This window comes from Methanospirillum hungatei JF-1 (genome assembly GCF_000013445.1).
GTDB lineage: Archaea > Halobacteriota > Methanomicrobia > Methanomicrobiales > Methanospirillaceae > Methanospirillum > Methanospirillum hungatei.
In genome coordinates this window covers 921561-978037 of sequence record NC_007796.1, presented here as the reverse complement: position 1 = coordinate 978037, position 56477 = coordinate 921561, and the positions used below count along the sequence as shown (strand labels likewise).

Sequence of the window (56477 nt, the reverse complement as noted above, 5' to 3'; positions counted from 1 at the left end):
GGCAGCAGGATCCATTCAGTAGGAAATCGTCTTCGTATCTGCTCAAATGCCCGCTCTCCGTACTGCCCGTCACTGACTATCCCTATCTTCAAACTAATCAGTATAGAATTGGTGGGCAATTTCAATAAAGTTTGAGATATGAAATAACCAAGTCAGTGCTCCGCCAGGATTTACAATGTCATATATCAACGGGGTAATTTCATACCGGAAAGTCCGGAATATTGCCAATTTCACTTCATCCGAACTCGTGACTTTTAATGTATTAGTAAATCCCTGATGGATGGTTCGCCTCGCTCCGGGAAAACCGGACAGACTGCCTTTGCCCCATTGCAGACCGTTATAATAATATCAATATCAGAGACTGTTGCATAACCAAAATGTCATTTCTGCAATAGGACAATTTCCATCCGATTGGAGCTTAAATCCTCGAAAAAAATCTGGTTTTTCCTCATTGTACTAACTGTTTGAAGTTATGCAACAGCCTCATCTGTATCAAGAAATTCAAAGAGTGGTTTTGATCGATGATGAGATATTTCTATACCAATTTCTTTCATTACTTTAACGGCAAGAGGATGGACGCTGGTTACATCTGTTCCTGCGCTATATACGGTATACCGATCTCCGTACCAGTTCCTGATATACCCCTCGGCTATCTGTGACGGGCAGAGTGATGAGTACAGATAACCAAAATGGTCGGCTTATAATTCTCATTTTAAGAAAAGAGTGTCATTATACCGGGAAAAATCCGGATACCGCTTCTGTATTCCTTTTTTCCTGATACCATTTCGTGAATATTTCTGTATATGACGCAATGTCAAAAGAACCTACAGTACATTATCCCCAATGAAAACCGCTGGATAATGTATATAGATATTATCGTTAAATTTCGTCTTATACTCGGTAAACAGTATATTGTTCAAAGAACTGTTGTACAGATCATAAAATGAAACGGAAATATCCTGATTTCTCGCGAAATAGCATACACCAGCACAACCTATGTTTTTTCGAACTCCATATGGTTCAAGAAAGTTTGTAATACCTTGAGTGAAAATCTATAGAGAGTTTAGGTCACATTTGTGATTATCACCTATGTGGAGCTTTCTAAATGAAACAAAATCATCTTAAGATAACCGGAGCACTTATTTTGTGTGCTCTGTTTCTCACTCTCTTCGCAGGATGTACCGGAACCAGTCTGGATAATGAATCGTCGGTGAAAAATGAAGTACCGAATGATGCTGCGTTGCCGGATATTACCAAGGTTGAACTCTACCATTTCCATGGAAATCAGCAGTGTTATTCCTGTGTACTTCTCGGAGACTTAGCAGAGAAAGTAGTAAAAAAGAACTACCCGGATGAACTCGCATCAGGAAAACTAGTATTTGGTCATATCAATGCAGAGGATCCGGCAAACCGCTATCTTGCACAAAAATATGAAGTGGTCTCTTCTTCACTCATGATTGGGGTATACACGAAAGACTCATTTACCAAACAGGATCTGGTTGGTCTCTGGTACAGGCTTGGAAATGAAGAAGAATATTCTGATTACCTGACTGGAATACTGGATCCAATTTTAAAGGGAGGTCAATCTTGAGCGATCTGATGTCTTTCATGGAAGCGATGGGAAGTAGCGATATTCCTCTTGTAGCTGCCTTTTTCATTGGGCTTATGATGGCGATTAGTCCCTGTCCGCTGGCTACGAATATCACTGCTATCGCCTATATCTCCCGAAATCTCTCATCCGGAAAGTATACCTTATTCGTAGGCTCTCTCTACACAATCGGCCGTGTTCTTGTGTATGTTGCCATTGCAGCACTTATTGTCCTTGGTGGCCTGAAAGTACAGTCCATTTCGCTCTTCCTCCAAGAGTACGGTGATCTCCTGTTAGGACCGATACTCTTGATCTGTGGTATTCTCATGCTCGAAGTAATTCCTCTCAGCATGAAATTTGAGCATGAAGGCCTTTCAGAGCTGAAAGAAAAATTATCAAAAAAATTTTTAGACAAAGGCTTTTTCGGAAGTTTTCTCCTGGGAATTTTGTTTGCACTCAGTTTCTGTCCGTTTAGTGCAGTCCTCTTCTTTGGTATGCTGGTCCCGCTTGCATTAAGCGTTCAGGATCCGATAGGTGTCCCGCTCGTTTTTGGTCTGGCAACCGGTCTTCCTGTTATCATTTTTGCAGCTCTTCTCTCCACCGGTGTTGGCAGATGTGGAGCAATGATGAACAAGGTTCAGACAGCAGAAAAGATATTCCGTCGAGCTGTTGCTGTACTCTTCATTATTATTGGGGCATACTATACAGTACAGGCATATCTTCTGTAATTATTGCAATTATGAGGAAAAAATCTCTCTTTTTCCGGAAATTATATATATGATTCAAAATATATTGAAACTTAGTCAGATGAGAGTTCACAGAAAATATTCCCTGTTCTTAGAATATTGGATGTCTTCACATCTGTCTTCCTCATCAGATATCTCATCTGAAATTTTTCAATTTCCACGTATTGAAGGAGTTAACGCATGAGTAATTTAAACGCCAGATCTAGAAAATTTGCCTTTATCATTATTATTACTGCTGTTTTATTTCTCTGTACAGCCATCCTTACCTGTTCAGCATCAGAAACAACAGATGGTGGTTCTTCAGCAGTTGAAAAAGTGGAAGTCTATCATTTTCACTTAAAACACCAGTGTTACAGTTGTATCCGTCTTGGAGAACTTGCAGAACAGACGGTGAATAAAAACTTTGCAGATGAACTTGAATCCGGAAAATTAGTATTTGGCCATGTAACCGTCGATGATCCAAAAGATAAGGAGATAACAAATAGATATGGTGCATCCGGATCATCTCTCATGATTGGGGTATACACTCCTGACGGGTTTAAGGCCGAAGAAGATACCAGAGTCTGGTACAAACTTGGAAATCCTGATGAATATGAAGCATATCTGAAAGACCTGATAGAAAAGAGACTTTCAGGTAATATGAATTAAGGGTACGATGGTTCATTCATCATCTCTAAACCAATTTTTTTCCCTTGTCTTTCTGGGACTTGTTCTTGCCTTTTGTATTGCACCGGTATCTGCAGCTATATTTTCGATAAATGGAAGTGAAATTGATTCAGAATTATTATCTGATCTCATACGGTCAGATTCATCCCTGATTGGAGGTGATCTCCCTCCGGGAACAGTTATCTTCTTCTGGAATACTCATTGTGGCGGTTGCCATATGGCATGGGATTTTCTGGATGAGTTCATACCAGAACACCCGGAGATGAAACTATTGGATTATGATCTCTATAACAGCCCGGAAAATCGGACGATATTCGAACAGTATAAAACAACATATCACCGAACCCACCTGTCTGTACCTTCCATGATGATAGGAAATCTTACCCTTGAAGGGACTCAGGATATCAGCAATCACCTGGGAGAAATATTAGAACTTCAGCAGAATATGCATGAAAGTCAAGGATTTTTATCCAATTTTTTTACATTGTTCAGAAATCTCAAACTCTTTTAATTTTCAGATTATCCCTCTAGAAGAAACTTATTCAGATCCTGAAACGGTATCATAGGATTTGCAGCGGTTCTCTCTTACCATCGCCGGTTTGATTTTCATCTGTGTATTGGTGTTATCGATATCAGCATTTGGCGCTAAACCAGTATGTGTGCCCTGTGGTGACACTTGTTATGATCCCAGTAAACAATCGTGCTGTCAGGGGCAGGTATACGACGGTCTTCATTTTGGAGTATGCGGGGATACCTGCTACAATATGGAAAGCCAGGTCTGTTGTAACACAATCGTGGTGAATGGAAGCCGGTGTCTTCCGACTTGTGGTAATTCGTTTTATACTCCCACTAATCAATCATGTTGCCTTGGTGAACCAAAAGACGGACTACTCTGGGGTGTATGCGGGGGAGTCTGTTATGATTTGACCAGTCAGAGTTGCTGTAATAACCAGATCTATGATGGGTTCGGATGGCAGATCTGCGGTGACACGTGTTATAATACGAAAAATCAGTCTTGTTGTCTTGGTGAAGTGTATGATGGAAAAGGGTTCACTGCTTGTGGTGATACGTGTTATAGTCCAAAAACTGAAACCTGTTGTAAAGGGAAGGTCCTTGAAGGTAAAGTTGAGTGCGTATATTAACCCTTCTTTCATGAAAATTTATAAAATTTTTGAAAACCAGAACTATTCTGTTTTTTCTCTCTTCAGATGAGAATTCCCATATTCGAGAGTACCTGGAACAACACTCCGGCAAGGACTGCAACCCCGAGGACCGTGACCACGAATGCTGCAACCAGTCTTTTTTCAAAGATAGAGGCAAGAAGCGTAACTTCCGGGATACTTGCCCCGGCACCGCCAATAATAAGTGCCATCACCGCACCGATTCCCATACCCTTTTCAAGAAGGACGGCACTTATGGGGATGATCGTTTCAGCCCGGATATACATCGGTACCCCGATGACCGCTGCGACCGGGATTGCAAGTGGGTTGTCAGGTCCTGCGGCGGCTACAATGAGTTCCTCTGGAATAAAACCATAAATAAAGGCTCCTATTGCAGCACCAAGAATCAGATATGGGACAATCTGCCTGAATAGGGTGAAGACAAAGGTGAGTGCCCGGGAAAACTGGGTTTTATGCACTGAATTTTCGGAATATTCACCTTTACAGCAACATCCCTTCTCCAATGTTACTGCTTTCACATACCTGCCATATCCGGCACGTTCGAGGAGGATACCCGAGATAACGGCGATAGAAAATGTGATAATGGTATAGATCAGTGTTGGCACAACGCCAAAGAGTGCCAGAATAAGAAAAAAAATGACCGGATTTAAGAGAGGTGACGCAATAAGGAATGAATATGTAATTCCGAATGGAACCCCGACATCAAGCAGTCCAACCAGGATAGGGATGGTTGAACAGGAACAGAAAGGGGTAAGTGCCCCAAAAAATGCCCCGAAAATATTTCCCACTCCTCGGTGCTTACTTGTCAGAACATTTCGTATATTTTCCTCCGGTACGTATTCCCGAATCAGACCGACCAGGAAACTGATCCCGATAAATAAAATAACCAGTTCAACAGTTATAATGAGAAAAAACTGACCCGCGGTGAAGAGATCATTGATGGCAGTCATGGTCATCTCCACCAGTTAATAGACTATTCAGTTCTCTATTCAGTGAGCTATCGCTTGTATGGGCACAAAATAGAGGCCCTAAAGACGTTACATACAATGACATGATATCTAAAGATACGATTTCGTAGATCTGCAATGCATTACCTAACCGGAAATCTCCGGATTGTTACAATTCAGAAAAGAACAGGTGGATCAGCACCCCAGCCCATACACCATTGACAGAGAGCCACGATAATTCCTTCAGAAGTTTAAAAACCAAAATATCTATTGATTTGTTCGTTATTTATAAGTATCTATTTCATATTTGTTTGAACTATCAAAGTTCTCAAGGTGTGAATTAAAACAAATGTGTATTCTGATCGTATTCTAAATAATTATGGATATCTAAGAACCTTAGAAATAATTTTGAGATGAGATATCGAGGATTGGATCTGACAATCTGGATAGCCATGAATCAAGGAGATTCCATAAAATTTTAGGTGCTTACGATACATTACTATACATGGCTGAGAAGAAAAGTTTCATGGAACGCATATTCGGTAAAAAAGATTCATCTTGTTGTTGCTGTGGTCCGAAGATTGTTCCAAAAGAAGGTTCCTGCTGTTCATCTAAAGAGAAGAAAGAAGCGAAAGAATAATCATTTTTTGCCATTCCTGGTATTTTTGTCAACGAATTATTAAAGTGATATCGGGAAGAGTATCTGTTTCATAACCGCCAGAATACATGTAGTAATCCCAATAAGAATCTGGGGAAGTGTATAGTACGTAAAAATCTTTTTTACTTCATCGCCGGTTTCCCATGAAGCAGTCAGAAACTAGGGATCAGTGACAAAACATATCACTCCGGCTCCGGCTATGATGAATGAAAACAACGTCAGAGGGTTCATCAGTGCTGGAATACTGGTTCCAGCAAGGAGGATGGCGGTTGTTGACGCAGTTACGATATGTTATTCCTGTGCCATCTGGACAAGGGCCGCAAGGATAAATGGGGTCAGCATGAGCAAAATTGCCGGTGTTTGAGAGATAAGAGGAGTGCATCTTCTGCAAATGATGAACTCATGATGACTTATCCGAGGGCTCCGGCACCACAGATATCATTAAATATTGTTATTATTTTGAAAAGAATTTCTTATTTACGCGCAGATATTCCAAAATTATTTAAAATAGCTATTGTTATATAGTTCAAAGATCCACTTCAATAAATGTTGAAACATTCTGATGAAATATCAGAGATCATTTGAGATGAACAAATCATGCCATTTATAATGCCATTCTTTGGATTTCCCATTTATTACATTATTGGGATAGTGGTTGTCTGTGCAATTATCATGCTCCTGATGATGCTTATCATGCGAAGAATGTCCGTGCGTGGTGGATGTTGCCCCTACTGCTGCGTTCTTCAAAAAGAACAAGATGATCAAAAGATAATTGAGAATCAGTGATACCAATGATAGAAATAATTACCGGAGCATTACTTCTGGGATGGACAACCCTCGTTGCATATCTCTCCGAGCATGTTGTCACGTGCCTTATCCCGGCTTTTTTTATTGCCGGTGGCATAGCTGCATTTGTCAAAAAGGATGCTATCCTGAAATACTTCAGCCCTGATGCAAAGAAATCGGTGAGTTATGGCATTGCATCGGTATCCGGAACCGTTCTAGCAGTCTGTAGTTGTACCATACTGCCAATGTTTGCCGGAATTCTTAAAAAAGGAAGTGGCATAGGTCCGGCAATCACATTCCTCTATGCCGGTCCGGCAATCAATATCCTTGCAATAGTATATTCGGCGAAAGTCCTTGGTCTTGATATTGGAATTGCCCGTGCTGTCTCTGCCATTCTTCTGTCAATTGTCATCGGCCTTATCATGGCAATAATTTTCAAAGAGCATGATAATGAAATCCGTGCAAATGCAAAAAAGAACCCCCGTCTTTCTTCAGGTGGAGAAGAACGACCCAAATGGATTATCCCGGCATTTTTTATCTTTCTGATTGCAATCCTGTTGGTCGGAACATCTCAACTGGATATCTTTATCCGGCTTCTAATTGTCTACTTCCTCTCCATGGCGGTTGCATTCCTGCTCATCTACTATTTCAGCAGAGATGAGGTAACCGAATGGGGATACGAAATCTGGGATCTGACCAAAAAGATCTTTCCCATCCTCGTTATCGGAACCTTTGCTCTCGGGGTGCTTTCCTACTTTATCCCACCGGAGACATTTAAGCCATACATTGGTGACAATTCTCTCCTGGCAAACTTTACGGCTGCAGTTATCGGAGCAATACTCTACATGCCTACCCTGCTTGAAGTACCGGTGATCGGGACAACTCTTGGCTACCTTTCCGGGAACATGGCAAAAGGACCGGCTCTCTCTCTTCTCCTGACCGGACCATCGATAAGTCTGCCAAGTCTTCTGGTTCTCACCCGGGTTATGGGAGCTAAGAAAACCGGAGTGTATGCTGTTCTGGTCGTTATATTCTCAACCCTCGCCGGATTCGTATTCGGAAACAGTGGGCTCTGATTTGAATGGCTGCAGATAAACCCTGTTGTCCGGCGGATGCACTCCGGAGGATTCGGATGATCCCGGTAAACGGTATCCCAACCGGTATTACCATGCTGGATGAGATAATCGCTGAGGTAAAAGAGATGAAACTTACTTCTGAGCAGCAGATCAAAGAAACTCTTCTCAAGAAGGTGAAGGTATACAATTACATCTCTAAAGGGGCTGAGGAGATGTATGCGAACGCGATTGTTGCGGAGTACAATAAATTCTGATACATGAGTGTATGAAACCTGCAGTATCTCATAGCCTGATCCCCATTCTTCGAATGCACCAGTTTACGCTCATGAGATCTGCAAGAATTCCTCTCAACATTTTTTGTGATACTATGACACACACAACAACCCCTGAAAAAATACGAACTGAAGCGTTGACCCTCAGCTTGATCCTTGCGCTAAAGGGATCACCGATTGGAGTAAAAATTGTTCAGGCTCCCGGTGCACCCCCATTTGCCGGAGATCAGACACCAATGCGGTTTTGCCAGGCATTAATGCGGGCTCGGTATGGAGAAAAAAGTATCATCACCGAGGAAAATATTACCTGTCCGGCTGCTGCCCGTGCGTTCGGGTTCAAACCGCTTCCTGAACCGCTCCGGACCGGTAAAGGCCTGGTTGGCTTTGGAATTGTTTCAGATGAGAAGGTTGCCCAGCATATGTTTGAAGGGATGACTATTCTGCCCCTGGATTCTGTCAGGCAGCTTAAAATCTTCCCTCTGGATTCTGCTGATGAGGTGCCTGATATTATCATCATCGAAGATGAACCTGAGAGACTCATGTGGATTGCCCTTTCCTATCTCCATGCCCACGGGGGAAAACGGGTCCAGGGTTCTACCGCTATCCTGCAGGCTACCTGTGTTGACTCCTGCATTATTCCGTTCCTTGAAAACCGGTTGAATTATGGACTTGGATGCTATGGCTGCCGGGATGCAACGGATATGGGGTCTGGGGAAGCGATCATCGGGTTCCCGGCTGATGATCTTGCTGCGATGGTTTCCCATCTTGAATACCTGGCAAAGAAAGCCCTACCCCATTCACGGGAGAAACACGCATTCGGTGCATTTACAAAGGATCATGCCGGGACAGGGTGTGCCTCGCTCTAAACAAAAGATGATATTCATAGAGAACATAACTGTTTCAAATAAAGGTGAAATATGAAACTCGAAGTGTTAGGAACCGGCTGTACGAAATGCAAACGTATGTATGATAATGTAACTGAAGCGGTAAAAAAATCAGGTGTTCTGGCTGAAGTAACGAAAGTTGAAGCACTGGAAGAGATTGTAAGCAGGGGTGTCATGATGACTCCGTCTCTGTTCCTGGACGGCGAAGAAGTTGTTGCCGGTCGGGTTCCCACTGTTAATGAGATTATCGAAATCATCAAGGAGAATGCATAATGGGAGAGCAAGCCCCCTGTACCTGTGGAAGTAACGAGAAGAACCGATTGATTTTTCCCTGCTCCGGGCAGGCAAATACCGGGCAGATATCAAATCAGGCTGCTATTCAGCTATCTGACGAAGGATATGGCAGCTTTGTATGCACGGCCCTGCTGGCATCTGGATCAGAGTCTCTGGCTGAACGTGCACGGAATGTACATGAAGTCGTTGCTATTGACGGATGTGGGATGGATTGTGCACGAAAGATAGCTGAGCAAGCGGGAGTTCCGGTTCATCAGCATCTGGTTGTAACCGATCTTGGTATCGAGAAAAATTCCTCTGACCGATCTTTTACAAAAGAACAGGTTGAGTCTATTGTCTCTGCCGCCTGGAAAGGAGAAGGAAAAATCCAGGAATCTAATTCTGAAAAGAAGGTTCCTTCCGGCGGGTGTGGCTGCAGCGGTAACTGCTCCTAATCATTTTTTATGCACCTGGATTCTGACACTGCTTTGGTGACCTGCTCAGGAATATCCAATACGGGCAAACTTACGACAAAGGTAAGTGATGCGCTCCACCGGAGATGTCCGGGTATAATTGAATGTTCTCTTGCTGCACGAAGTGATCCAGAAAAATTACGTGATGTTCTCGCCCATGCAAAGAGAATAGTTATTATTGATGGATGTTCTGACTGCTGCGGGAGGAAAAAACTTAAGGAGCATGGGTATGATCCGGACATTCATGTCATTGCCACTGAGTGTGGTATTGTAAAGAATGGTATGGAAGATCCGCGATTTGACGAGATTGAACTTTTGACATCTGTTGTGAGGGAAAAACTCCGGTGAACCTTCCTCCGGCGATAGTCTCTTATTTTTTTATCAATGCCTATTCAAGGTCCGAGAAAAGATATCCTCATCCCTCTTCTGCTACTTGCTGTAATTACCTCCATTATGATCCTGTCAGGCGGATGCGGATGCAACCAGATATTTACCCTTGAAAATCTCTCTCTTCAACATAATAGTTCATCATTATTTATCCTCCCTCCAAAAGCACTAGAAGTATATCATTTCCATGAAACCCATCAATGTTATCCCTGCCGGGTGCTTGGAGAACGTACTGAAGAGGCCATGAATAAATCATTCATGCAGGAAATTGATGAAGGGAAGATCATTTTCAGACATGTGAATGTTGACCTCCCGGAGAATGCAGACATTGTCTCCAGGTTCGGGACGACCTCGTCTTCGGTGATGATTGGATATATAGATGATACCGGATTTCATGCAGAGAACCAGATACAACTCTGGTATAAACTCAGCGATAAAAAGGCATTTGGAGAGGAGTTATCCAGAGCAATCATTGATAGAATGACAATATACGAACAATGATGTCAGTTCCATAATCTACCATGGCAAAAGGATAGATTTCACTATCCCAACCACCATTCTCTCCCTTCATAGATTCTGATACCCTTTTACCACCGAATCAGTTATATGAATAATGTCACTGCTTCCTGTTATTCCGATATCACCGATAAATAATGCAGGATACGATATTTTCGAATAATTGAACTGGTTTTTATATTCGGTAAATAATTGACGGTTCTCTTCATCATATACAAGATTCCGGAATTCGATCAGGACAGAAGGATTTTTCCGTTCATATGATTGAAGGAACTGAAGTACATCTTTACAGCTGCCACAACCGGAACTATAAAAGAATTGTATCTGGATGGGAGAATTTTCATGAAAAATTGAATTATGTGTAAATATTTTCGTAACTTCATCTCGCGTGATTTCAGTCCCGTCCTTTTGAAATATCGCTCCCGAGCATGCCGGGATGAGCATGAGAATTACCAAATTTACGAGAAGAATCAGACTGTACATACCACGTTCAATCTTTTCCATATGCATACCTGTTTCACCATTTATCGGCTGAAAATTTAGAGAAATACATCCATCAGGATGATTATCCCCATAATAAGCATGATAACTCCTATGATAATTCGAAGCAGGCTCTTCCTTTCATCTCTCCATGAATTCAGTCTCTCCGGAGAGAGCCCGAAGATGACCAGGAGAAGTATTGTAATAAGCGGTATAACTACAACGAAATTATATGCAAGAAGATAAAATAAGCCCGATTGGAAATCCTGGTATATCATTCCGAGAATTGAGATATATATCCCGACCGTGCAGGCCATACCATATAGACCGGTCAGGGCACCAACGATGAATCCGGCAGGAACACTTGCAATCTTCAGGTATTTTGAAATGGAACTTTTCTTCGACTGGGGAATGGAGAAGAGTGCTTTCGGATTTTTAACAAGGCCGTCTTTTATCTGGAACAGTCCGGCAATGATCGCGATGATTCCGGCAACGATGAGAAATATCTGTGCAACTCCCGGAATCTGAATAGCTGAGAAAATTGCAAATCCAGATAAGACCCTGACCAGATAAAATGCCAGGATGTACGCAGATCCTACCAGGAGAATCGTCTTCCTGGAGTCCGATGCCATAAGTGAGACCAGCAGAAGGGCAAGAACCAGGAGACCACAGGGATTGAATCCTTCTCCCAGAGCAGCCAGGAGGAGGATCACGGGATTTACTGTGATGGTTTCTGAACCTGAAGTCCTATTTTCATTAAATTCAGATGCACCATGAGTCTTGATCTCCCCGACTTTTTGCTCAAATTCTGAAAATATCGCCTTCTCACCGATGAGGGCCTCCTCTCCTATAAAAACAACCGGGACGAATAATGATTTGTCAGGATGCATCTTCCTGAATGTCTCAAACAGGAGGATGTCATCCTCATTGTCGCCGATATTGTGGTATTGGATACGAACATACGGATGAGTTGTCTCATATTCCTCAATAAAGGGTATAACCTTATGACAGGAGGAACAGAGAGGGCTATAAAAGAAATGAATCGCTGGTGAATCAGAAGAGATTGTAGAGGAGTTTGAAGAATCTGCACTACATGCTCCGCATAAAAGAAGAAATAACAAGCAAAAGCATATTGCTTCGATATGGATCCTGGATCTGGAATTTTTTATTGATATGATCATTTTACTACTCTATCTTCTTTTTTAACCATTACGTTTCTGGTTTTATACCATTGCTGAGTATAGCTCAGGATGATTCAATATTTATTGAAATATTGACAAATATAAATATATTGGATAATAAAAAGGAGCATATAAACTCTTTGGCATCAACTTTTTATCCAGATGCAATGTCAGCCTGGTACCTGCAATAGTGAACAGGATGAGGACCATGAAATTAACATAGATTGGGAAAAAGTTCTTAATTGTGGACGAATACCAGATAAAATTACCGGAGAAAAAAAATTATGACGTAAGTTTTTCATACAACCCGGTAAGGGATCCATTATACATCTCCCTGATAGCCTCTTCTTTATCAGCAAGAGGTTTTACCGGAACAAGATCCATGACCGCCTCTGGAGTCAGGTCTGATTTCTTCATGATCTTCGCAGCTCCCTCAGCCATGGGAAGGACCGCATCAGTAGCATCTTTCTGAGTAAGACCAAATGTCTGTGCAAGGTGGATGAGTTCAGCCAGCTGGAACCAGAGGTACGTCGGACCCATGGCCGTTATGACTGTATATGCTTCCAACATCTCTTCAGGAACCTCAGGCATCTGTCCGAGAGCGACCATGAGTTCAGTGAATTTTTTCCGTATATTTTCCGGACAAGACGATCCAAATACCACCGGATTGTATCCTTCATTCACATATGAGGCAGCATTTGGGATCATGCGAATGACAGAACGTGATGCTCCGGTGAGCTGGTTGATGGTTGCTATTTTTATTTTCGGAGCCAAAGATACGATGGTAGTCTTTTCTCCAAGGAAGGGAACAATGTTATGGAGCATTTCTCCAACCACCGGTGGATGAAGGCTGATAAAGAGAAAATCAGCGTTGCTCATCGATTCATCAACCTGGTTTGTTGGTTCAATTGAAGGGAATTTTTCTGCAAGATTTTTCAGGACATCTGGATTGGTATCAGTCACCATGATTCGTTCAGGAAGACAATTCTTTCTGGCAAGGCCTTCAAGGAGGATTCGGGTAACCCTGCCGGCTCCGATACAGGCGATATTTGTTGTCGTGACTCTCTCACAAATGTTTCAAAATTATTTGAACATACACATATATATAGGAAACAGTGTGATTTCAGAAATTTATGGTGGGGTATCCTATCAAAATAAGGATAATAGTTCCCTTGCATCCTGAACGGGAAAAAACCGATATACAGATACATCATTCAAAAAAGATCAGATTGATCTGATTGCCTGCATGCATCTCTCCCCCATTTCAGGATATACACCTTTTATCGCTGCAGACAGAGTTTCAAGCTGGATGGTTCCGGCCTTCTCCTTATCGCAGGTCTTTCCAAACCGTGGAGATCTGCAGGTATGGCAGATAGAGAAGGCAAATCAGTTCAGTTTTTTCTGATCGATCTCCTGTCTTCATGATGCGCACTTTTATATAATCAGCCATTGATGGCTAAAACATACAGCTGATGGATTACCGGAGGCTGGCTCAATTACCAGGACGTGTTACTGATGTCTGAACTCCACAAGAAAATGATCAAAGAGGCCATGGCGGCTCAACATGCCGATGTAGAGGCGGTAAAGAAAAAACGCGGGGGGAATTTTGTAATTGACGATGCACAACCATATCTCGACGCCGTGCAGAAGATGAAACCCGCTGCAGATCAGTCTCCGTCGGTATTTCAATTACACACCGAATCTGTAAAGGCACATTTTGAGATTCTAAAAGGCCTTACGAAAACGATCAGACCCGAGGATGATCCATTCGTAGAACATTATCAGACTCCGGTCATTCTGGAAATTCTCTGCAAGGAAGATCCTAAATTTGCTAAAAGTGTTGAGACCTTTGTCGGAGCAATTAAGAAATCTGAATCGCTTATAGGTCGTGAATCAGCACGGAGATATGGAGGGTTTTACGGTCCGACATGTGTTGTGGATTTTGCCCTTATACCTGGTTCAACAAGTAATGTTGTGAACCGGATTCTTAGCGGGATCACCATTCCTGCGGATCATAAACAGGCAATTCTCGCAGCAAAGTCATGGGGGATGAACACATCGTATGGTATCGGTGATGTGTTTGCTCATGAAATAGAGAAAGGTGGATCGCTTACTGAAGCGGTGAAAAAAGAAATCGACATGCTCCAGGCGATTTATGAACACCCGGTGAAGGCGCAGGCTGAACTTATGGATACTGTTGGTCAGAAATCCTTTGATCACCGGAAATACATGGAGTCATATCGCACAAAGATGGCACCAGTGGTGAAGGCCGCCATGGAGGAGGGTGTTCATTATGGGAACATCGTCACCATTCCGGCGTATTGTGTCGGTGATATCGCCCATCATATCTCGCAATCCACGTTCAATATGTGCAAGGACGATGTTGTCATGGCTGCCATAGATGCCACAACGGCGGTAATGGAGTCTACCCTGAAAAAAGCAGAAGGGAAGGTTAAAAATGAATATGACCTTCTTGGTCTTGCAACGGGTGCTTCTGCTTGTGCGGCAGAATATATTCTGGAACTTGATGGGTTCAACGCTATTATGATCGTGGATCTTCTCACGAAAAGATACCATAATTATGTTCAGCTTTATCCTACCCGGAGTGCTGCAGTAGAGCTCCACAACTGTGATTTTATGGACATGATTTATCGGGGATGGAAATACCTGGACAAAGCACGTCGGATGCAGAGTAGCGGCGAAGGAATCCCCTCCCCGAAAGTAGGTGGATTTACGGTTGATCTATCGCCAATTCATAAAAATGATGTCCTTATGAACCCACAGAGATACGCTTATCCGGCATGTGCCATGACCGTTCGCATGTCTGCCATGATGAGGCTTGCCGATTATCCCTGTCTCCTGACTAGTGAGCCGGTGACTGCTACCCTGATGACGAATATTATTGCTCTTCATAAAGAAACGGTTGCAGCTCCGGCACGGATTTGCAAGGATTGTGCTTCAGCTGCACTGATGGATTTCCGTCATGGTTATTGCCAGTGGAAAGAAGCCGTGTAGTCACGCCAGAGGTTAAAAATGAAGTGTTACGTGTGTGCAAAAGAAGGAAAAAATACCGATGCAGTTGGGATTTGTATTGCCTGCGGTATGGGGCTATGCATGGACCATAGTATTCGGGAAGATATTGATCTCTGGGAAGGGGGGTATCCCTTCCCGGTTAAGAAGAGCGGAAAACGATTGCCCAGAATCCTCTGTCCGGAATGTGTTGCGGCATATAAGAAGGAGTAATCATGTCATTGTTACAACGATGTGTTGCAGAAGGAGTGGGAACCGGGATTCTGGTATACTTTGGTGCTGGTGCAGCGGCTATCACCCTGATGATTGCACATGGTACAAACCCTTCTACTGAGTTTAATATTGGAATCGGTGTACTTGGCGGCCTTGGGGACTGGTTTGCTATCGGTATGAGCTTTGCCATTGCCATTGCCGGGTGTATCTATGCTCTTGGGAGAGTATCCGGATGTCATATCAATCCGGCGGTGACCATTGCCCTCGGAGTTACGAAACGGTTTCCAGCAGAAGAGATTATTCCGTATGTGATTGCACAGTGTCTGGGTGCAGTTCTCGGAAGTCTACTTTTTGCAGCGACCGTCGGCATGGATGCAGTTCTGATTGGAGGATTAGGGGCGACTGCACCGTTCCCAGGAATATCGTATGGACAGGCTATCCTGGCGGAGGCTATTGGAACATTTCTGCTGATGCTCGTGATTATGGGTGTTGCTGTAGATAATCGTGCTCCGCCAGGGTTTGCCGGGTTAATTATTGGTCTAACCGTCGGAGGGATAATAACCGCCACAGGGAATATTGCAGGAGCTTCACTGAATCCTGCACGAACCTTCGGGCCATACCTTGCAGATCTGGTGCTTGGGGGTTCGAATCTTTGGATATATTTTCCTATCTATGTGATCGGTCCGGTTATCGGAGCGGTTGTTGCAGTGTTATTGTATGCATACCTCACTTCAGAGATTGAAGAGAGTACGTAAATTTTTTTTTGATATAGCCTTCCCGGGATATTTCAGAATTTCTTATTTCTTGAAAGGTGAGAGACCAATTCAGTTTTCCCGCGATTCTTTCATATACGCCTGATTTTCCATTTCGCCTGGTCTTCAGTATTATGTAGCCACATAACTACAAGCCGGTTTAGTTCTATTATTCCATCAGATTCAGGTAGTTCCTGGCAACCGTTCCATCTCCCTACCTGAAAACGGCTCTCCTGAACTGGTAATACTCTCGTTTGGTTTCGTTGCGTCTGCTCTCTCTGTAATGAATTTGCGGTTTTCTTCATGTTCCTCTCCAATAGCAAATCGAATGTTATCTTTATCCAGCAGACTGATATTCATAATATTTCAATATCTGTCCCGTATGTGAACCCCCCTCATCTTTCCTGTTTATACAATGCCCACCAGAACCATTACTACTTATATTACATGACCCCGTTATGATTTTCTCTTCCGGTTCTCCAGGATCACCTGCTGATCGAAAGTAAAAACACCCATTCCATTATCTTTCAACTCTCCCACATAGTGTTTTCACTTCACTGCTTCCCTCCTTCACCAGAGTGAAGCATGGCGGAAAAAAGGATATCTTTTCTGCATGTGTGAAGCAGTTGCTTCACAGTCAAAAACCGCGAAAACTCACTAAATTGAATATATGTACACATATATATTATTCTAAGATCTTTAGTGAAGCAACTCGTGTACTCACAAAAAAATTTGAATCATCATTAGCCACCGGATTAATATGTACGTGTGACGGCCGGTTTTCCGCATTAAAAAACAAAAATTATGAAATTATCGATAGATCTTAAATCGGAATAATATATCAGAGCGGATCTTTTCCGCACACTGCTTCACATTGCTTCATTCTGCTTCACTATGCAGAAAAATTGCATCATTCCAGCATCTTGAACTACAGAGTATATAGTCCGGATACTCTTGTTCAGCATAAAGATCACCTTTTAATGCTCTATCTTCTGAATATCTCCTGCAGAAAAAAGGCGGTCCATATACTGGTGATCCGCATATTTAACACGAGACAAAATGAAGATATGAGAACTAATGAAACAAAAATCTGAAAAAAAATTTTTACGCCGAAAGGGAGATTTGAACTCCCGAGGTGTTACCACCAGTGGTTTTCAAGACCACCGCCTTCCCGGACTAGACTATCTCGGCACCTATACATGTCTGTATATCAACTTTAAAAATATATTCCTAAAGCTCCGATCAATACTCGTATATTCTTTCACATTTCACCTGAAAGGAGAGGGATTATTCTGTACACTTCAGTAACCGTAACAGGTATCAGGGGTCTTCCCCTGATTCAAAAAGGAGATGACCTTCCCCGCCTGATAATTGAAAAATGCGCTTTGGAAGATGGAGACATCATCTGTATCGCAAGTACAATAATCTCGAAGGCAAAGGGATACACCCGGAATTTAAAAGATGTCATACCTGGTGACCGGGCAACACGGATTGCAGAAAAGACAGGTGAAGATCCCCGCTTTATCCAAGTCGTCCTAGATCAGGCCTGTGACGTTCTCATAGAAACACCATTCACCCTCACTGAAGTATCCTGCGGTCATGTAGGAGTCAGGTCAGGAGTGGACGCAAGCAATGTTGAGGACGGCCTTGTTATCACCCTTCCTGCAGATCCCATGAAGGAAGCTGAGGAGATCAGAACGGAGATAAAAGACCTCACCAGCAAAAGCTGTGGGATCATCGTAACTGACACCTGTGGCAGATCATTTCGGCGTGGACAGACCGGTCATGCTATTGGCTGGAGTGGGATGTCAGCCATCAGAGATTTCCGCGGAGATAGTGATCTCTTCGGGCATACTCTGGAGATAACTGAAGAAGCGGTGGTTGACGAGATCGCCGGATTTGCAAATCTCATCATGGGTGAGAGCAATAACGGGGTACCTGCCGTTCATTTCCGTGGCATACCTGCATGGACCGGACACAATGACATCTACTTCAGAGAAGGAGAAGACGTCATCAGGAAAGCGTTAAAAAAAGTGTAAAAGATCAGAATGAAATCATATTCAGGACGAAGATTGCAACACCACATATAACCGCCGCAGCCAAAACTACATAGGGGCTGATGTGGACTGCCCGCCGGTCTTCACTGTCATAGTAATTGACGAGACCAGCAGATGAGATTAATCGTCCACCTGCTTTTTTTGCCATAATCTATATCTGACCGATGAATTATATAAAAGACAAGGCCGGCAATATATCATGATAAAAGAGTATTCGGTATCAGGGACAGCTCTGACTGGTGAAACCCTTGAGGCGCGGGACGTTACCATCGTTGTTCAGGACGGCATCATCACCGCCGTAGAGGATGAATCATCTGTCCCGGACCAATGGATCTGTCCTGCATTTTTCAATGCTCATACCCATCTTGCTGATACGGTTGCGATGGATCTGCCCTGTGCCGGGACACTTGATGAACTTGTCACGCCTCCCCATGGACTCAAGCATCAGATACTTGCAAAAACCTCAGTGCCCCGCCTTATATCAGCAATGAGAGATTCCATAACTGAGATGATCCATTCCGGAACAGCGGGCTTTGCTGATTTTCGTGAAGGGGGAAAACCAGGAGTTCTGGCATTACAAGAGGCGGCATCCCAGATGCACATTCGTCCAATCATCCTGGGACGTGAAGGTGGAGAGGAGATAGCCGACGGAGCAGGGATTAGCAGTGCAAGGGATGTTACCCAGTCCATGGAGATAGCTGACCTGATGAAAAGGCAGGGAAAGATTATCGGGTTTCACGCGGGTGAAAAAGATCCTGATGATATTGATGCTGCATTAGAAGCACACCCTGATTTTCTAGTGCATTGTACCCATGTTACCAAATCCCAGATCCGAAGGATTGCTGATGAAGGAATACCGGTAGTTCTCTGTTGTCGCTCAAATTTTCTCCTCCGGGTAACATCCGGCCGGGCTCACCCCCCTGTCCAGGAAATGATTGATGCCGGCGTTGAAATACTGATTGGGACTGATAATGTTATGTTTGTCCAGCCTGACATGATGCAGGAGATCTCGTTTATCCATTCCGTCTATGGGGTGCCGGCTGAGAACCTCCTCTATTCAGCAACCAGAGGATTTCCTCCATCAGGAATTTCTCATTCTATTATGCCGGGTAACCGGGCTTCATTCTGTGTAATGGATTGTTCCTGGGGTAATTTGCGCCATTCCCGCGATATCAAATCCACCATTGTGAAGAGGGCTCCAATGAGCCATTTTTGCGCAAGAATTTTTTAGGTAAAGTCCAAATTAGTTAGGAAGCCTTTTTGAGGGGAGTATATGTACAACACAATTCTTGTTGCTATTGACGGATCTATTGTCAGTGAAAAGGCATTTGAAGTAGCCGTCGAACAGGCACAGGCCTGGAAAGCAAAACTTCACGCAGTCTACGTCGTAGAATCAGGGCTTTTTACAGATATACCGGCAGACAGCAAACTTGAGATCATGTACAGCCTGCTTGAGCAGGAGGGCAATGCAGCACTTGATAAGATCAAAGAGATTGCCCAGAAAAAGAACACGGAAGTCATAACACATTTTGAACAGGGTCATGCCGGTGACACGATACTTTCCACCGCTGATAAAATTGGTGCAGACCTCATCATTATGGGTTCTCATGGGAAGAGTAATATTGACCGTATCCTTATCGGAAGTGTAAGTTCCTTTGTTGTTGAACACAGCAAAGTTTCCGTGTTGGTGGTGAGATCATAGTGCCGGTCCCGCTGGTATCTGACTACATGACGACCGACGTCGTCACCGTCGAAATACCTGGAAACCGGGATGATGTACTTAAAATTTTAAAAAGAACAGGGATTAGTGGAGTTCCCGTTTTAAAAGGCGGAAAACTGGTTGGTATCATCACACGAAAGGATCTTCTTCACAAACCTGAAGAAAACCAGCTTGCGTTACTGATGACACCTGATCCGCTCACGATCCGTTCAGACGCAACGCTGACCGAGGCAGCCAGGATAATGAGGACACATAATATCCGCAGGATGCCTGTCCTCGACGAAGCAAAGAATCTGGTGGGACTTATCAGTGTTGCAGACCTTATCCTTGCAATAGCTCGGATGAAGATAGAGGAAGAGATTAAAGATACATACACAAGCCCTACTTTTGCTCTCTGGGAAGAGACTCCTCTGCCCCTTGTAGGGCGAATTATGGAGATATCCGGGTTTGAGGCTATACCTATATTGAATCGTGAATCAAAACTTCAGGGCATAATCTGTGAGCGTGATCTGATCAGATGTGCTATGATCGAAGATTCAGTAGAGACATCTGATCTCTCCACTACCGGTACTGATGATGATGAATGGACCTGGGAAAGTATCCGTGACGTTCATCACATCAGCTACGGCATTTCACGGGTTCAGCTCCCCAATCGTCCGGTAAAATCTGCCATGATCACCAATGTGGTCATGGTCCCGCCAAATGCCGAAGTCAGTGAATGTGCCCTGAAAATGAAGCGTGCACGGGTAGATCAGCTTCCGATAGTGAACGGTGATAACCGGCTCAAAAGTATTCTCTTCGACAGAGAACTTATTAAAGTCCTCTTAGATGAAAAATATCAATAAAAACCTTTAAATTATTGCAGGTTATTTGTAACTAAGGCATTTTTGCTTCTGCAATACTTTCCCCATTTACTCATTATTTCCGGAGTCCATTATGGTCGAACAGAGCGATACAATGAAAGGAACAACCACGGTTGGGATTGTTTTTGAAACCGGTGTTGTGCTCGCAAGTGAAAAACGTGCAACCATGGGATACCTGATATCCAACAAAACTGCAAAGAAGATCTACCAGATCGCACCCCGGATTGGACTTACCACTGCCGGCGGTGTTGGTGATGCACAGCAGCTTGCACGGCTGATGACTGTGGAAGCGAACCTTTACGAAATCCGCAGAGGGAAACGTATCAGTGTTCAGGCTGCATCCACTCTTCTTTCAAATATTCTTCATGGGAACCGGATGTTTCCATTCTATGTTCAACTCCTGATTGGAGGGGTTGATGAAACCGGGCCGGTACTCTTCTCAGTAGACGCTGTCGGAGGTACCGGAAAGGAAGATGGCATTGTAGCAACCGGGTCCGGATCTCCCATGGCATATGGTGTCCTTGAAGACCGGTACACCCTCGGCATGGACGAACGTTCTGCCATCGAACTTGCCATACGTGCCCTTCGTTCTGCAATAAAACGGGATGCAGGGTCAGGAGAAGGAGTTGCTGTTGTTGTAATTACTGAAGATTCCTATCATGAATTATCTGATGAAGAAATTAGTGTGCTTACACCAAATTAGACTATTTTAAATATTTTATACACTTTTTTAGGACGGTTTTATGCTTATTGAGGAACGTCTCAAAGAGATACAGGAAAAAATTAAAAAGAAAGTCCCAAAGGGGATTAAAGTATCATCTGTTGAATTTGAAGGGCCTGAACTGGTCATCTACACTGATGATCCCAAGACCTTTGCTGACCAGGATGATCTTATCAAAATACTTGCCAGGGATATCAGGAAACGTATCGTTGTCCGTCCCACCATATTAGAAGATCCTGAACGTGCTGCATCTGCAATAAGACGTGTCGTCGGTGAGAATGCAGGAATATCTGATATATTCTTTGAAGCAGACAGCGGTGAAGTCCTCATTGAGGCAGAAAAACCCGGCGTGGTTATCGGGAAAAACGGAGCCACCCTTCGTGACATAACCCGTGAGATCGGGTGGACACCCAAGGTTGTCAGGACTCCGCCCATCGAAAGCAGCACGGTAAAGCAGGTACGGCAGTATTTACGGGCCGCCCACCAGGAACGAAAAGAGCTCTTAAAGAGGATAGGTCGCAGAATCCATCGTGATGTCATCGCAAAAGATCAATGGATACGGGTGACAACCCTCGGTTGCTGTCGTGAAGTCGGACGTGCGGCATTTCTTCTTTCCACACCTGAAAGCCGTGTCCTTATCGACTGCGGAGAAAAACCAGACAGTTTTGAAGCAACACCATATCTCTATGTTCCTGAGATTCATCCGCTCTCTCAGCTGGATGCCGTGGTCCTTACCCATGCACACCTGGATCATTGTGCCTACATTCCGCTTCTTTATAAATATGGATATGAAGGACCGGTATACTCTACCCCGCCAACCCGTGATTTAGCCGCTATGCTACAGCTCGATTACCTTGACGTGGTGAATAAGGAAGGAAAACCCATTCCGTATTCCTCGAATGAGGTCAAGGAATATATCAAGCACTCAATAGTACTTAATTATGGATGTGTCACTGATATTGCTCCTGATATCAAACTGACCTTCCACAATGCAGGACATATTCTTGGATCAGGTATAGCACATTTCCATGTCGGAGACGGGCTGTATAATGTGGCATTTACCGGCGATCTTCATTATGGGAAAAGCCGTCTTTTCAATGCTGCAGTAAATCATTATCCACGACTAGAGGCACTCTTTATGGAATCCACCTATGGTGGGGCACAGGATATGCAGCCAAACCGTGCTGATGCAGAAGAGAGATTATATGGGGTGTTTCGCGAGGTTCTTGAACGGGGCGGGAAGATCATCATCCCCGCATTTGCCGTCGGACGTTCTCAGGAAGTCATGCTTGCCATTGAAGAAGGTATGCGGCTTGGGAAATTCCCACCGGTTAAAGTTTATCTTGACGGTATGATCAAGGAAGCGACTGCGATTCATACCACCTATCCTGAATACCTGAATTCAGAGCTTCGTAATCTTATCTTCAAAGAAGGGCACAACCCATTCCTTGCCGAGTGTTTTGAGCAGGTGGATTCTGCAGAGAAACGTGAGCGTGTCATCACCGGGGAGCCATGTGTTATCATCACTACCAGCGGTATGTTAAACGGTGGACCTGTCATGGAATACCTCCGAAACCTTGCTGCTGATGAACGAAACTGCCTGGTCTTTGTCGGGTATCAGGCAGACGGAACACTTGGCCGGAGAATTCAGAAAGGCTGGCGGGAGATTCCAATCGGTAACCGGGAGACGATCGTCGTCAACCTTGACTGTATCACGGTAGATGGGTTTTCAGGGCACTCAGATCGCAGACAACTCATGAATTTTGTCTCTCATATGCAACCCAAACCAGAGAAGATATTTGCAATTCATGGTGATGAGAACAAGACCATCGATCTTGCAAGTTCTATTTATAAAAAATTACACATTCAGACAACCTCCCCTATGAATTTGGAAACATACCGGTTAATCTGATACAGATGAATCGGTCATTTTTGCTTTTTATCGCAGTCTTCATGGTGATGGCTTTATCAAATGCCATTGTCCCGATTCTTCCTTCTCTTTCTGATGATCTTTCGTTTCAGACTCTTATCTTCTCGGCATACTTTTTTGGAGCGATGACAACAACGCTTCCCGCCGGGGTAGCAAGTGACCGGTACGGTCAGCCGTTATTAATCCGAATCTCTCTGGTTCTCACCCTCATATCCGGCATACTCATAATTACTCTTACAGAACCGGTCGATCTGCTTATTTGGAGATTTATTGAAGGAATCGGTGCAGGATTTTTCGTCTCCTCTGCATTATCCTGGATTGGATATCAGAAAGACACCCTGAAAAATACCAGTCTCTTCATGGCATCGCTCAATTTCGGTCTCCTGAGTGGACTTATCGGGTCAGGCTGGCTTGCTATGGTGACCGGAGATATACTTCTTGGGGCTCTTGTCTGCACTCTTGGTACAGGCCTTATCTGCATTATGGTATGTATAATCACAATACCCCGGCTGGGAGCGCAGGATAGAATTTCTGCACAGGTATTAGTCAGAGAGACCGGTTCGCAGATGCTACGTCAGTACCCCCTCTGGTTTTCGGTGATCATTCTTCTGGGATCAACCGGGTATGTACAGGCTGTGTTTCCTGAGCTTTCAGGATATCCGGTCCATGAGGTAAGCACTGTTCTTGCTGCAATGAACTTTGCCACTATCATTGCATCACTAGGAACCCCGTATCTGAAGATCGAACCGGTCCTGCTCATCAGGATATCAGCCCTCATGATCGTTCCCTTACTATTTTCTTTCCTCATAGCCCCGGTAATAATCCTCATCATGGGAGCCGTTGCCGGCCTTATCATGGTTTCACAGATTGGATATCTGGCACATGCCGAGGAGCGACAGGGAATTGCCATGGGCCTGTACTCCACCTGTAGTTATGCAGGTATGACCTTCCTCCCTGCAATTGGAGGATATATCATCTCTTATTCATCCTTTGAAACCGCATCGGCAGTCATCGCACTTGGTGCTATTATTACAGCCATCATTATTGGAAAATGCTCATGTAAGGGATTTAACATACATGACACCGGCGGGTAACATTCATGAGAACAAAACCGGTCAACGGCAGGCCTGGGACGCAGAGTACCAAGTTAAGGGGACGCTCTGGGGGAATTCCCCTCTTGAGCCGACAACCCAGATAAACCAGGGAATATTTCTGGACCTGGGATGTGGAAATGGGAAAAACCTTCGCACCGCCTCTTTTGCGACCTGCCGGATAGGACTTGATTTCTCCATGACGGCGCTCCGCCTCTGCAGATCACGATCTGAACTGGCTGACGTTTCCTTTATCTGTGCTGATGTACGATATCTCCCTTTTAAAAAATCACAGATTCAGAATATTGATGCTCATCATATCCTGGGGCATCTTCTGCACACGGATCGCATAACCGCTGCCCGTGAGATAACACGAACTCTCAGCCCGGATGGTGAATTGCTGGTAACCGTTTTTGGGACAGAAGATTTCAGATCAACATCCGGTGTGGAAGTAGAAGACGGGACATTGCTCAAAGGGAATGGAATTATTACCCATTATTTTTCAGAATCTGACATTCAATCATTGTTTGTTGATCTTACGCTGCTCTCTGCAAGTCCCTGCACATGGACCATGCGAGTCAAAAACCAACTGTTCCCGCGTTTTGTATGGATACTCAGATATAGAAAATCCGGGCATACCGTACCAGGCCCAAAAACCGGTGTGAGCTCCGGACTATGAGAGTATTTATTTAAACAAATTTTACTAAATAGTGAGTAATATAACGTATTTTCTTTCTGGCGATAAATTTCATTGATGGCTGATGTAATCTTCTGATATGTCTTATCCTTAAATATTCATGATCTTTTCGGCATACATGGTAAGAAAAAGATATACCAGATTACATAAATAGTAATCATCATGTCTCCCTCATTCGCTGATTCGGAACAGGATGATTTGTATGACCATGATCTATCCCGGATCGGAGTATCACTTCCATCGAATTTACTTCAGAGTTTTGATCAGATTCTGAAAAACAGGGGATATTCTTCCAGATCTGAAGGTATACGGGATGCCATTCGTTCGTATATCAGATATCATAAATGGATGGCTGATCTCTCCGGCCCCAGGCAGGGCATTATCACGTTAGTCTATGATCACCATCAACGCGGACTTGTCGCGGCAATCACCGATATCCAGCATGACTTCATGGATTTAATTCAGGCTTCACTGCATTCCCATGTGACTCACAACCGGTGTGTGGAAGTTCTTTTAGTAAAGGGAGATGCCCAGCAGGTAAAAGGGATTGCCGAGCGTCTTATGGCTCAAAAAGGTGTTGAAACGGTAAAGTTAACTACCATACCCCTTGAAGGGTAATTTTTTATTCTGTTTTTTCTGCAATACAGGGTGTTTTCCGGTATAGCCAGTTCCGGTATACTATCGGGGTGCTGATAGTGGTTAAAAGACTCATAAAGACAATGCCTGCATAGATATCCTGCCCGATAATTCCACCGGTAAGTCCGATAAGGGCGACAATCATGGCTACTTCCCCCCTGGGTGACATCCCAAACCCGACTATAAGGGAATCCTTTGTGCACATCCCGATAAGACGGGAAGGTACTGCACATCCAATAACCTTTGTTAGTATGGCAATACCTGTCAGAACCAGCATGAAGATGATACCATCCAGTGTCAGAGCATGCATGTCAACCAGAATACCAAGAGAGACAAAGAATATCGATGCAAATATGATCTGGAGGTACTCTGCACCTTCCTTTAAGTCCTTGCTATGTCTGAGGCCCACACTCTCCATTGAGACTCCTGCAAGAAATGCCCCAACAATACCAGAAAGACCCACCAGATCAGCCATCATGGCATAGAAGAATGCGATCATCATCGCGGTGATAAAAACGAATTCAGGAAACTTCTCGGCAATCTTTGAATGGTCAAGTTTCATGAGGAACTTGCTGATAACCGATACACCAAGAAGGCCGAAGATACCCATAAATCCAATTGCCTTTATAAAGACTAATACGACTCCCTCCACGGTGAATGACCCGGAGACAAAATCCTCCGTGATTGCAAGAGCCAGTAAACTCAGAACATCATCAATGACCGCCGCACCGATGATCGCTTTTGCAGCCTCTGACTGAAGCTGATTTATTTCCCTGAGGACATTTGCCGTTATCGCAATACTTGTGGCAGTAAGAGCAGTCCCTACAAAAAAGGCTCCCTGCATATTAAAATGAAACAGAAGAGCCGTGGCATAGCCACCTATCCAGGGAACAATAACTCCAAAAGCTGCAATAAACCCATATTTTATGTTAAAAATTTCATGGATATTAAACTCAAATCCAATAACAAACAGAAGAATAATCGCGCCAAGATGGGCGATGCTGCTTACAAAATCGGTGTATGTCACAAGACCGAGGATACTTGGCCCCACAATCAGTCCGACAAGAATCTCACCAATGACTGCAGACTGATTGATACGGGATGCCAGGAGATACCCGGCCAGGGCCACGAAAAGAAGCAGACTCATCTGAAACTCAATCGATGACATGACACCTTCAGGACTCATGGATTATTTCATCTCCGGTTTGTACTGGTTATGGAGTTCTTCATGGATTTCCTGTGTACGCATAAGGATCTTCCGGATATGTTCCTGACTTTCAGGGAGATCTTCTGTAATGTTCGTTAAAGCCTGAGCAGAATTTTCAATATCCTGCAACTTCCTGCTTATAGATTCCTGAACATTCTTCCAGTATTGCATATGCTGCACTGCAGAATCTTCAGCCTTACTTCTTCTGACAAGATGGCGGATAGCATTTGCAAGTTCTGTAAAGAGTGGTTTTGGATCTCCGCCTTTCTGCAGATAAAAATCAGCACCGTAATTCAGGGCTTCAATGACTATCTCTTCACGCCCCTTTCCGGTGAACACGATAAACGGGATAGTAGGATTTTCTTTCCGCACACATTTTAATAGTTCAATCCCATCCATATCCGGCATATCATAATCTGAAATTATCGCATCAAATGATTCATTTCTCAGAAGTACAAGTCCTTCTTCAGCTGATGCTGCAATTTCAACATCAAGATTTGCCTCCTCTCTCAGATAGATCTGAGTAAGAGTAAGGAGGGTTTTTTCATCATCGATATATAAAACACGAGTCATTTTTTATCTTCAGATGCCGGGAATTATCTTCGACTCTTAGTGTAGTAGTATCATCACTGTTAAAATTTCTTTTTTCCCCCTCACAAAGATGGTATGGTCAGGGAGGTTCTTGTCCGGTAATGATTATCTCCTTACCCAAAAACCTCTCTGATATTCTTAGCATGTGAATCCCATGGTTCAGGGAAGCATAGAGACCACTTCTTCATAAGCCTTGTCAAGGAGCCTTTTATAATACCGTGTATCAATACCCTGAGCGTCCCAGGAAGGATCCACTATGAGCCGTTTCTCATCCCTGACAAGGAATGAGGCATCCATACCTGGCTCTATGGTAACATGATGCTCCTTATATGTATCAAGAACCGCCTGGGCAATGCATTGTTTGTTGTAGGTGTGCTTCCCGATACGCCTTGTGATGATAAAATCCCTGAGATCTGCATGGTTCATGGTATCCAGGTACCGCCTGTATACAGAGTACAGGGTGTCCCGTGCATCCGGGATGCCATCAATTTCCTGGTATGTGCCAAGTATATCAAACATCTCATTCTGCATCCTGACAACATAGGGCGGAGTGGTCCTCCGGTTTGTAGAAACTCCCTTCACCTTCATCTTCCCGGTTTTCAACCGCCCGAAATAAGAGCAGTAGGACCCGCTCCCGTCAGACTGGGGAAGAAAAACAACCCAGTCATAGGTATCAGCCTCCGTATGAAAGGTTGTCATCCGTTCTATCTCTTCCTGGATGGTTCCTGCATGACCGCCCCTGATGAACAGACAGTCGATGATTGCATGAAGAACTTTTCCACCATGGGCCTCGGTAAGTTTCACACAGTCTTTCAATATCCGGGTAGCGGCACGGGTAATCTCCTCGTGGACCTCGATTCTTCCAAACCTGGCGTTCTTATAACCGGTATAACCAAAACAGGTGACCAGCATCCATTTTAATACGCCGTCCATCCCTGCATAGGATGGATCAGTCTTTTTCATCTGCTTGGTATGTTGTCGGAGCGTAATGACCGGTTCCAACACTGATGAAAGAAATCCGGGTTTTGTCCGGTCATTCAATGTCTCCGGAGAGAGGTTTTCACTGACGATTATGGACGGATAAAATGAGGTAAAGTCAATCTGGGTAACATCGGCAAATATACCTGGTGGAGGCTGAAGTATGTATCCTCCGCGGTAATCAAGTCTCATTGCCGTGACTCTTCTGCATGCCTCTGCATCACTTTTCCGGAAAGGGACTGCATACCCCCGGGCAAGGGCTTCGTATACTTCATATGATGAGATCAGTGTGCCAGGTGTGAGCCTGCAGGTAAGGTTGGGTGAAAGCCCGGCAAGCCTGGATGCAAGAAAAATTCCCCGGAGATCCCCTTCACGGTACATGAAACTCTGCTTGGTGTCAATAATTATCCGGCCTTCAGGAATCTTCGCCCCAAGCCGGTGTTCCATTCTTCCATAGCTGAAATAGGATCTGGGTGCAACAGTGTGAAACCTGCCGGTTCTGCTGAACGCATTAAACAGATAATTCTCCCTGGCTATTCCAAAAAAAATTCCGGACCATGTGTCATAATCAGGAAAAAGTATGATATCCGGGTCCTTATCCTGGATTATCGTAAAGAGATCTTCTGCAATAGTGCGCTCCGGCCCGTCAAGTATCCATTGCCTTGCGCTGGTGATGATGGTAATGTGTTCAGGATGGGGATTCCGGTGAGGATTTTCCCGGCAGGTAATCTCCATCAGATCAAGGTCTGCTTTCTGATCAGGAGAGAACCGATCTGCATCCTGAAACCCTCCAACTATCTTTTTTGTGTGTGCGCAGAAGATCTGTTCAGGCCTGATATCAACGTTAAACAGTCGTGCCTGGTACAGGGTCTGTTCTTCTATCTTCTGTGCAACATCCCTCCCGGCCTGAACCCGGTATCCGTCCTCTTCTCCGTAAATGGTGGTAATCCGGTATGGAGTAACGGGGTATTCGTCAGCAAGGCCATCTAGGAGCTGGTAAAACTGATGACTATCCGGAAAAGAAAGAAGAAAACCCTGCTCAAGGGAGTGATGGGTGCAGGAGAGCTGACCACCTGTTTTCTCCCAGATATCCACTCCGGTTTTGGTCCGGGTAATATCCAACAGGAATGAACTGTCTGATTTGGTCATCTCAAACCTCCAGGGACATCTGTTTTGATTTCGTTCGTTTTTTCTTTACAACTTTATCTCCCTGCACATGATCAACCAGGAATATCCGGTGGAAAAATGGCTCAAGTGCCTGTATATACATATCAGGATAGGGAGCAAGAAGAAGGACTCCGGCATTTTTCATTGCATATTCCCTGCACCGTTGACCGATGATGGGAAGAAGATCTGCACGTTCTTCAAAGAGCGACCGATCATGTTCAATGATAAGGAATGACTGGTATGCTTCATCCAGGATTGTCAGGATCTGAAAGGCAGTAAGAGCCCTTCTGACAACAAACCGATCTGAATACCGGGTTAAGTCAGGCAGGATCACCGGATAATTACCGCACAGGTAGAGAATAAGGCCTGGTTCTTTTCTTAGAAATAAACCGGGCGCTTGGGTCAGATCCTCCACTGGTGCAATGAAAGCGGTGAATGTACCTTGAGAGACTGAGAACTGTGATAGGAGAGGAACTGACATGGCATAGCAGGATCCTGGTATCCCCCATATAAGAGTAAAGGAAACAGGGTGAAAGTGAAAAACGCATATAAATGAAAGGTGTTACTCGACATCCAATGGGTTAATTGAAGAAAGAATTGCATTTCTTCCTCTGATTAATTCTGAAATACCCCTGTCAAACAAATGGCTCTCTTGGGAGCAATTTGAAAATAACCTTCAAATGTATCAGGAAGTATTTCTATTCCATCGGTCAGGAAGTACTGCCAGAGCGGTTGCAATACCCGTGATATCTGTCGTGGTTGTTCACCGTATTGTATGAGTGCATCCATGTACCGGGCCATGAGCCAGGGCGATAAGGTTTGGTCTCGGATACATCATCAGGATCGCAGACATCATACATGCATCCGGCATCTTCATTCCAGAAAGAATAAAAGGACCGTCTTACTGTTTGGATAAGACGGGGACTCCTATCTCAAGGTACTCACACACCTCAAGAGCCAGTACCCAGAGAGTATTTACTTCAACCGGTCTCCTTTCCGTGGAGTAATGGATGTATCTATCCAGGTTGAACACGGACTGACTGATATGAGATCATGTTCCATGCTGGTTATTTCAGTCGTGCCGATGCGATAGCGGGATTAGCAAGCTTTCATCCGTATCTGATGGTATGAGGGATGAACGTCAGTTCCATGGCCAGTCAATGACTTTATCTATATACGGCAGGATATGTTCAATGCATTGCTTCGCGGTACACATACAACACCTGATCTTTTATTGAATCCCAGAAGAATCTCCGGTCTACCTGGTTATACCCACCTCGTGCTAATCTGATTCTATCATGCTGATTGTCAAGATAGTAATTGACACCCCATGCAATTCCCTCCGGATTCGGGTCCACAACAAGACCATTTACTCCATGCTCAACATTTTCAGCAAGACCTCCAACCCTGCTGACAACAACCGGCCGGTTTGCACTCCATGCTTCAAGAAGAATGATACCAAATGGCTCATTCCTGCTTGGAATTACAACGATATCGCTGGCATGCAGGAGTCTGACATACTCTGAATCTGATATAAACCCGGGAAGCTGAACCGGCCATCCTTTTGTCCTTTCTATAAGCCAGTCACGCATCCCTCCTCCGCCGGCAAGGATGAATGCGACATTCCAGTGCTTTTCCCGGATAAGGGGTATTGCATCGACGAGAATATCAGGGCCTTTCTGGTATGCCATCCGTCCGATGTAGGTGATGAGCGGTGTCATATAATGAAGACCATACTGGGCTTTGATGGCACCGGGATCAATGCTCACGTCAAACTGTTCTTTTACGACACCGTTCGGAATGACATGGATCTTACCTGGATCGGTCTTATAGAGTTCAAGCACTTCATTGCGGAGTGTCCATGATACCATGATACACCGCCGGGCAATGAGGCTGGCATACCATTCCTTGCTGCATATCTCATGGTACTCCCACCAGTCCCCGTGAACATTTCCATTTCTTCCGTATTCTGTTGAATGAAATGAGAATACCGTCGGCCGGTCCTGGAGGAGATGCAGGGCTTCGGTTACATGCCAGTCATGGAAATGAAGGATATCAAAACCAGGGTCATCATATTGATAAAACCGGTTAACAAGACCTCTTGAAAGGTCTGCACAGTATTCAACTATGTTATTTCCATGCGGGCGGTAGACGTGGTAGTATACATTATTCATTTCAAAGTCTTCATCGCCTCTGGTGAAGAAATGGACTTCATGATCCTTTGCAAGGGCCTGGGCAAGATAGGTCGCGGCATTGGAAAGGCCACCGACCCGGTCGCTGTACAGGTTTTCCCAGCAGAAAATTGCTATTTTAAAGCGGTGACCGGTCATGATACATCACCATCCTGTCTTTTGGTGAATGAAGTGATTTTTCCAGTAAGCAGGTGAGCATTACGAAATATGAACACGGGATGAACGGTGTTTTTGAAATTTTTTGAAAAGTCCATCAAGAACACGAGCGGAAAACTACGCATATACAAAGAATTGATGATCTTTCTATTAAAAATATATCCGATATGCCGGATTATACCAGAGATTGTACCGCATATTCAGATGTAATTACTCACGTTTCATCCCCTGTACAGATAACAACCTTCAGTCCGGGTGGAAATTAAGTCGGAAAAAGTGATAGCATCATCCCGCGCTCAAAAATTCAAATTATAATGGCAGACCGGTATTCATCTCTTCAGAAGCATCATTCAAGCTGCAGGAATATTTTCAGAATAGGATACCTGTAAGGAAGTACCCATTACTATCCTCCAACCTAAATATTTCCGATATATTGTTTTACGTGACCCTACTTCAACCACATAAATAATGAATTGCTTATTCTGGATAGAGAGAATTACTCTTACCCCCTCCATGGAGAGAATGGAACGGTGACTTATCAGATCCTTCCATCTTCCTTATTTTTTGGAAAGAAGGTATTTTAAATTATTTTAAAGCGGTCCATAATTCATGTCTTCGGGTATCTGCAGCCAGTATCAGTTCCTGCCGGTTCCGGGCTTTTTCGATAGCCTGTGCCAGTGGCTCATCCTTTATGACATTCCGACACCAGCTGGCAAAATCGCCTTTCTGATGGTGATATGTGATCGAGTCTGATGGAACAATCTGAAGCATATCGGCAAACTGATCCATATCAAAGGCGACATGACCGGTGTATCCGACCGGACTTGAGAAGTAGAAGGCATTATCGATTGGAATGGTACGGAGTGGATAGAGGTACTCCTTTTTGTCCATTTCGGGTATGGAGCGTTCGATAAAATCTGCCAGGACATCCATATAGGTAATAAATGCTTCATGTTCCGGCTGATGACTGAAGTAGGTATGGACTTCTCCACACGATCCATGTTTACATGACATATAGTAGAAATGATCACTAATCTGCATACACCGCCAGGTATGTTTATCTTTACAGAATGATTCTGCACGCTGCACTGATCTGAATGCATTCTTCTGTTTTCGGTTTTCAATCCAGGCTGTACCATCCTTTTCGGCATCGGCCCAGGAGATGGGGAGAGGAATTGAAAATTCATCATGTACCGGGAAGGATAACAGATCTGAAGGTTTTACCATTTGGACCTCTGATCTTCTCATCTCCGGACCCAGATGTCTGAAAAATTCATGGATTCCGGACTCTACCCAGTAATGTTCACCGATGGTCTCGTAGTCGATAAATACCGGTACAAAATCACCCGGAGTTCGTGAGACCCAGTTTGCATACCGATCAGCAGTCAGTGGCCAGGCTTCCCAGTCCCGGCAGGTAAACCGAAACGCAATGTCATCTGAAAGTTTAAAATTGCGCATGATGACCGGTAGACCGGCACACTGATACAGGTAATTCGGACTTCGCCATTCAAGTATATAATCTACACCTTCAGTAAAGCAGGCTTTAAACCCGAGATCTTTTACCGTGGCAGCAATCCGGTTATCAAAGAGAAATTCTGTATTTTCAAATACCTGAGGAGTTACTCCGAACACGTCTTTGAGGAGGTCACGATGGAGGTTCACCTGATTGCAGAATTCATCCATGGTCCAGAACAGGCTGGAGATGCTGTGAAAATAGGTCTGCCCGATCATCTCGACATTTTTATGCTGTGCCGCCTGTCTGAAGAGATCAAGAACATCAGGTGCCCATTTCTCCATCTGTTCTATAAGTACTCCGGAGAGAGAGAATGCACAGCAAAAACCGTCATCCAGTTGATCAAGAATGATAGATGTAGCCGGTTCATAGCATTTATCACATACCCGGAGCAGGATCTCTTTATTGGCGTCATCGAAGTAGCGCTCCATCGGATCATCCGGACCGTCCGCGAAATCAGGTTTGAATCCTTTTTTAAGCCGATATGGCTGATGAACTTCAAACCCGATACAAAATCGCTGATTCATGTAAACTCCTGTATTCTGCTGAAAAAGAGTCTGTATACCCAACAAGAATGGAATGACTGAACCATATTGTTACTTTTCCGGTAATGAATATAAAATGTGCGTGACCTGTGCCTTCTAAAAAAGATGAACTCAAAAATATAGAAAAAATTAAACCTGATGCCGGTGGATTTTACATCAATGGATAATACGATAATTCAGGCACTGACGGACCCTGTTGCTATAATTTTTATTTTATGCACCATCGTTGCGATTATCGGCAGATTCCTTCGTTCCTGGATTATTTCCTGTGTCATGATCCTGTTATTCGGGCTTTTAATAATCATAGTAGCCGTCACAATCGGTCAACTTGCAGGACTTGAGGATCAGATTCGTTATTTAATCACCGCTCATTACTCCTTTTTTTCAACCATTTCGCTTACACTTCGTGATATTATCCTCACCGTGTTTGTAATACTGGCCTTTCAGCTCTCTCTGGCATTGCATGTTACCCGGGCGGATGTTGAATTTCAAAAACGGTTTTTGTGGTTACCCAGGAAACATTGCTGCCATTATGAGATGGAATACACATTTGAGGCACTTTCAAAAAAATTGAAAGGGAAGTAATTACAAGGAGATAGAAGAGTTTTATTCAGGTTTTTTCCCTGCAGCTATCAGGTTGTACGCCAGATAGGGGATGTTATCTTCAATAAAGGATTCAACTTTTTTTGCGATCATGAAGAGCGGGCCGGCAAGGTTGAAGTGAGCAAATGAACATTTAAATATCTCAATCTCTTCAAACCCTGCTTTATCGAGAAGATCGTACATCTCTTTTGCAGAATAATAGTGTTCGGCAAAAGATCCCACGCCAACCCGCCGTATCTTCATCTTCGCTCCAATTGAGTAAAGGGCCGGAAGGCTTGATGTAAAGATATTTTTCCCAAGCGTACAGACTGCCAACCTCCCTCCTGGAACAAGAACCCGATAACAATCAGACAGACTCTGCCCCGGGTTCTGAAGGTATGAGAAGGCCAGAAGACTTGAAATGGAATCAAAGGAGTCAGATTCAAAGGGAAGAAGCTCTGCATTTCCCACTACATAGGGTAGATCAGGATATCTCTCTCTTGCTTTTTTGATCATCCCCGGACTGATATCAATACCAGTAGCGGTCCTATCTGTTCCTTCTTTCAGGTATCGCTCGAGGAATAGTCCTGTACCGCATCCAATGTCAAGAAGATGTCCTGAGGGATTGATTTTGCCGAGTACTGCCCCGGCGATATGATCATAATAGATCCTGCCACGTTCCCGGTGGTCATACCGCTGGTCATATACGTCAGCAATATCATCATAATGCGACTGCACCCGGGCATGTACCGATAATTTTGCTCTGGTTATGAAAACACCTCCGCAACGATGGTGGCTACCATGGCATTGACCTGCAGATATTCATTTCCTGCATGGGTCAGACGGGCATCAGTATCGGCAAGCCTTGTCACAATCTCCGGATCATTATATTCGCGTTCAGTGACCTGGAGAAGGGTGGAGATAATCTCTCTGCCAGACAGTCCCTGAGTAATCATAAGATCCTGCAGCCGTTTTTGGGCCGCGACAATATCTTTTGCTTTCATAGCATGAAGTGCAAGGCAGGCCTCTTCCTGGGTATCAGTCCTGCTTAAGGTATCAGGATTGAAAGGGATTTTCGTCTCCACCCTGACCTGCAGATACATGATTGCCTTTCTCAAATCCCCGCCTGCTGCAGCAACAATAAGGCCGGTCTCATCATCAGAGACGCGATCAGGTTCTGGAATATCATTCTGAATCGTATTCAGGCAGTCCCGGATTATATCACGGGATAAGGGGGTGAAAAAGAGAGGCAGGCACCTGGATTTAATCGGAGGGATGAGGGTTGATGCCTGTGTTGTACAAAATATAAACCGGCAGGTATTGCTATACCGTTCCATGGTCCGGCGGAGAGCATGCTGGATATCATGTGATAACGCATGGGCATCTTCAAACAACATTACTTTGAACTCTGCATTAATCGGTCGGATGGAAGCGTAGGAAGAGATGATATGTTTGAAGTTTGACAGAAATGATTCATCAGATCGGTACAGATGTAAAAACCGTTCATCTGATTCAAGCGCATATTTCCCCCGTTCCATAAGATCAGAGGTCCTGAAGATGGTTACATTATCCTGCCAGGTATCTCCGTATAATTCACGCAGGGTAACCTCAACCGCTGCTGACTTCCCTGTTCCTGGTGGGCCGGATACTACGAGATGTGGGAGGTTTTTTGTTGCGGCACATCGCCTGAGCACTTCACACACCCGTTCCTGACCAAGTATCTGGTCAAAAGTGACCGGACGATATTTTTCAATCCAGAACATTCAAAAGCCTCTCCCGTATATATTCAAGGGCATCCCTGATAAATCCGGTTCCGTGAATTTCACGTGTAAGCCCGGTTATCTCATCCTGATCAAGTTCGGTGCAGAATCTTGCAATATTTGCAAGTGCTCTTGTAACCTCGTCTATGACCGGTACTGTGGCAACCTTTGATGTCCGGGAGAGGGGGTTTAAATCAATGGCAATAACTTTTTTCCCGAGATCGATTAGTGCCTGTGCTCTATCCCCATCTTCCAGGGGAACCAGTACCACATCAGCAGAGTGCATCCCATCAAAGTGGCAGAGCCCCCGGTCATGATCCAGAGGAATATACCTGGAGACAGTTCCTTCTACCAGCGTGATACCATGTTCCTTTAAGAGACCAGATATTGCCTGCACCCGCTCATCTGTCCGATGGAACAGGTTTACTTCAACCCGTGCCTTTGATGCCAGTTGAAGCTGTGCAATCTCTTTTGCAGCAAGAGCAGCGGTGTTCCCGTTCACTGATATAACGGGGTGGTTTGCAGAGAGAAGAAGAGCGGCAGCTATTTTTTCTGCCCGGAGTGCCGATTCAGTCGTCTCTTCCCCAAGCAGGTAGTCAAAAGCCTCTCCTCTTCCGTGGGCGGTTAGTCCTTCAAGCGATACTATTCCGGTTTTGGTGTACTGAGCCAGTTTTTCCCGTGTTATCAGTGATTTATACCTGGGATGAGATTCTGGTATCATGAAGATCGTTCTCCAAATAATATTGCCGGACCTCCGGGTGAAATTGTAAGTTTAAATACCTCTCCGAATTTTTTCAGAACCGTTTCTGCTCTTTTTCCGAGTGCAAATACCCCGCATCCCAGCATAGTCATGCTTGCAGGGAGGTTTTCTTTATCGCATGCAGTAAGGACGGTTCTGATTTCCTTGGAAATAAGGCCACTCTTCTCAGCAAATTCCCGTGAAAGAGACATAATATCATCCAGATTTTGTGGTATCCTGGAAGGAAATGACTGGGTTATCTGTGCTATCATGTCATGGGATGAAAGCACTGATGAGGTTTTTATAGGACTGATGGTCAGGGCATAAATGGGACGGGTATCAATTACCCGCATGATATCTCCATCAGGCCCAGGGGTTTTTCTGATGACAAATCCTCCCCCCTGACATGCGGAAATATCCCCGAGTCCTGACTGGTGTTGTACCTCAATCCGATGGGCAATCCGGGCACACTCACGGGGAGAGAGATGGAAGTTATACAGAGCATTCAGCGCATGAACCGTACCTAAAAGAGCGGCAGCTGACATACCATATCCGCTCCCAATCGGGAGATGACAAAAGGTCTCGATTGATGCATTTACCTGCATATATGCAAGAAGATCCATAAGAACTGGTGATGATTCAGCTATCTCTTCCGGCAGCCCGTACCGGTCGGTCTGAAATATCTTCACGGTAGAATCAGCACTTTTCTCTGCAATAACCCTGACACCTTCAGAGATGACAATTCCAGCTCCGATACTTCCCGATAAATCAGGATCATCGTGGATAACCGGGAGAAAGTAGCCGGAGATATGACCGGGGCAAAAGGCAGTAACGCGTGTCAGTTCCATGATTACAGGTGCTTTTCAATGATTCGATCATAAATCTGCGTGGCTATCTCCTGTTTGCTTCCCGCTATTGACTTCTGCCCAAATGAATCCAGAATAGTATACTGGGCATCATCAGATCCCAGATTTTCCGGTTTGTTGGCACAGACCATGGTCACCCCTTTTAATAGAAGTTGTTCTGCTTCTTCATGTGCAGATTGTCCAAGTTTGAATGCGACCGTGACCGGTATGGTTCCAAGAGTAAGATCCAGTAATTTTGGCAGGGGACGAAGGTGAATTGTTGCAGGTTTCCCACTGGGAATTTTCCCGGATATACATTCCGGAGCGAAATCAGAGATGGCTGCAGCACTGATGTATATATCTGGTATCTCTTCTTCCATCACCGACCTGATTGCATCTCCCATCGATGACGCGGTGGTGACAGGGATGTTTCTTCCAATATGTATCTCATCCCGGTGAATAATGGTTACATCACCACCCAGCCGAAAAGCCTCATATGCTAGTTCCCGACCCATTTTTCCGGAAGAACGGGTGGTGAGGACCCGGATATCATCAACCGGCTCTTCACATCTGCCACTGGTAATAAGGATATGTTTTCCGGCAAGTGGTCTGCCTGATAAAAGCCGTTCACACCAGAGGACTATCTCGTTGATGTCAGCAATTTTTGCTTTCCCTTCTTCTATCCGGGGTCCCACTATCTCAATGCCGATGTTTTTCAGGGCAGCAAGATTTCTCATGACGATTTCATGCCGGAACATTGCATGATGCATTGCCGGGACCACGATGATGGGCATCTTTCTTCCAAGAGCAGTGGTTGCACAGGTTGTAACGGTTGTGTCGTCAATCCCACAGGCTATCTTTGATATGGTATTTGCAGTACATGGGGCGATCAAAAAAAGATCAGCACGCCCCTCATCACCGCAGTATAGGACATGTTCAACATGGCCGGAGATCCGGACTATGGTCTCCCGTCCACTTGCATAGGTCAGGGCATCAGGATGAATTATCGAGCAAGCCGCCTGACTCATCACCGGCTGAACTTCTGCTCCTTTTCTTCTCAGGGCATGAATCAGACGGACGGTCTCAACTGCAGCAATGCTTCCGGTAACTCCGATAAGAATTGTTTTCCCATTCAGGATCATGATATCACCACATCAGTCACGGTATGAACCTTCCCTGGCCCGATTTTCTTGATAATCCTGTGTGCGAGGGTTGCAGTAAGTCCGAAGGTTTTCAGATGCTCCTGAATCTCTGTGGTATTATCTCCGATCCCATGAACATGAAGTACCGTACCTGATTTGACATGTGCTAGTGCGGCATCCAGAAATCCTGCTGCTTCGTAATATCCCATGTGAATGCGATCATATGTCCCGGTGATAGTCTTCCTGCAGTCCCCCATTGTGATACGAATTCGTGAATCAAGAGCATTTTCTCTGACATTTTTTTCCAGATAGTGCACGGCATCCGGATTTATCTCAAGAGCATGAATAAATCCCCCGGCTTTTGCCATCGGAAGGGTAAAGTATCCGATACCGGCGAACATATCGCAAATCTGTTCACCAGGTTTTACAAGATTTGCTATCCTCTGCTTCTCTTCACGGTTGCCCTGTGAAAACATCACTTTAGTCGGATTGAGGTGATATAAAAGACCTGACTCCTTGTGGATGGTGTCAGAAACCTCTCCATAAAGAAGAACAATATCAGGAATCCGCATCTCTCCATGGTGGCCCCGGTACCAGATAATCCCCTGTGGGTGATGGAGATTTCGTACTTCATCGATGACGTCTGCGCCAGGTTGTTCACCATGAAAAGCGATAATTGAACCTATCTTCTGGTATCCTCTGCCTTTTCTTCGCCGCTCTGGAAGAGTCAGAGTATATGAATATCCTTTCTGCACCGGGACATACGCAATATCTCCTGATACCCAGGGTTTTCTGCTGGTATCTACCCATGGGTCTGAAAGGATTTTCTTCATCTCCCTGCAGGGGATCTCCCGGACATTCATATTATCATTTGTTCAGACTACCAGAACCCGATCTTCATCCCGGATGATATGTACGCGTTCTCCGGAGACGATGGTCCGCCATGACTGAACCGGGACTTCTTCTGTCTTTCCAGTCTCTTCATTCATGAGACCCAGCATTTCTCCATCCTGATATATGACTAGCATGGGTATTCCGTCCCGTACAGATCCGACATATCTGGACTGGGTGGATTCAGGGACTGTGCGGGGTATTCCTGAGGCCAAATCCAGGTAACTGATAGTCTTCCCCTCTGCCCCCAGAATTTCACCATAGGTATTCCGGATAAAAATGATATCTCCTTTCGTATATCGTGGAAGACGAACCGCATATGTAATCCGGAATAGTTTTTTTCCTTCTTTCTCTCCGACAAGGGTAGGGTGGAGTGAGAATTTCCCTCCCATCCGCCTGGTAATATCCCGAGATATCTTTTCACCCAGCGTCTGGGTCCCGACGATGATATCAAGACCTTCACGCCCTTCTTCCATCCGGGTAACAAAAGATAACCGATCTCCCTGGAGTTGTAACTCTTCTTCTGCCTGGTACGCTATCCGTTTTGCACGTTCCTGTTCTTCAGGGGTAGCCTTTCTGCCATCAGCCCGGAGCTGCACAACCCCCTGCCAGTAGTTACCGTGATATCTGCTGCATCGGTCACAGGAGTCAAATTGCCAGAGTATCTCTACCGTGCAGGCCCCCTCACGGGGTTCATTATATAATAAACCGGTTATGGATATATGTGCAAAAGTTCTGTTTTTGCTGTTTTCTTCCAATTTTATAGAGATTTCAGGTTTCTGAACATCCTGAAAGAGATGAATGGCCGAAATTGCAGCCTCATATTCAAGATCCTCACGTGATCGTTCACAATCATTCCAACCGTTATTATCCCTCATAGAGTTACAATTCGGGCAACGTACCAGTCGGACACGGCCGTCACAGGTAAACCATTCAATATCTGATGCGCGACATTTCCCGCAGATATCCCCGGTTGGTGACGGGCCACCACATTTCGGACAGATTGCCTCTTGTAAGTCCATGTAAATCGTTTTTTTATATTCGAATGATAGTCGTATACGGGATGCCGTTAATAAGGCGACATGAATCCGGTTCCAGGATCCCATGAGAGACCGCAAGGTCAACGCACCGTTTTCCAAAGATCGTGATATTATCACCATTCATCAAAACGCGGATGACCTCTTCTTCAGAAGTCGGCTGGTTGCCAAAGAAGCCTTCATTAATAGAGATGGATATCTCCCCTTCTGAAAAGGTCCTGCCTATTAGTTCCCGGTCACATAACCCTATTACTTCCTTGTTGTCTGCCGACCGGTGAATTCTAAGTAACATCCTGATATTATCGTGCCCCTGTACGAGAAAAACCTTTCAGGTGTATCAGAGTTCGATCTCAATCCCATAAACCTTCCGGGGTGTATGCATATGTATCCGGTACAGGTCTTCTTCTGTAATACTTCCCTGCTCCAGCATCCGAAGGGTAAAACGGGGCACCGATTTTGGACCGATGACGGCACCCGGCCGGCTGTTCTCATCCATGTAATCACTTTCCATGGTAAATTCCCGTTTCAACCGGCACAGATTTGGGATCTCTTCATGCTTTGCAACAAGAGAGGGGATAAGCGGGGTATCAGGTGTCCCGAAATGTTTAATGACGCGGGCAGGATTCATCCCCTGGGAAGATGCCATCTCTATCATATCTGCACACGGACCTGACTCTGCATGGATCTGTATAGAACATCCAGCATCTGCCGCAAGTGAAAATGCATGTGATAATATCTCATTTGAAAGGACGGTAATCTCTTCACGGATCTCATAATGAGGGCGTCCGCTTTTAAGTCCGATAGCTTTACCTTCAGTTACATATTGTGCAGCGATGGTAAGACCATCTTTCATGATGTCAGCCGCTTGTGCAACACTCATCCGTTCAGCCATGACCGTGATCTCTGCGGGATGACACCCCAACACAGGGAAAACAATTACACCGGTCTGCTCCTGGATCTGGTGTGCTATCTGAAGCGTTTCATCAAAGACTCCCCTAAAGTCTTCTCCCCGGACCGGATGGATACCAAGGGACCAGGAGGGTTTTGTTACCAGACATATGTGAGTCCCCCCTGCCCGCTTGAACTCTTTTACTGCCTCTATCCCTTTCCCGTTTCTGGGATCGATGTGGATATGATCATCAAGGATTGGGTATTTCGGTGTCTTCATCTATCCACTCAATTCTCATCATGGGATATTCACCTTCACGTGCAATACAGGCATGACATGATGCTTCATTGACCCGTACAGTCAGTTCCACATCCAGCATTAGACCTGATAATTCACTATATCCGAATGAGTTCGGTATCATAAGTTCCCGATCAAGGCGCACTGCAATATCGGTCATATAAGGTTGCTGAATGTGCGCATTTTCTATCGCTTTCTCTAATGATGATGCGGACTCTCGGGATACCGGAACGCCTACCCATTGGTGGTATAATGCACCAAGTTTTATTCCTGCTTCAAAAGCTGCCCGTTCCCTGTCAGTTATCATATCATCACCTGAGAGATTTCAGTCTATATAAGATGCCGTGTTTTTCATATGCCCTCATCTGGATTCATATGGTTAACTAGCATGGAGTCCAACAGGTACACAATGGCTATCCATCCGATAGAATTCAGATATGGCACCCCTGAGATGAAACAGGTCTTTAGTGAGGAACACCGGTTCCGGTGCATCATTGAAGCTGAGATCGCCCTTGCCCATGCAGAAGGAATACTGGGTATGATACCCAGGGAAGATGCAGAAATAATTGCAGAGAAAGCACGCAGTGCATCCCTGGAACGCTCAAAAGAGATTGAAGAAGAGATTCACCATGATATGATGGCAGTAGTCAGGGCAGTTTCTGAAGTATGCGGTCAGGCAGGAAGATGGATCCACTATGGAGCAACCTCAAATGATATTCTTGACACCGCTACCGGTCTTCAGCTCCGCGATGCGCTGGACATTCTTGAAACCAAATTAAAAAAGATACTCGCGGTTCTTCTTGACCGGGCAGAAAAGACCCGGCATCTGGTCTGTATTGGAAGGACGCATGGTCAGCATGGTGTTCCGACCACATACGGACTTCGTTTTGCTATATGGGCAAGTGAAATCGGACGTCATATTGAGCGATTATCACAAATGAGACCAAGGGTCTGTGTCGGGCAACTCACCGGCGCAGTCGGGACCCAGGCAGCTCTTGGTGAGAAGGGGATGGAGATACAGGAACAGATGATGAAATACCTGAATATATCATCGGTTGATGTTTCAAACCAGATTATCCAGCGTGACCGGTATGCGGAATATTTCTGTTTCCTTGCTAATCTGGCCACAACTCTGGATAAAATCGGCGTTGAGATCCGTTCCCTTCAGAGAACGGAGATTGGAGAAGTTGAAGAAGCCTTTGGTGCAAAACAGGTCGGATCTTCTACCATGCCTCATAAGAGAAATCCCATAAAAAGTGAGCAGGTTTGTGGTCTTGCCCGGATAATCCGGTCATCAGTAGAGCCGGCATTTCAGAATAATACCCTCTGGGACGAGCGTGATTTAACCAACTCTTCTCCGGAACGGATCTTATTCCCTGAAGCAACCATCCTCACCGACCACATCCTGAAGATCATGACTTCAGTTCTGGAAGGTCTGAACCTGAAGGAAGATCGGATAAAACAGAACCTTGGCATGCTGCATGGAATTAATATGGCAGAATCGGTTATGATTGAACTGACAAAGAAGGGGATGGGACGCCAGGAAGCCCATGAAATTATCAGGGAAAAGAGTATGGAGGCACTGGCCTTACAAAAACCATTATCAGTGCTCCTCACCGGGACTCCTGAAGTGACGAAATATATCCCCGGACCTGAAATTGAGAAATTGCTTAATCCGGAATCGTATATCGGTACATCGGTGGAACAGGTGGAAAGGGTAAGTAAAAAATTGCGTTCCCTCTATCTCTGATCTCCTCTTTTAGTCGTACACACCGGTAAAGACTGATCCATATCGTTCAAATTTAAAATCTGAACGGGTGATTGGATCAGTAGTGAATTTCCACGTTTTTTTCGGCTCCAGATAATCAATCGTTGCATAGGCGTTGCCTATCTGATCTCCGTCAGCATTAAACAGGTTAAAGGTGATTACGATGATATCAATAGTTTTGTCATCTAGATTTCTAATTTCGCCTTTTATATAGGCTTTATCTCTGGCCACCCTGTCGATGTATGTCTTCCGGATGGAAAGATTGACCTGACTGTCTTCTGTGCATTCAAGGTATCCAAAAGGACGGGAGATGAAAAGTCTCCTCCCTTCCGTCTCTTCCTTTTGTATGGTATCCTGGATCTGGTACTGAACAGAGTCATACAATGGAAAAGAATTTCCCGTATCTTCGATAGTAATAACCTGATCTGAGAAGACGGGCGATGAGAACAGAATACATACAACAGCTCCAATGAGAATTGATAGTACAATGACTTCCTTTTTAAGATATTGTAAAATTCTCATATCTCATCCCCCTGCATTCGATAATACCCCATAACAACAGCACCCATTTTGCTAGCTTCTGATCTGTTTACCGTGCCTATAAGACTACCGGTACATAGATTTATTCCTAAGATTTTGTAAAGAGAGGCTCACTTAAAGGTAGAGCAGGTAAGCCGCATTTATATATTGAGGAGCAGAAATATGATGAGGTTTTGGATCTAAGCAGATTTAGAATATTTTTGTGTGATTGCAGGGACGTTATCGTGAATATGTACGGGTACTATGAGACTTATTACCATTCCAATAATAATTCTGGTTGTTTTCATAATATTTGCAGTAATTACTCCGGTACTTCTTCTTGAAGGGATAGAAAATATTCTACCAGCAGATGTCAGACAAAATACTGCGGATATCAGGCAAAATATCGCCCATCTTTTAATTGATGTCTCATCTCTTCTGGGCCGGTATGACACCTGCATTGACCTATATGATTATCTTATATATCGGTATCCTGATGTCGCAGAATACTATGGTAAAAAAGCGATATATCTTCACAGGATTGGAAAATTGGAAGATACCCTTACCGCACTGGACGGGGCAATAGCCCGTGATCCTGAAAATATTGACTATTTACTTCGTAAAGCACGTATAACAAAAGCGCTCTATCGGAATGATGAATCAAATCAGACGTACCATCAGATAGATCAGATAACTCCAAAAACGGCCATTAATTTTGCTTATGCCGGGGATGCTGCACTTGATCAAAGCAGATATATTCAGGCTCTTGAACGGTATACCAACTCTCTTGCATTAAATCCTTTAGATTCTCTCATCTGGGAAAAACGCGGAGATGTCATATTTGCCCTCCTGACAATTCCAACCGCCGGCCTTTCAGCGGATGAACGATTAAGAAATCAGGATCTCTATACGGAAGGTATTCAGAGTTATGAAAATGCCATGAGACTGAAACCAGACAGAGTGCATGAGATAAAAATTAAGATGAACAAGAGATCAGATATTTTTGTTCCGAAATCGATTGCAGAATTGGAATCCCGCTATACCCAGTACCGTTATCTGGGCTGAACTGATATTTTGGTGTGCTCATGAAAGGGATACATTTTTTTCAAGTTGCTTGTATTATTCTGCTGGTTTTACATGCAATCCCATGTGTAATTACCGCTTCTCCATATTCTCATGATAAATGGAAGGAGATACTCGCAATTGGTGAAGATAAAGATTACACCATTGCAGCAGAACTCACTCTGAACATAGAACCTGACCAGTATTATAGAAAACCAGGTGATGAGATTGTTCTTTCCGGAATTCTGAAAGGAATTTTTGGCCCGCTATCAGGTTCTGATATTATTATTGAACGAAAAAACAGCAGCTCTGAAGTTTCTTATCTGAATACAAGTACCAATGATTCAGGGATATTTGTTATTACCGACCTCCTGACTGAACCTGGAATATATTCCTACCAGGCCATATACGAACCAGATCAGAAAGTAAATTCGAAAAATATGAAAAGTGAGAGACTGGAGATTACCTGCATCCAATCTGATACTACAACATCTTTCGAACCTGATGAGAGGTATCTCGGGACAGGTGATCATGAGGTGACACCTTCCGATAAGAAAGGGGGAATTATGGTACACCTAACATCCAATACATCTGGTTTTATACCCGGACAAGCGGTATCATTCTCAGGACAGGTCAGATCAGATGGAGGTCCGATTGCATATGCCAAAGTCTCATTCATACCTGAAGTCGGATTGTCACGTACTGGAGAACCAGTGATATATCAAACCAGGAAAGACGGGACAATGAATGCCACATTTCATCTGACAGACCCTGACTCTCTCTCTTTTTCACTTCTCTACCGGAAGAACAGGAATGAACCGGAATATCAGTCTGATCCGGTATTCCTTGTCCCATCTGATACAGCGATGAACCCACCTGCCCGGATAGTCCATACCTCTGAGACAATTGATGCGTTTATTGATAATACATCAGTCCAATCTATGCAGAATGTCACTCTCTATGGATGGTATTGTAAAAAGGAGGGGGAACCCGGATTCTTATCGGCACTGGATCTTGTATGGTATAATTTTGGTGGGAAAGTCTGGGATCAGTACCCGAACAGTAGTAAAATACTGACAAATGGATATGGGTTCTTTGAATGTACGGTTCCCGCACCTTTTACCCCCGGGATGTATGTGATGGCAGTGAAAAGAGAGGGGAATTCAACCACACCTTCAGCATATTCAAATGTGCTTCCTCTTACGGTTACCCCTCTTGATGAGGAATCTGACGAAGTAATGGATGTTCCGGTGTCTTCTCCGGGTCAGATACTAATAAATGCTACCCCTGTACCGGCACGAGTTTTAGAAGAAGGTACCATATCTGTTGTACTGTCTGGTTTTGACAGCATAGATGCTGATAATTTGCATCTTTCGATATACTCTTCTACAAACAGTATTGACTGGTATCTTTTTGATGAGATCTCATCTGTTTTACCTTCTGAAGAGATCATCATACCAGTTCTGCCTGAAAAGGAAGGATATCTGTACTTCAAAGCAACTGTCGATAATCACGAAGGAGTTACCATTCATTCACCGATACTGGTAATTCCTGTGATACTTTAAAAAAAGATTATACCAGACCAAATAGATGAAGGATCATAAGGAGGATAGCACCAGGTATTCCTGCGATTGCACATACGATCACTGCAATCCATCCTATTTCAATATCCGGAAACCCCAACAAGGGGAATATGTTGAGAAATTTAACGATTCCAAGTAAAAGGAGGCCCAGGATGGAGTTAATAACTAATTTGACAATATTTTGCAAAAGGTGCCAGAGTACGACAAGCACGATCAGACACAGGATGATAAGTATGAGTGTACCAATCATACATTCTCTCTTCAGATATTATTATATTAAACTATCAGAACGGATCTAACATGGAGAATTATACCCGGTACCATCAGGAAGATCTTGTCCAATGTATGTATCAGTATATTTTTCATAAATGTTTTTATAAGGAGTATAGTTAGATGGATGCAATTCGCTTTTTCCGAATATACGATGTTGGAAAGGAGATTGACATCAATCTTCTCGAGAATGCCCTCGCCAGGAGTTATTATACTGCCCGGGCGAACTTTCAGAGGATAAAACCAAAATCTATCAGGATAGAGGAACCTCCGCTTCTCCTTCGGATGCATCCGACTGATGTTACCATGAACGGGGTGCGGTACGATCTATTAGTATCGGCGAGGATTTATGATATCGGGGCCATTAGCCTTTGTTTTGTCTATGAATCATCAGATAAGGATGAAGGAATCTTCGAAGAGATATGCCTTTCTTTTACCAATGAGGAGTTAATATCAGACCTCTTCTCATCATATTTACATACTCTGAAAGAGATACTCCGGCCTCATATATCAGATATTGCGATTGATGATACTTTTTATGAAGATTACATTATATATTTCACAAATAACCATGAAGAACTCATAGATCCCGCAGTCCTTCTCCTTGGTGAGAAAACACGGTTCTCTCATCAGATGAAAGAGGAAATTTTGAAGAACAGTTTGAGTTATACTGAAGAAGATCTCACCATTCTTTCATGGAACGCCGCTCTGTTAAAAAATCCAGAAGTCCCGACTGACCTTTTTGATCTTATCGAATATGCAAATGTGCAGGTATTTGAGCTTCGGTACTATGATCAGGAACTCTCCAATAAGATGGAGAAGATGTATCAGGATATCGAACGTGCTGATCGACTGACATGGCTCAGCCGGATGCGGGTGTATCATCAGATCATGTCTGATCTGATGGAAATCCATGCTGAAGTTTCAGAAATTACCGAAAAAGTAAATAACCTCATAAAGGTGACTGAAGATGTCTATTATGCCAGAGTGTACGCAACTGCCCTGAAGGTATTGCGAAGTCAGCTCTGGAGTGATAGTGTAAATCGGAAGATAGATGTGATTCAGGAAAACTACTCGATGCTTTCTGATGAAGTCCGAATTCAGCATTCAAACTTTCTCGAATGGATAATTATCATACTGATCTCCATTGAACTGGTATTTGCAATCTGGGAGTATATCAGGTAAGAGTATTATGCTGGCACAAAAGGAAGCTATTCGGTCTGATCTTCGGGAACGGAGATGGAGTATTCCTGAAGATATCAGAAAGGAAATGAGTCGTCAGATCTGTCATACTCTCTCGCAGGTCATTCATCCCTGTGAGACGGTTCTTGTATATTGTGCCAAAGAGCCGGAGGTTGAGACCGCCTGGTTTATTGATCATCTCCTTCATCAAGAACGAAAAGTCATCGTCCCTATCATTGAAGAAGAAGATATCGGTCTTCGCTTATCATACATCAATACCCGTGATGTACTAAAACCTAGCACGTTTCATGTCCCAGAACCTGTAGGCTGCGAACTTCCGGCAGATCCGCACCATGTAACCTGTGCCATAATACCTATGCTTGGATTTGATAGATCAGGAGGGAGAATCGGGTATGGGGCAGGTTATTATGATCGTTTTTTATCCGAACATCCTCATATTAAAAGGATAGGGGTTGCCTATTCAGTTCAGGAGGTTCCTACTATTCCGGTTCAGGACCATGATATCAGGATGGATATTATTGTAACAGAAACCTCAACCTATCGGTGCTCTCAGGAAAAATATGACTGCTAAATCAGGGATTCGACTTGAAGTCCGTCGTGCTGCCGAAGAGGATGCAGGAAAAGGGCTTGCACGGATTCATCCGGCAGTAATGCGTGCTCTTGGCATTGTAAATGGGGAATTTATCGAGATTCTTGGTGGAAAGCGGGCAGTTGCAGCAGCATGGAGTTCTCAGAGCACCACTCAAGGCAGAAATGACATCGCGATTGATGGAGAGATTAGAAGTAATGCCGGCTGTGGTATTGATGACCGCGTAATTGTCAGACGTGTTGCTGTTCATGATGTCAGGAAAGTAATCCTGCAGCCGGTTACCAGCATATCACTTAATAATCCTGAGGTTCTCCTTGCAAAAAAATTGCGTGGAAGACCGGTGATTGAGGGTCAGACAGTCAGGATAGATCTTATCGGAAATACCGTTACCTTCATTGTATCAAGTCTTGAGCCACGGGGTACCGGGGTTGTCACGTTTACCACTGAAGTCATTCTGAATGATACCCCGTATCAGACTGAGGAGAAGAAGAGCGAGGAATTATCTATTCACTATGAGGATATCGGCGGTCTTTCAAGAGAAATCAGTCTTATCCGGGAGATGGTGGAGATCCCCCTCCGCTACCCACGAATATTTGAACGTCTTGGTATTGACTCACCAAAAGGAGTGCTCCTGTACGGGCCACCCGGGACTGGAAAAACCCTGCTTGCACGGGCGGTTGCAAGTGAAGTTGATGCCCATTTCATTCCATTATCCGGTCCTGAAGTGATGAGCAGGTATTATGGGGATTCGGAGAAGAAGATCCGTGAGATTTTTGAAGAAGCCAGACAAAAAGCACCATCCATCATCTTTATTGATGAGATAGATTCCATTGCAACGAAACGGCAGGATACCACCGGTGAAGTTGAACGACGGGTGACTGCACAGATCCTGACCATGATGGATGGGCTTGCCTCCCGCGGTCAGGTGGTTGTCATTGCTGCAACCAATATGCCTGACTCGATTGATCCTGCTCTTCGTCGGGGCGGGAGGTTTGACCGGGAGATTGAGATAGGGATTCCGGACCGGATTGGGAGGCTTGAAATCTATCATGTCCACACCCGTACCATGCCCCTTGCAGATGACGTGGATCTTGAGTACTATGCAGAGACCAGTTATGGTTTTGTCGGGGCCGATATAGCACTGCATTGTAAGGAAGCGGCTATGCATTCATTGCGGGGCATCATGAGCCGGATGAGGGAGGATGAGGAAGTCCCTCCAGAGATTATCGATTCATTAATGATCACCAATCATGACTTTCAGGAATCAAGAAAAGGGATTGAGCCCTCTGCAATGCGGGAATTATATATTGAAATTCCTGAAGTTCCCTGGGAGATGGTGGAGGGTCTTGATGCTGAAAAGCATGAGATAGAAAAGATAATTGAATGGCCGGTCCACAGGCGGGACGCGTTTGAGAAACTAAAGATAAAACCACCAAAAGGAATTCTACTCTTTGGACCTCCGGGGACTGGAAAAACTCTCCTTGCCAAGGCCGTCGCTGCCAAATCGCGTATGAACTTTATTTCGGTAAAAGGCCCTGAACTGTTATCAAAATGGGTTGGTGAATCAGAAAAACAGGTACGGGAGGCATTTCGAAAAGCCCGTCAATCAGCTCCATCTATCATCTTTTTTGATGAGATAGATGCACTTGTCCAGCAACGGGGCCAGCAACATACAAATTCACGGGTTGGAGAAAGTGTGTTATCACAGATCCTTACCGAGATGGACGGGGTTGAAGAACTCTCCGGAGTGGTTATCATGGCGGCAACAAACCGACCTGATTTGCTTGATCCTGCATTGCTTCGTCCAGGAAGACTTGAAAAACATATCTATATAAAACCCCCGAATCTGAACGGCAGAAAAGCGATTCTGAAAATTTATTTAAGAGACTTGGGCACTCTTTTGGATGAAAACATTGATTATGATGCCATCGCCAGGGAGATGCGTTATTTTGTAGGGGCTGACATTCATGCCTTTGTGAGGGAAGTTAAGATGAATCTTCTAGATGATGTGTTCACAAAGACAAAAAGACCAGAAGATGTACCCAGGATAACTACCGAATACCTCAAAGAAATATTAACTCATATGCAAGGGACTCTCGATAATAAGAATCTGGAAATTTTTGAATCAGGTGCCTGGGCTCTCTTGTACCCGCGGAGTAAACAACAGGTTCTCCACCGTGCAGTATATATTTTAAAACAGATTGAACGGGCAGGGCTTGTAACGGAACTTACGTCAGATCTGATTCACATTGCTAATGAGCTGCGGGATTTGACATTCTGGGAAGAGAAAAATTTCACCCGTATAGAGGAACTTACTGGCAAAGTTGAGAATCTTTTACATGAATGTATCAACAAGAAGAATGCGGAACCAGAATAACAGATTCTAATGATTTTTCTGTTATTCATAGTGCCTTTTTAGAGAGAATAGTCGATTTAACCATAGTGCATTCTTCAGAGATAAAGGGTCCCTTAAAAAACCTTACTATTTTTGTTCTCCTTTTATGCGCGAAGTTCTCATATCAGATCATGATACATGAAAGAGGGAGTTTAGATCTTATGTGATTTTTCATATCGATGAGATATCCATACCCTGCATAAGAGTTTCTTTCCGGATCTAAATACCCGATAAATTTTTAAATTTTCATTTTTAGTCCTACAATATTGCATGGATTCAGAAAGGAATGATGGAAATAAAATCTACTGTAATAATGCAGGATGTCAAAGTCAGACAAAAAAAATTTCCCCACCACAAAAATCTTGCTGAGGAACTTGATATGAAATAAAACCCAATCTTAAAGTGAGAATTTTACATATGAATGATACCCCACCTGAAGATTTCAAAAATATGGAAGATATATTGCGAAAGATACTCTCCCAGGCATTTGGCAGCGGGCAGCTAAGACCCGGTATGATAGGCGTTAATATCATCATGGCAGGAAATCTCCCCCCAGGATTTCCTTTTCCCGGCGGATCAGGCCCAGGCCATGATATTGAACATCCGCCAATCGAGGTCATCGAATGGGATGGCCGGGTTATTGCCACCTGTGAATTGAGAGGATTATATGACGAACATATAAATGTAGCGATTGCAGAAAACACTCTTCACATCATTGGATTTGATGGGAAGATAAGGTACCGGAGTTCTGCTCCTTTACCACCGGTAGTCGAGTCATCCTGTATCCGAACATTTCGTAATGGTATTCTTGAACTGGTCTATCTTGCACGAACTGCAGAGATTGTTGAAGAGGTTATCAATTCTACAACGACAACCCCAGAAATATCAGGCGAAGAAAAAAAGACTGAATAGATTACCCATATCCGGTAATCTTATATTTCCAGTCTGATGACGCAAGCCGGCATTCTTCTCCGTGAATTACCATATCTTCAACCATTTTTCTGAGCATTGCAGGAAATACTGCACCGACACGAGTCTGAACCGGTTTTCCTCCACAGAAATAGATAAAAGTCGGTGTTGCCATGACACCGTACCGTTCCCCGATGTAATCAAACCTGATAAGATTTAATTTTACAAACGCGATTTCAGTTCCAAAATCCCTGGCAAGTTCCTCTATTGACGGCATGATCCTGATGCAATGAGTACAGGAGGGACTGTAAAACATGACAAAAACAGGTTTTTCATTTCGTTCAACCATTGGTTCCCAGTCAGAATCGGATATATCAACGAGAACGTCCTGTGCCATAAGTAGTCCTTTTCTGTTATCATATATATTCGTTGAGTCAAATTATCAGATCGACCATGACCAGTAATTCACCCGCTCTAATAAACCCGTTTCCCTTTGCTGAACTGACCCCTCATCGACTGGAAGCATTTTTTGATGCAATTTTTGCCATTATCATGACCATTCTGGTCCTCGGACTGGCCCTTCCCGGACAGGCGGATGATCTCTCGCCGGCAGAGATATGCATTGCGATGATTCCACAGATAATCCATTTTGCATTGGCATTTTTCATCCTTGCAGCGTTCTGGGGTGCACATCACCGGACATTTTCTCTGGTAACAAAACTGGATCCTTTCCTCATCAGGCTTACGTTTATCTTACTATTTGTTGCCTGTCTGATCCCTTTTACATCAACCCTGGCCGGAGATAACCATACCGAAGGTCCGGCAGTTCTGTTATTTCATACGAATATGTTACTGCTCGGTCTGATATTTTTTTGTCAATGGGTGTATGTGAACTCTTCACATCTTGCAATCCCTATTCCGGATAATCATTACAGATTTATTCTAACCAAAAGTCTTATAGTCCCATTTGTATCCATTCTGGCAATCATTATGTCTTGTATTGAACCATCATGGAGTTCTATCTGTTACTTTTTTATCCCGGTCTGTGAATTATCATTACTCCATGTAAAAAGCAGGCTATTTCCTCGAGAAGTGAGTGAGAACTCTATAAGCCGGAGAGATGAATCAGTTCTGTTTACTCTTTCTCCTGAATTGTGTACTTCTCTTGATGAAGTAGCTCATGAAATGGAGATATCCAGGGAGGATCTGATAATGCATATTCTATCCGGATGGATGAGATCCCATCGTGTGAACACCGGGCCAGCGGGTTCCTTATGTCAGCTGAACCAGGATCATCCTTCTAAATCTTCCGGACAATCATCGACCGATATTAATAGATAAAAGGATAATGTGTAATCCATGGCTGAAGAATCCTACCGGGAGACTGAAATAGATGGCCAGATAGTGAAATGGGATCCTGACCAGATTCGTAAGATCCAGGAACATCCCTGCTATAGTGAAAAAGCAAGTCATACCTTTGGCAGAGCCCATCTCCCGGTTGCACCAAAATGCAATATCCAATGTAATTACTGCGTTCGCAAATTTGATTGTGTCAATGAAAGCCGCCCGGGTGTTACTAGTGAAGTCTTAAACCCTCAGCAGGCACTCGAAAAAGTCCGCGAAATTATTAATCAGTATCACTTTATCAAAGTTATTGGTATTGCAGGACCGGGAGACCCTCTCGATAATGAAGAGACTTTTGAAACATTTCGGTTGATTCATGAAGCATATCCACACCTTATTCTGTGTGTAAGCACGAACGGCCTTCTTCTTCCAGATAAGATCGATCTTCTGGAAAAATACGGGGTCACCAACATCACCGTAACCATGAATGCAATTGACCCTGATATCGCCGCAAAAATATACCAGTATATCGATTATAAGGGAAGGCGCTATTATTCCAGCCATGAGATGGGAGAGATTCTGGTTTCACGGCAACTTGAGGGAATAAAGATGGCTGTCGCCAAAAAGATGCTTATTAAGGTAAATACGGTTTACATTCCGGGCATTAATGATCACCATATTCCGGATATTGCCAAAAAAATTAGTGAAATGGGCGTATTTATCCATAATATCATCCCGCTCATAGCACAGGCCAAATTCGCTCATATAGCCCCTCCGACGATAGAGGAAAAACTGGCAATGCAGGAGAAATGTAAACCATATGTCAGACAGATGTCACACTGTCAGCGATGCAGATCTGATGCAATCGGCTGTCTTGGCAAAGATATCAACTCCTTTATGGGGAAAAGATAATCTTTTCATACCATATCATATCATTTTTTAAGATTGGCTTCCAATATAGCATAACCCCCCAGGATATGTGGCGGGAGGAATGTATATGAGAAAAATCCTCCCAGTTTTGATTATCATACTCTTTATAGCCTTTGCCAGCGGAGAAGATACAAATCAGACTGTTGATACCATTACCTTAGAGGATCTCATCAAAGAGAATGATTATGTCCTCTCACTAAATCCACAGAATCTGACCGCACTTCAGTATCGTGCACTCATATATTATAATGAAGAAAAATACCCTGAAGCAATTAATACATCTGAACAATGCCTGAAGATAGATCCAACCTGTAGTTTTGCCTGGCATATCATCGGTAGTTCCTGGGGATATCTGAATCAGCCTGATAAGGCCGTTGAAGCATTTCAGAATGTTGTTACATTAAATCCTGATGATCCGATTCAGTATAATGTTCAGGGTGTGGCACTTTCACGGACCGGTAAATTTACCGAGGCGATTCAGGCATTTCAAAAGGCCACCAATCTGAACTCTGGTTACGCGGCGGCATGGAACAACATGGGTGTCACCTATTTTAACATGAAGGAATATGATAAGGCTAATTCTGCATTTGATAAAGCTATTTCATTAAAACCTGATGAACCGGAGTTCTATGCAAATAAAGGATATTCATATCTTCAGAAAGGTGATTATAACGGGGCATTGGGAGTTGCAAAGACTGCGAGAAACATGGATCTTACCTGTGTGCCTGCCTGGTTTGTATCGGGAGAGGCACAATATCATAACCGTAACTGGAAAGAAGCTTTTTACTCCTTTGATGGCGGGTTTAACGCCCTTGCAAAGAATGATCTCTGGTATTATCAGGGATCTAAAAAAACCCGGATAACGAAGGATATGCAGCCAATGGACTCTTATTATGTTGCTATTGCAAGCAATGTCCGGTTTACCGGGATATGGGAACGAACAACGGTAATCAATTATAAGATTAAGCGATACCAGGAGACGATAGATCTCTATGATCAGATTCTGGCCATCACTCCTGATTATGGAGAAGGCTGGAAGAAGAAAGGTGACTCTGCGATAAAGATCAAACGGATAGAAAGTGCCAGGGATTCCTATAAACGGGCTTTGGATCTTCTTCCAAATGATCCGGAGGTGCTCTCTTCATATGGGTATACCACGGGATTACTCGGAGATTATCTGGAGGCAATGAAATATATTAATAAGGCGCTTGAGCTGGAACCCGGGTATACCCGCGGATATCTCTATAAAGGACTTATATTCTCATTTTATGGTCAGAGAGAAGATGCATTATCAGCCCTGCAGAAGGGACTGGAGACTGGTGGGGAAAAATCTGAACTCTACGATGCTCTTGCAAATGTTCAGTTTAAAAATGGAGATACCATAGGTGGGGTTATCAGTACTGTACGAAGTTTAATTGGATTTTAAAAAACTCATGCATGGTATTGTCCGATATCTGCATCTGATATCCCAAGTTCTCTGTCTATCGCTACAATAAGCCTGTTCAGAATTCTTCTGACATCAGTATACATTTCTTTGTCAACCGGTCCAC

General features: G+C 44.1%; 67 protein-coding genes and 1 tRNA gene (2 of these 68 cut by a window edge). 39 read left to right on the top strand and 29 right to left on the bottom strand.

What is annotated here, in order from left to right:
* Together MHUN_RS04560 and MHUN_RS18150 are read right to left on the bottom strand one after the other, a co-directional pair.
* On the bottom strand, positions 1 to 92 hold the 5' portion of the coding sequence (locus MHUN_RS04560) for a DUF166 family protein (protein WP_158498159.1). It extends 583 nt beyond the left edge of the window; the window shows 92 of its 675 coding nt (coding positions 1–92); the start codon lies at positions 90 to 92; its stop codon lies beyond the left edge, outside the window.
* A 378-nt stretch (positions 93 to 470) separates the two neighbouring features.
* The gene (locus MHUN_RS18150; protein WP_239441627.1) at positions 471 to 638 is read right to left on the bottom strand and encodes a hypothetical protein; all 168 of its coding nucleotides are present in this window, start codon (positions 636 to 638) and stop codon (positions 471 to 473) included.
* A gap of 467 nt (positions 639 to 1105) precedes the next feature.
* On the opposite strand from MHUN_RS18150, the gene MHUN_RS04555 reads away from it, so the two are divergent.
* The 5 genes from MHUN_RS04555 to MHUN_RS18145 all read left to right on the top strand — a co-directional run bounded on the left by MHUN_RS04555 (position 1106) and on the right by MHUN_RS18145 (position 4142).
* Positions 1106 to 1591, top strand: coding sequence for a nitrophenyl compound nitroreductase subunit ArsF family protein (locus MHUN_RS04555; RefSeq protein ID WP_011447899.1), 486 nt, complete (start codon positions 1106 to 1108; stop codon positions 1589 to 1591).
* On the top strand, positions 1588 to 2316 hold the full coding sequence (locus MHUN_RS04550; RefSeq protein ID WP_239441568.1) for an aromatic aminobenezylarsenical efflux permease ArsG family transporter: 729 nt from the start codon (positions 1588 to 1590) through the stop codon (positions 2314 to 2316). The genes MHUN_RS04555 and MHUN_RS04550 overlap by 4 nt, the downstream gene beginning before the upstream one ends.
* Before the next feature lie 198 nt (positions 2317 to 2514).
* The gene (locus MHUN_RS04545) at positions 2515 to 2982 is read left to right on the top strand and encodes a nitrophenyl compound nitroreductase subunit ArsF family protein (protein WP_011447897.1); all 468 of its coding nucleotides are present in this window, start codon (positions 2515 to 2517) and stop codon (positions 2980 to 2982) included.
* A 7-nt stretch (positions 2983 to 2989) separates the two neighbouring features.
* Positions 2990 to 3511 carry a thioredoxin family protein gene (locus tag MHUN_RS04540; RefSeq protein WP_011447896.1) on the top strand — a complete coding sequence of 174 codons (522 nt, stop codon included), beginning with the start codon at positions 2990 to 2992 and terminating at the stop codon, positions 3509 to 3511.
* A gap of 58 nt (positions 3512 to 3569) precedes the next feature.
* A complete protein-coding gene (locus MHUN_RS18145; protein ID WP_011447895.1) occupies positions 3570 to 4142 on the top strand; it encodes a hypothetical protein in 573 nt (190 codons plus the stop codon).
* A gap of 62 nt (positions 4143 to 4204) precedes the next feature.
* On the opposite strand, the gene MHUN_RS04530 is transcribed toward MHUN_RS18145, so the two are convergent.
* Positions 4205 to 5131, bottom strand: coding sequence for a permease (locus MHUN_RS04530; protein WP_011447894.1), 927 nt, complete (start codon positions 5129 to 5131; stop codon positions 4205 to 4207).
* Between the two features lie 502 nt (positions 5132 to 5633).
* On the opposite strand from MHUN_RS04530, the gene MHUN_RS19705 reads away from it, so the two are divergent.
* From MHUN_RS19705 to MHUN_RS04490, 10 genes are all read left to right on the top strand, one after another.
* Positions 5634 to 5768, top strand: coding sequence for a hypothetical protein (locus MHUN_RS19705; protein ID WP_275039202.1), 135 nt, complete (start codon positions 5634 to 5636; stop codon positions 5766 to 5768).
* Positions 5769 to 5955: 187 nt separating this feature from the next.
* Complete coding sequence (locus MHUN_RS04525; RefSeq protein ID WP_048067282.1) at positions 5956 to 6150, top strand: hypothetical protein; 195 nt, start codon at positions 5956 to 5958, stop codon at positions 6148 to 6150.
* Positions 6151 to 6383: 233 nt separating this feature from the next.
* Positions 6384 to 6572 (top strand): hypothetical protein, encoded by a 189-nt coding sequence (locus tag MHUN_RS18605; protein ID WP_143709351.1) that lies wholly within the window; start codon positions 6384 to 6386, stop codon positions 6570 to 6572.
* Positions 6573 to 6577: 5 nt separating this feature from the next.
* On the top strand, positions 6578 to 7648 hold the full coding sequence (locus MHUN_RS04520) for a permease (protein ID WP_011447893.1): 1071 nt from the start codon (positions 6578 to 6580) through the stop codon (positions 7646 to 7648).
* Positions 7649 to 7653: 5 nt separating this feature from the next.
* Positions 7654 to 7902, top strand: a complete 249-nt coding sequence (locus tag MHUN_RS04515; protein ID WP_048067281.1) for a hypothetical protein — start codon at positions 7654 to 7656, stop codon at positions 7900 to 7902.
* A gap of 11 nt (positions 7903 to 7913) precedes the next feature.
* The gene (locus MHUN_RS04510; protein ID WP_239441567.1) at positions 7914 to 8786 is read left to right on the top strand and encodes a DUF169 domain-containing protein; all 873 of its coding nucleotides are present in this window, start codon (positions 7914 to 7916) and stop codon (positions 8784 to 8786) included.
* A gap of 51 nt (positions 8787 to 8837) precedes the next feature.
* Complete coding sequence (locus tag MHUN_RS04505; RefSeq protein ID WP_011447891.1) at positions 8838 to 9077, top strand: thioredoxin family protein; 240 nt, start codon at positions 8838 to 8840, stop codon at positions 9075 to 9077.
* The gene (locus tag MHUN_RS04500; RefSeq protein ID WP_011447890.1) at positions 9077 to 9532 is read left to right on the top strand and encodes a putative zinc-binding protein; all 456 of its coding nucleotides are present in this window, start codon (positions 9077 to 9079) and stop codon (positions 9530 to 9532) included. The genes MHUN_RS04505 and MHUN_RS04500 overlap by 1 nt, the downstream gene beginning before the upstream one ends.
* Before the next feature lie 9 nt (positions 9533 to 9541).
* A complete protein-coding gene (locus MHUN_RS04495) occupies positions 9542 to 9898 on the top strand; it encodes a putative zinc-binding protein (RefSeq protein WP_011447889.1) in 357 nt (118 codons plus the stop codon).
* Positions 9899 to 9934: 36 nt separating this feature from the next.
* The gene (locus MHUN_RS04490; RefSeq protein WP_011447888.1) at positions 9935 to 10438 is read left to right on the top strand and encodes a nitrophenyl compound nitroreductase subunit ArsF family protein; all 504 of its coding nucleotides are present in this window, start codon (positions 9935 to 9937) and stop codon (positions 10436 to 10438) included.
* Between the two features lie 66 nt (positions 10439 to 10504).
* On the opposite strand, the gene MHUN_RS04485 is transcribed toward MHUN_RS04490, so the two are convergent.
* The 3 genes from MHUN_RS04485 to MHUN_RS04475 form a co-directional block, all read right to left on the bottom strand.
* Entirely contained in the window at positions 10505 to 10957 is a 453-nt protein-coding gene (locus MHUN_RS04485) for a hypothetical protein (RefSeq protein WP_048067280.1), read from the bottom strand.
* 35 nt (positions 10958 to 10992) lie between these two features.
* Positions 10993 to 12054, bottom strand: coding sequence for a hypothetical protein (locus MHUN_RS04480; protein ID WP_143709350.1), 1062 nt, complete (start codon positions 12052 to 12054; stop codon positions 10993 to 10995).
* A 342-nt stretch (positions 12055 to 12396) separates the two neighbouring features.
* Positions 12397 to 13152: a pyrroline-5-carboxylate reductase family protein gene (locus MHUN_RS04475; RefSeq protein WP_275039209.1), complete on the bottom strand. Its 756-nt coding sequence runs from the start codon at positions 13150 to 13152 to the stop codon at positions 12397 to 12399.
* Between the two features lie 208 nt (positions 13153 to 13360).
* On the opposite strand from MHUN_RS04475, the gene MHUN_RS18935 reads away from it, so the two are divergent.
* The 4 genes from MHUN_RS18935 (at position 13361) to MHUN_RS04460 (ending at position 16112) form a co-directional block, all read left to right on the top strand.
* On the top strand, positions 13361 to 13519 hold the full coding sequence (locus MHUN_RS18935; RefSeq protein ID WP_158498158.1) for a hypothetical protein: 159 nt from the start codon (positions 13361 to 13363) through the stop codon (positions 13517 to 13519).
* 110 nt (positions 13520 to 13629) lie between these two features.
* Positions 13630 to 15129, top strand: coding sequence for a DUF2193 domain-containing protein (locus MHUN_RS04470; RefSeq protein WP_011447884.1), 1500 nt, complete (start codon positions 13630 to 13632; stop codon positions 15127 to 15129).
* Between the two features lie 18 nt (positions 15130 to 15147).
* A complete protein-coding gene (locus tag MHUN_RS04465) occupies positions 15148 to 15357 on the top strand; it encodes a DUF2180 family protein (RefSeq protein WP_011447883.1) in 210 nt (69 codons plus the stop codon).
* Positions 15358 to 15359: 2 nt separating this feature from the next.
* On the top strand, positions 15360 to 16112 hold the full coding sequence (locus MHUN_RS04460; RefSeq protein WP_011447882.1) for an MIP/aquaporin family protein: 753 nt from the start codon (positions 15360 to 15362) through the stop codon (positions 16110 to 16112).
* Positions 16113 to 16292: 180 nt separating this feature from the next.
* Here MHUN_RS04460 and MHUN_RS18930 read toward each other — a convergent pair whose 3' ends face one another.
* Both MHUN_RS18930 and MHUN_RS04455 read right to left on the bottom strand, forming a co-directional pair.
* Positions 16293 to 16469, bottom strand: coding sequence for a hypothetical protein (locus MHUN_RS18930; protein WP_158498157.1), 177 nt, complete (start codon positions 16467 to 16469; stop codon positions 16293 to 16295).
* 747 nt (positions 16470 to 17216) lie between these two features.
* A tRNA-Ser gene (locus tag MHUN_RS04455) sits at positions 17217 to 17300 on the bottom strand.
* A 50-nt stretch (positions 17301 to 17350) separates the two neighbouring features.
* On the opposite strand from MHUN_RS04455, the gene MHUN_RS04450 reads away from it, so the two are divergent.
* Positions 17351 to 18148, top strand: a complete 798-nt coding sequence (locus tag MHUN_RS04450) for a coenzyme F420-0:L-glutamate ligase (RefSeq protein ID WP_338040854.1) — start codon at positions 17351 to 17353, stop codon at positions 18146 to 18148.
* A 4-nt stretch (positions 18149 to 18152) separates the two neighbouring features.
* On the opposite strand, the gene MHUN_RS04445 is transcribed toward MHUN_RS04450, so the two are convergent.
* Positions 18153 to 18314 carry a preprotein translocase subunit Sec61beta gene (locus MHUN_RS04445; protein WP_048067276.1) on the bottom strand — a complete coding sequence of 54 codons (162 nt, stop codon included), beginning with the start codon at positions 18312 to 18314 and terminating at the stop codon, positions 18153 to 18155.
* Positions 18315 to 18365: 51 nt separating this feature from the next.
* Here MHUN_RS04445 and MHUN_RS04440 point away from each other — a divergent pair, with 51 nt between their 5' ends.
* From MHUN_RS04440 to nikR, 8 genes are all read left to right on the top strand, one after another.
* On the top strand, positions 18366 to 19397 hold the full coding sequence (locus MHUN_RS04440; protein ID WP_011447880.1) for an amidohydrolase family protein: 1032 nt from the start codon (positions 18366 to 18368) through the stop codon (positions 19395 to 19397).
* A gap of 42 nt (positions 19398 to 19439) precedes the next feature.
* Entirely contained in the window at positions 19440 to 19868 is a 429-nt protein-coding gene (locus MHUN_RS04435; RefSeq protein WP_011447879.1) for a universal stress protein, read from the top strand.
* 26 nt (positions 19869 to 19894) lie between these two features.
* Positions 19895 to 20731, top strand: a complete 837-nt coding sequence (locus MHUN_RS04430; protein WP_048067275.1) for a CBS domain-containing protein — start codon at positions 19895 to 19897, stop codon at positions 20729 to 20731.
* Between the two features lie 91 nt (positions 20732 to 20822).
* Positions 20823 to 21452, top strand: coding sequence for an archaeal proteasome endopeptidase complex subunit beta (gene psmB / locus MHUN_RS04425; protein ID WP_011447877.1), 630 nt, complete (start codon positions 20823 to 20825; stop codon positions 21450 to 21452).
* Between the two features lie 40 nt (positions 21453 to 21492).
* The gene (locus MHUN_RS04420) at positions 21493 to 23382 is read left to right on the top strand and encodes a beta-CASP ribonuclease aCPSF1 (RefSeq protein ID WP_011447876.1); all 1890 of its coding nucleotides are present in this window, start codon (positions 21493 to 21495) and stop codon (positions 23380 to 23382) included.
* A gap of 5 nt (positions 23383 to 23387) precedes the next feature.
* Positions 23388 to 24494 (top strand): MFS transporter, encoded by a 1107-nt coding sequence (locus MHUN_RS04415; protein WP_011447875.1) that lies wholly within the window; start codon positions 23388 to 23390, stop codon positions 24492 to 24494.
* Positions 24478 to 25170, top strand: coding sequence for a class I SAM-dependent methyltransferase (locus MHUN_RS17220; RefSeq protein ID WP_011447874.1), 693 nt, complete (start codon positions 24478 to 24480; stop codon positions 25168 to 25170). Before MHUN_RS04415 ends, MHUN_RS17220 begins: the two co-directional genes overlap by 17 nt.
* 180 nt (positions 25171 to 25350) lie before the next feature.
* On the top strand, positions 25351 to 25806 hold the full coding sequence (gene nikR, locus MHUN_RS04405; RefSeq protein ID WP_011447873.1) for a nickel-responsive transcriptional regulator NikR: 456 nt from the start codon (positions 25351 to 25353) through the stop codon (positions 25804 to 25806).
* Positions 25807 to 25810: 4 nt separating this feature from the next.
* Here nikR and MHUN_RS04400 read toward each other — a convergent pair whose 3' ends face one another.
* The 6 genes from MHUN_RS04400 to MHUN_RS04370 form a co-directional block, all read right to left on the bottom strand.
* On the bottom strand, positions 25811 to 27010 hold the full coding sequence (locus MHUN_RS04400) for a cation:proton antiporter (RefSeq protein WP_011447872.1): 1200 nt from the start codon (positions 27008 to 27010) through the stop codon (positions 25811 to 25813).
* Between the two features lie 3 nt (positions 27011 to 27013).
* A complete protein-coding gene (locus tag MHUN_RS04395; RefSeq protein ID WP_011447871.1) occupies positions 27014 to 27604 on the bottom strand; it encodes a response regulator in 591 nt (196 codons plus the stop codon).
* A gap of 177 nt (positions 27605 to 27781) precedes the next feature.
* Positions 27782 to 29749, bottom strand: a complete 1968-nt coding sequence (locus tag MHUN_RS04390) for a type B DNA-directed DNA polymerase (RefSeq protein ID WP_011447870.1) — start codon at positions 29747 to 29749, stop codon at positions 27782 to 27784.
* Position 29750: 1 nt separating this feature from the next.
* Positions 29751 to 30248, bottom strand: coding sequence for a hypothetical protein (locus MHUN_RS04385; RefSeq protein WP_011447869.1), 498 nt, complete (start codon positions 30246 to 30248; stop codon positions 29751 to 29753).
* Positions 30249 to 30957: 709 nt separating this feature from the next.
* Positions 30958 to 32097 carry a glycosyltransferase family 4 protein gene (locus MHUN_RS04375; RefSeq protein WP_011447868.1) on the bottom strand — a complete coding sequence of 380 codons (1140 nt, stop codon included), beginning with the start codon at positions 32095 to 32097 and terminating at the stop codon, positions 30958 to 30960.
* A gap of 603 nt (positions 32098 to 32700) precedes the next feature.
* Positions 32701 to 34155 (bottom strand): glycoside hydrolase family 57 protein, encoded by a 1455-nt coding sequence (locus MHUN_RS04370; RefSeq protein WP_011447867.1) that lies wholly within the window; start codon positions 34153 to 34155, stop codon positions 32701 to 32703.
* A 177-nt stretch (positions 34156 to 34332) separates the two neighbouring features.
* Here MHUN_RS04370 and MHUN_RS04365 point away from each other — a divergent pair, with 177 nt between their 5' ends.
* On the top strand, positions 34333 to 34758 hold the full coding sequence (locus tag MHUN_RS04365) for a hypothetical protein (RefSeq protein WP_011447866.1): 426 nt from the start codon (positions 34333 to 34335) through the stop codon (positions 34756 to 34758).
* A gap of 21 nt (positions 34759 to 34779) precedes the next feature.
* Here the strand turns inward: MHUN_RS04365 and MHUN_RS04360 are convergent, their stop codons facing one another.
* Genes MHUN_RS04360 through MHUN_RS04315 form a run of 10 tightly spaced genes read right to left on the bottom strand, consistent with a single transcriptional unit; the run spans position 34780 to position 42662 of the window.
* Entirely contained in the window at positions 34780 to 35493 is a 714-nt protein-coding gene (locus MHUN_RS04360) for a class I SAM-dependent methyltransferase (protein ID WP_011447865.1), read from the bottom strand.
* A 29-nt stretch (positions 35494 to 35522) separates the two neighbouring features.
* Positions 35523 to 36518, bottom strand: coding sequence for an AAA family ATPase (locus MHUN_RS04355; RefSeq protein WP_011447864.1), 996 nt, complete (start codon positions 36516 to 36518; stop codon positions 35523 to 35525).
* The gene (locus tag MHUN_RS04350) at positions 36505 to 37236 is read right to left on the bottom strand and encodes a 4-phosphopantoate--beta-alanine ligase (protein ID WP_011447863.1); all 732 of its coding nucleotides are present in this window, start codon (positions 37234 to 37236) and stop codon (positions 36505 to 36507) included. Before MHUN_RS04350 ends, MHUN_RS04355 begins: the two co-directional genes overlap by 14 nt.
* On the bottom strand, positions 37233 to 38102 hold the full coding sequence (locus MHUN_RS04345) for a pantoate kinase (RefSeq protein ID WP_011447862.1): 870 nt from the start codon (positions 38100 to 38102) through the stop codon (positions 37233 to 37235). Before MHUN_RS04345 ends, MHUN_RS04350 begins: the two co-directional genes overlap by 4 nt.
* Positions 38103 to 38104: 2 nt before the next feature.
* Entirely contained in the window at positions 38105 to 39241 is a 1137-nt protein-coding gene (gene coaBC, locus MHUN_RS04340; protein ID WP_011447861.1) for a bifunctional phosphopantothenoylcysteine decarboxylase/phosphopantothenate--cysteine ligase CoaBC, read from the bottom strand.
* Positions 39238 to 40104, bottom strand: coding sequence for a class I SAM-dependent methyltransferase (locus MHUN_RS04335; protein WP_011447860.1), 867 nt, complete (start codon positions 40102 to 40104; stop codon positions 39238 to 39240). The genes coaBC and MHUN_RS04335 overlap by 4 nt, the downstream gene beginning before the upstream one ends.
* A 12-nt stretch (positions 40105 to 40116) precedes the next feature.
* Complete coding sequence (locus tag MHUN_RS04330; protein WP_011447859.1) at positions 40117 to 41154, bottom strand: 60S ribosomal export protein NMD3; 1038 nt, start codon at positions 41152 to 41154, stop codon at positions 40117 to 40119.
* Between the two features lie 13 nt (positions 41155 to 41167).
* A complete protein-coding gene (locus MHUN_RS04325) occupies positions 41168 to 41461 on the bottom strand; it encodes a DUF424 domain-containing protein (protein WP_011447858.1) in 294 nt (97 codons plus the stop codon).
* Positions 41462 to 41506: 45 nt separating this feature from the next.
* On the bottom strand, positions 41507 to 42337 hold the full coding sequence (locus tag MHUN_RS04320; protein ID WP_011447857.1) for a TatD family hydrolase: 831 nt from the start codon (positions 42335 to 42337) through the stop codon (positions 41507 to 41509).
* Entirely contained in the window at positions 42309 to 42662 is a 354-nt protein-coding gene (locus tag MHUN_RS04315; RefSeq protein WP_011447856.1) for a dihydroneopterin aldolase family protein, read from the bottom strand. The genes MHUN_RS04320 and MHUN_RS04315 overlap by 29 nt, the downstream gene beginning before the upstream one ends.
* Positions 42663 to 42764: 102 nt before the next feature.
* On the opposite strand from MHUN_RS04315, the gene purB reads away from it, so the two are divergent.
* Complete coding sequence (gene purB, locus MHUN_RS04310) at positions 42765 to 44105, top strand: adenylosuccinate lyase (RefSeq protein WP_011447855.1); 1341 nt, start codon at positions 42765 to 42767, stop codon at positions 44103 to 44105.
* Positions 44106 to 44114: 9 nt separating this feature from the next.
* On the opposite strand, the gene MHUN_RS04305 is transcribed toward purB, so the two are convergent.
* The gene (locus MHUN_RS04305) at positions 44115 to 44645 is read right to left on the bottom strand and encodes an FxLYD domain-containing protein (RefSeq protein WP_011447854.1); all 531 of its coding nucleotides are present in this window, start codon (positions 44643 to 44645) and stop codon (positions 44115 to 44117) included.
* A gap of 261 nt (positions 44646 to 44906) precedes the next feature.
* Between MHUN_RS04305 and MHUN_RS04300 the strand changes: the two genes are divergently transcribed.
* On the top strand, positions 44907 to 45707 hold the full coding sequence (locus MHUN_RS04300) for a tetratricopeptide repeat protein (RefSeq protein WP_011447853.1): 801 nt from the start codon (positions 44907 to 44909) through the stop codon (positions 45705 to 45707).
* A 20-nt stretch (positions 45708 to 45727) separates the two neighbouring features.
* Positions 45728 to 47269 carry a hypothetical protein gene (locus tag MHUN_RS04295; RefSeq protein ID WP_011447852.1) on the top strand — a complete coding sequence of 514 codons (1542 nt, stop codon included), beginning with the start codon at positions 45728 to 45730 and terminating at the stop codon, positions 47267 to 47269.
* Between the two features lie 7 nt (positions 47270 to 47276).
* Here MHUN_RS04295 and MHUN_RS04290 read toward each other — a convergent pair whose 3' ends face one another.
* On the bottom strand, positions 47277 to 47537 hold the full coding sequence (locus tag MHUN_RS04290) for a pro-sigmaK processing inhibitor BofA family protein (RefSeq protein ID WP_011447851.1): 261 nt from the start codon (positions 47535 to 47537) through the stop codon (positions 47277 to 47279).
* A gap of 143 nt (positions 47538 to 47680) precedes the next feature.
* Here MHUN_RS04290 and MHUN_RS04285 point away from each other — a divergent pair, with 143 nt between their 5' ends.
* The 4 genes from MHUN_RS04285 (at position 47681) to MHUN_RS04270 (ending at position 52656) form a co-directional block, all read left to right on the top strand.
* A complete protein-coding gene (locus MHUN_RS04285; protein ID WP_011447850.1) occupies positions 47681 to 48742 on the top strand; it encodes a hypothetical protein in 1062 nt (353 codons plus the stop codon).
* 7 nt (positions 48743 to 48749) lie between these two features.
* Positions 48750 to 49331, top strand: coding sequence for a 5-formyltetrahydrofolate cyclo-ligase (locus MHUN_RS04280; RefSeq protein ID WP_011447849.1), 582 nt, complete (start codon positions 48750 to 48752; stop codon positions 49329 to 49331).
* On the top strand, positions 49321 to 51726 hold the full coding sequence (locus MHUN_RS04275; protein ID WP_011447848.1) for a CDC48 family AAA ATPase: 2406 nt from the start codon (positions 49321 to 49323) through the stop codon (positions 51724 to 51726). The genes MHUN_RS04280 and MHUN_RS04275 overlap by 11 nt, the downstream gene beginning before the upstream one ends.
* 468 nt (positions 51727 to 52194) lie before the next feature.
* Positions 52195 to 52656, top strand: a complete 462-nt coding sequence (locus tag MHUN_RS04270; RefSeq protein ID WP_143709349.1) for an Hsp20/alpha crystallin family protein — start codon at positions 52195 to 52197, stop codon at positions 52654 to 52656.
* Between the two features lies 1 nt (position 52657).
* On the opposite strand, the gene MHUN_RS04265 is transcribed toward MHUN_RS04270, so the two are convergent.
* Complete coding sequence (locus MHUN_RS04265; protein WP_011447846.1) at positions 52658 to 53050, bottom strand: thioredoxin family protein; 393 nt, start codon at positions 53048 to 53050, stop codon at positions 52658 to 52660.
* 56 nt (positions 53051 to 53106) lie between these two features.
* On the opposite strand from MHUN_RS04265, the gene MHUN_RS17215 reads away from it, so the two are divergent.
* The 3 genes from MHUN_RS17215 (at position 53107) to MHUN_RS04250 (ending at position 56353) form a co-directional block, all read left to right on the top strand.
* Positions 53107 to 53994, top strand: a complete 888-nt coding sequence (locus MHUN_RS17215; RefSeq protein ID WP_011447845.1) for a TMEM175 family protein — start codon at positions 53107 to 53109, stop codon at positions 53992 to 53994.
* Positions 53995 to 54012: 18 nt separating this feature from the next.
* Positions 54013 to 54909, top strand: coding sequence for a nitrogenase cofactor biosynthesis protein NifB (gene nifB / locus MHUN_RS04255; protein WP_011447844.1), 897 nt, complete (start codon positions 54013 to 54015; stop codon positions 54907 to 54909).
* Positions 54910 to 54994: 85 nt separating this feature from the next.
* Positions 54995 to 56353: a tetratricopeptide repeat protein gene (locus tag MHUN_RS04250; protein WP_011447843.1), complete on the top strand. Its 1359-nt coding sequence runs from the start codon at positions 54995 to 54997 to the stop codon at positions 56351 to 56353.
* Positions 56354 to 56358: 5 nt separating this feature from the next.
* Here MHUN_RS04250 and MHUN_RS04245 read toward each other — a convergent pair whose 3' ends face one another.
* Positions 56359 to 56477, bottom strand: the final stretch of a protein-coding gene (locus tag MHUN_RS04245; protein ID WP_011447842.1) for a hypothetical protein. The gene runs 211 nt beyond the window's last position; only the last 119 of its 330 coding nucleotides appear in the window; its start codon lies off the right edge, out of view; the stop codon is at positions 56359 to 56361.

Coding starts and splice junctions, on each gene's coding strand:
- MHUN_RS04250 (WP_011447843.1), top strand. CDS start 54,995: ATGAGAAAAATCCTCCCAGTTTTGATTATCATACTCTTTATAGCCTTT.
- MHUN_RS04325 (WP_011447858.1), bottom strand. CDS start 41,461: ATGTTACTTAGAATTCACCGGTCGGCAGACAACAAGGAAGTAATAGGG.
- MHUN_RS04280 (WP_011447849.1), top strand. CDS start 48,750: ATGCTGGCACAAAAGGAAGCTATTCGGTCTGATCTTCGGGAACGGAGA.
- MHUN_RS04270 (WP_143709349.1), top strand. CDS start 52,195: ATGGAAGATATATTGCGAAAGATACTCTCCCAGGCATTTGGCAGCGGG.
- MHUN_RS04285 (WP_011447850.1), top strand. CDS start 47,681: ATGGATGCAATTCGCTTTTTCCGAATATACGATGTTGGAAAGGAGATT.
- coaBC (WP_011447861.1), bottom strand. CDS start 39,241: ATGATCCTGAATGGGAAAACAATTCTTATCGGAGTTACCGGAAGCATT.
- MHUN_RS18605 (WP_143709351.1), top strand. CDS start 6,384: ATGCCATTTATAATGCCATTCTTTGGATTTCCCATTTATTACATTATT.
- MHUN_RS04460 (WP_011447882.1), top strand. CDS start 15,360: ATGTCATTGTTACAACGATGTGTTGCAGAAGGAGTGGGAACCGGGATT.
- MHUN_RS19705 (WP_275039202.1), top strand. CDS start 5,634: ATGGCTGAGAAGAAAAGTTTCATGGAACGCATATTCGGTAAAAAAGAT.
- MHUN_RS04390 (WP_011447870.1), bottom strand. CDS start 29,749: ATGACCAAATCAGACAGTTCATTCCTGTTGGATATTACCCGGACCAAA.
- MHUN_RS04300 (WP_011447853.1), top strand. CDS start 44,907: ATGAGACTTATTACCATTCCAATAATAATTCTGGTTGTTTTCATAATA.
- MHUN_RS17220 (WP_011447874.1), top strand. CDS start 24,478: ATGACACCGGCGGGTAACATTCATGAGAACAAAACCGGTCAACGGCAG.
- MHUN_RS04370 (WP_011447867.1), bottom strand. CDS start 34,155: ATGAATCAGCGATTTTGTATCGGGTTTGAAGTTCATCAGCCATATCGG.
- MHUN_RS04385 (WP_011447869.1), bottom strand. CDS start 30,248: ATGTCAGTTCCTCTCCTATCACAGTTCTCAGTCTCTCAAGGTACATTC.
- MHUN_RS04485 (WP_048067280.1), bottom strand. CDS start 10,957: ATGGAAAAGATTGAACGTGGTATGTACAGTCTGATTCTTCTCGTAAAT.
- MHUN_RS04445 (WP_048067276.1), bottom strand. CDS start 18,314: ATGGCAAAAAAAGCAGGTGGACGATTAATCTCATCTGCTGGTCTCGTC.
- MHUN_RS04530 (WP_011447894.1), bottom strand. CDS start 5,131: ATGACTGCCATCAATGATCTCTTCACCGCGGGTCAGTTTTTTCTCATT.
- MHUN_RS18935 (WP_158498158.1), top strand. CDS start 13,361: ATGCATCTCTCCCCCATTTCAGGATATACACCTTTTATCGCTGCAGAC.
- MHUN_RS04350 (WP_011447863.1), bottom strand. CDS start 37,236: ATGATACCAGAATCTCATCCCAGGTATAAATCACTGATAACACGGGAA.
- MHUN_RS04540 (WP_011447896.1), top strand. CDS start 2,990: ATGGTTCATTCATCATCTCTAAACCAATTTTTTTCCCTTGTCTTTCTG.
- MHUN_RS04315 (WP_011447856.1), bottom strand. CDS start 42,662: ATGATAACTGACAGGGAACGGGCAGCTTTTGAAGCAGGAATAAAACTT.
- MHUN_RS04355 (WP_011447864.1), bottom strand. CDS start 36,518: ATGTTCTGGATTGAAAAATATCGTCCGGTCACTTTTGACCAGATACTT.
- MHUN_RS04335 (WP_011447860.1), bottom strand. CDS start 40,104: ATGAATGTCCGGGAGATCCCCTGCAGGGAGATGAAGAAAATCCTTTCA.
- MHUN_RS04440 (WP_011447880.1), top strand. CDS start 18,366: ATGATAAAAGAGTATTCGGTATCAGGGACAGCTCTGACTGGTGAAACC.
- MHUN_RS04430 (WP_048067275.1), top strand. CDS start 19,895: ATGACGACCGACGTCGTCACCGTCGAAATACCTGGAAACCGGGATGAT.
- psmB (WP_011447877.1), top strand. CDS start 20,823: ATGGTCGAACAGAGCGATACAATGAAAGGAACAACCACGGTTGGGATT.
- MHUN_RS04290 (WP_011447851.1), bottom strand. CDS start 47,537: ATGATTGGTACACTCATACTTATCATCCTGTGTCTGATCGTGCTTGTC.
- MHUN_RS04295 (WP_011447852.1), top strand. CDS start 45,728: ATGAAAGGGATACATTTTTTTCAAGTTGCTTGTATTATTCTGCTGGTT.
- MHUN_RS04510 (WP_239441567.1), top strand. CDS start 7,914: ATGAAACCTGCAGTATCTCATAGCCTGATCCCCATTCTTCGAATGCAC.
- MHUN_RS04495 (WP_011447889.1), top strand. CDS start 9,542: ATGCACCTGGATTCTGACACTGCTTTGGTGACCTGCTCAGGAATATCC.
- MHUN_RS04420 (WP_011447876.1), top strand. CDS start 21,493: ATGCTTATTGAGGAACGTCTCAAAGAGATACAGGAAAAAATTAAAAAG.
- MHUN_RS04320 (WP_011447857.1), bottom strand. CDS start 42,337: ATGAAGACACCGAAATACCCAATCCTTGATGATCATATCCACATCGAT.
- MHUN_RS04275 (WP_011447848.1), top strand. CDS start 49,321: ATGACTGCTAAATCAGGGATTCGACTTGAAGTCCGTCGTGCTGCCGAA.
- MHUN_RS04500 (WP_011447890.1), top strand. CDS start 9,077: ATGGGAGAGCAAGCCCCCTGTACCTGTGGAAGTAACGAGAAGAACCGA.
- MHUN_RS04365 (WP_011447866.1), top strand. CDS start 34,333: ATGGATAATACGATAATTCAGGCACTGACGGACCCTGTTGCTATAATT.
- purB (WP_011447855.1), top strand. CDS start 42,765: ATGGCTATCCATCCGATAGAATTCAGATATGGCACCCCTGAGATGAAA.
- nikR (WP_011447873.1), top strand. CDS start 25,351: ATGTCTCCCTCATTCGCTGATTCGGAACAGGATGATTTGTATGACCAT.
- MHUN_RS04505 (WP_011447891.1), top strand. CDS start 8,838: ATGAAACTCGAAGTGTTAGGAACCGGCTGTACGAAATGCAAACGTATG.
- MHUN_RS18930 (WP_158498157.1), bottom strand. CDS start 16,469: ATGAATATCAGTCTGCTGGATAAAGATAACATTCGATTTGCTATTGGA.
- MHUN_RS04375 (WP_011447868.1), bottom strand. CDS start 32,097: ATGACCGGTCACCGCTTTAAAATAGCAATTTTCTGCTGGGAAAACCTG.
- MHUN_RS04330 (WP_011447859.1), bottom strand. CDS start 41,154: ATGGACTTACAAGAGGCAATCTGTCCGAAATGTGGTGGCCCGTCACCA.
- MHUN_RS04415 (WP_011447875.1), top strand. CDS start 23,388: ATGAATCGGTCATTTTTGCTTTTTATCGCAGTCTTCATGGTGATGGCT.
- MHUN_RS04400 (WP_011447872.1), bottom strand. CDS start 27,010: ATGAGTCCTGAAGGTGTCATGTCATCGATTGAGTTTCAGATGAGTCTG.
- MHUN_RS04435 (WP_011447879.1), top strand. CDS start 19,440: ATGTACAACACAATTCTTGTTGCTATTGACGGATCTATTGTCAGTGAA.
- nifB (WP_011447844.1), top strand. CDS start 54,013: ATGGCTGAAGAATCCTACCGGGAGACTGAAATAGATGGCCAGATAGTG.
- MHUN_RS04470 (WP_011447884.1), top strand. CDS start 13,630: ATGTCTGAACTCCACAAGAAAATGATCAAAGAGGCCATGGCGGCTCAA.
- MHUN_RS04515 (WP_048067281.1), top strand. CDS start 7,654: ATGGCTGCAGATAAACCCTGTTGTCCGGCGGATGCACTCCGGAGGATT.
- MHUN_RS04545 (WP_011447897.1), top strand. CDS start 2,515: ATGAGTAATTTAAACGCCAGATCTAGAAAATTTGCCTTTATCATTATT.
- MHUN_RS04265 (WP_011447846.1), bottom strand. CDS start 53,050: ATGGCACAGGACGTTCTCGTTGATATATCCGATTCTGACTGGGAACCA.
- MHUN_RS17215 (WP_011447845.1), top strand. CDS start 53,107: ATGACCAGTAATTCACCCGCTCTAATAAACCCGTTTCCCTTTGCTGAA.
- MHUN_RS04395 (WP_011447871.1), bottom strand. CDS start 27,604: ATGACTCGTGTTTTATATATCGATGATGAAAAAACCCTCCTTACTCTT.
- MHUN_RS04465 (WP_011447883.1), top strand. CDS start 15,148: ATGAAGTGTTACGTGTGTGCAAAAGAAGGAAAAAATACCGATGCAGTT.
- MHUN_RS04520 (WP_011447893.1), top strand. CDS start 6,578: ATGATAGAAATAATTACCGGAGCATTACTTCTGGGATGGACAACCCTC.
- MHUN_RS04555 (WP_011447899.1), top strand. CDS start 1,106: ATGAAACAAAATCATCTTAAGATAACCGGAGCACTTATTTTGTGTGCT.
- MHUN_RS04490 (WP_011447888.1), top strand. CDS start 9,935: ATGCCTATTCAAGGTCCGAGAAAAGATATCCTCATCCCTCTTCTGCTA.
- MHUN_RS04345 (WP_011447862.1), bottom strand. CDS start 38,102: ATGGAACTGACACGCGTTACTGCCTTTTGCCCCGGTCATATCTCCGGC.
- MHUN_RS04305 (WP_011447854.1), bottom strand. CDS start 44,645: ATGAGAATTTTACAATATCTTAAAAAGGAAGTCATTGTACTATCAATT.